The sequence below is a fragment of the Polaribacter sp. IC066 genome, assembly GCF_007997085.1.
Lineage (GTDB): Bacteria > Bacteroidota > Bacteroidia > Flavobacteriales > Flavobacteriaceae > Polaribacter.
The window spans coordinates 1-42,871 of record NZ_VORR01000037.1 but is presented as its reverse complement, the minus strand read 5'-3'; the positions used below and the strand labels follow the sequence as shown (position 1 = coordinate 42,871).

Genomic DNA, 42,871 nt, shown 5'->3' with positions numbered 1-42,871 from the left:
TCATGTAATTGATTTATATGGCTTCTAGGGTCTTCTAACTTACCAAAAATACTTATTATTTTACTATCTGGATTCATACTGTTAATGTATTGATTATCAGTATAATATACGGTTTTAAAACAACTTAAACAACTATAAAATAGCTATTTATAATGCTTTTTTAAGGAAAAAAAGTGTGAGTTTGCCCTGGCAAATAGAACTAAAAAGGCGTGGTTTAAAATAAAAGAAGCCTTTAATCAAATTAATAGATATCAAAGACATTCTTTTTGGTCTAATCGGGGTCTTTTTCAATATGTACAACTCTTTATCATAAGCAATGGCGTAAATACAAAGTACCTTGCTAACAATAAATTACAATCGGTAAAACAGACTTTTTTTTTGGTCTGATATTCACAATAAAAATAGCAGAGAATTAACAGACTTTACAACTGCTTTTTTGAATCCAAATCATTTGAGTAAAATGATTGCCAAGTATATTGTAAGAAACCAAACACATAAAATTTTAATGGTATTAAGACCGTATCAACTTTATGCCGTAGAAAAGCTCGTTGCGCAAGTAGAAAACAATACAGAAAACGCCTATATATAGCACACAACAGGTTCTGGTAAAACATTAACTTCTTTTAAAGCGAGTCAGATTATTATGGATTTGCCTGTTGTAGATAAAGTGCTGTTTGTAGTAGATCGTAAAGATTTGGACTATAAAACCATGAAAGAGTTTAATAGTTTTAAAAAGGATAATGTAGGCGTTACCAAAAACACCAACAGTTTGGTAAAACAGTTGGCAGACGATTCTAAATTAGTGTTAACAACGATTCAGAAATTAAACAATGCCATTTCTAAAAATCAATATGAAAAGAAATTAGCAGTTTTAAAGAATAGGCGAGTGGTCATTATTTTTGATGAATGCCATAGAAGTCAATTTGAATAAACACATAAATTAATTACAGCTTATTTTACAAACTGTCAGCTTTTTGGTTTTACAGGAACTCCAATTTTTGCAGACAATGCTTCTAAAAACGATTTAGGAAAAAGAACCACCAAAGATTTATTTGGCGAATGTTTGCATAAATATGTTATTATAGATGCTAATGTTTTAAAATTCGGAATCGAATATGTTGGACGTTACAAGCAAAAAGGTAAAACAGTATTAGATATTCAAGTGGAGCACATCAATACAAAAGAAGTTTTTACAGACAAAAGACGATTAGAAAAAATTGCAGATTATATTATTGCCTATCATGGTACAAAAACCTTTATTAAAGAATATTCTGCGTTATTTGCAGTAAGCGATATTAAAACACTGATTGCATATTACGATATTTTCAAAGCGAAAAAACTAGCTGGTGATCATAATTTAAGAATAGCAACTATCTTTTTTTATGGTGCAAATGAAGCCAATGAAGATGCACAAGATTATTTGCCAGGCAATGAGTATTCTTTGGTTGCAGAAGATCAAGAAAAATATAAATCGAGCCATACCAGAGAAAAATTAGACGAATATATTGTGGATTATAATGCCATGTATCAAACGAGTTTTTCTACAAAAGATGGTGTTCAGTTTGAGAATTATTTTAAGAATATTAGCAAACGTTTAAAAGACAGAGAAAAGAAAAATTTTAACGATGGCAAAGACCGTTTAGATATTGTAATTGTGTTAAATATGATGCTTACAGGCTTTGATGCGAAAAAAGTAAATACCTTATATGTAGACAAAAACTTGCATCACCACGGTCTTATTCAAGCTTTTTCTAGAACGAATAGAATATTAGGCGATAAGAAATTACAAGGAAATATTTTATGTTTTAGAAATCTAAAGAAAGCTACAGATGAAGCCATTACATTATTTTCTAATAAAAATGCAAACGAAATGATTCTTGTTCCAGACTACGAAAGTGTTGCAGAAAAATTTGATGAAGCTTTACATGCATTGTTGAAAATTACGCCAACACACCAAAGTGTAGATGCTTTAGTAGGAGAGGAGCAACAATTTCAATTTGTACAAGCATTTAGAAGATTGTTAAGAGCTAAAAATGTTTTAGAATCTTATGTAGATTTTAATTGGGAAGATTTAGGGATTGATGAACAAACTTTTGAAAACTATAAAAGTGAATATTTAGATATTTACGATTCCGTTAAGCAACAAAATCAGACTCAAAAAACTTCTATTTTAGAGGATGTAGATTTTGAATTAGAATTAATTCATAGAGATGAAATTAATGTAGTGTATATTTTACAATTACTCTCAAAAATAAAAACTCCTAATAAAACAGAAGCTCAAAAACAAAAGAAAGCAATTCTAGATTTATTAGGCGGTGATGTAAAATTAAGAAGTAAAAAACACTTGATAGAAAAATTTATCGAAGAGAATTTACCACATATTAGTGATGTTGATGTGATACAAGATGAATTCGAAAAATATTGGCAACAACAAAAAATATTGGCTTTGTCTAAAATTTGTGATGAAGAAAATTTAGATCAAAAACAATTCAACTCTCTCATAGAAAGTTATGCTTATAACGGTCAAGAACCCATAAGACAAGACGTTTTTAAATGTTTAGAAAACAGACCAAACATTTTAAAAGCACGTGTCATTGGAGAAAGAATTATTTTGAAAATGAAAGATTTTATCAATATTTTTATTGATGGGATGGTGGGGTAAAGTTCTGGTCATTGCGAGCTTTTGTGAAGCAATCTGTTTGTTACTATTGATGAATTATATCTCAAATGATATTCAGCTGCAGCTGTATTACAAAATTATAAACGGAGTAATTTTATACTAGTGTGATAAACTTTATATAAATTCCAAAATATTAACCTCGAAGTGATACTACTTTAATATTAGCTTGTAATTTGAGTGCATACTTATATTCGAAATTAGTATGGAATTTAACAATAAAATGTCCACGAGTAATTTATTCATTTTTCTTTTCCATTGATGAATACTGAATCGAGTTCAGCACAGGCTTCAACAAAAATTTAGACTGCTTATAATTTTATTGAATTCTACAAGCCATGCCACTATCGTGTCCAGACCGCAAAAGGGCTATAGGACACTTGTTGCTCCATATCTTTTGAATTCTCACTAAAATGATAACGAGGTCGGGTTTAGTTTTGGACTCTTATGCAAATTAGAAATCTTTAGTCTAACTTATATAGCGGGTAATTTACCTTAACAAAGAATGCTATTTAAAAGTATAGTTCTATTGATGCGAGTTTAATATTTTACTTGATATTATTTATAAATATCCTGCGAATCGGAATACACAAAAACAACTCACTATTTGCCCTATAATTTACTGATGGAAGACTGTCTCGCATTTTAATTGCGGGATTACTTTGCTTAGATAAAAAGGTTTACAAATAATAATCTTCTTTGTTTTTTCTTTCTAAAACTTTCTTGAAAAATGTAATGGAATACGTTTTGCTAGAAGCGACGAAAGAAGAGAAGTAGAATGTGTGTGGAATGGAAAAATAAAACTAATTATATGCTTGCTATAGACTTCAATTTTAACTTAGCTTGTATTAAAAAACACATTAAAGTTATATTTCAGAATTCTCTACTAAAAATTTATCTGCTTCATAAAATGTTTTACGAACGATTTAAATTTTGTTTTAAATATGTTTTGCATTAACAAGCGCATATGATTTACTAAAAACACATAATAACAGAATAGTTTACGGTAATAATTATTATATATGGATATATATATAGATTTGTAGCATAAACATGAATTTAAATAATTACAAATGGTAAAAATAGTATATGTAGGATTTGGAATTGTATCACAAGGATTAGCTGAAATTATCTTAAGAAATAACTCGGTCTTACCGCTGGCTAAAAATCTAGAAATACAAACTGTAGGTATTTTAGATAGCATGAAAGGTAGTCACATTAATGCGGATGGAATAGATATGCAGAAAGTGCTCACAAATGCTAATAATGGTGATTATAGTTTGTTATCAGAGAATATACTTGACATTCCTAAAGCGATACAAGAAATTAATGCAGATATCATCATTGAGGCTAGCTTTACAGATATTAAAACAGGACAACCAGCAATATCTCATATAGAAACTGCATTAAATTCAGATAAACATGTTGTTACTACTAATAAAGGTCCTTTTGCTGTAGCCTATGAACACATCTTTAATTTGGCTAAACTAAAGGGAAAAACGCTAGCAATTGAAGGAACTGTAATGAGTGGTACCCCTATTATAAATGTTTTAAACAATGGTCTTTTAGGTTCAGATATTACTGCTGTAAGTGGTATTATGAACGGAACATCTAATTATATTTTATCTAAAATGGAATTAGGAATGTCTTATAATGATGCACTTTCACAGGCACAAAAACTAGGATATGCAGAAGCTGACCCTACAAGTGATGTGGAAGGATTAGACACCTTGGCTAAGGTAATTATTTTGGCAAATGTTGTTTTTGATGTGCAATTAATTCAAAAAGATATTGCCGTAAAGGGAATCTCTAAAATTACACTTTCAGATGTAAAAGAAGCAGCAGCAAATAATAAAAGATGGAAACTAATTGGAAGCGTTTGGAAGGATGATAAAGGTATTGTTCATGGTTCAGTTTGCCCTAAACTAATTTCAATGAATAATTCATTATATGGTATTTCTGATGCTACAAATGCTTTAAAAATAACTTCTAGTATTTTAGGAGATACTACAATCGTTGGATCAGGAGCAGGTAAAATTGAAACTGGTTTTGCTTTGTACAATGATATTATATCGATAGTTAACCGTTAAACCTCAAAACATGATGATAGATAAAAAAAACATTAGTACGGTATCTGTTTATAATAGTTATACTGGAGATAAAATCGGAACAGTTCCTCAGTCAACGAAGCAAGATGTGTTGAATGCACTTGATTTAGCAAAAATAGGAGAGGCAATCGGTAAAAAAATGCCAGCTTCAAAAAGAATGGCAATTCTTAGAAAAGCCGTAACCCTAATGGAACGAGAATTTGATGTATTATCGAATCTCATTGCAACAGAAGGAATAAAGACAATAGTTCAGGCAAGAAAAGAAGTTACTAGAGCTTTAAATACCATGCAACTTTCTGCAGAAGAAGCAGGAAGAATAAGTGGAGCCACTATTCCGTTTAACGCTGTTTCTGGTTCAGAAGACAGAGTTGGGTACGAAGTAAAAGTGCCAATTGGTATTGTTGTTGCCATTACACCTTTTAATGATCCTTTAAATTTAATTTGTCACAAGCTAGGGCCAGCAATTGCTGCAGGAAATCCAGTGATATTAAAACCGAGTGATTATACACCTTTAGTAGCCATTAAGTTTGGAGAAATTCTTTCTGAAGCTGGCTTACCAAAAGAAATGTTAAGTATAATTACAGGTTCTCCAGAATACTTTGGTGATGCGCTCATTGCCGATGATCGAATAAGATTGATAAGTTTTACGGGGGGAGTAGAAGCAGCAAAGGTTATCCAGAGAAAAGCAGGTCTAAAGAAAATAGTGATGGAATTGGGTTCTAATTCTCCTGTAATCGTTTTGTCTGATGCTGATTTAGAAGACGCTGTTCAATCTTGTGTTTCAGGAGCATTTTTTGCAAGCGGCCAAAATTGTGTTGGTGTAAAACGAATTTTTGTAGAAGAGACTATTTACGATTCATTTTTAAATAATTTTTCTCAAGTAACGGCTACTTTAAAAATGGGTTCACCATTATCAGAAGGTGTTGATATTGGACCTATTATCAGTAAAGAATCAATGCATCAGATAGATTTGTTTGTTGCCGAAAGCATAGCGCATGGAGCAAAAATAATTAGCGGAGGAAAAACAATTGGAAATTGTTATGTACCCACTATTTTAGAGGCTGACTGTAATAATGATATCGCCAATTGCAAAGAAGTTTTTGGGCCCGTAGTAACGCTTTCAAAAATAAAAAATTTAGAGGAAGCGATAGCATGTTGTAATAAATCTCCTTTTGGTTTGCATACCGCAATTTTTACGAATGATATTAATAATGCACATAAAGCAATTAACGAACTAGAGTGCGCTGGTGTAATGATTAACGATTCTACAGATTATAGAATAGATGCGATGCCTTTTGGCGGCGTTAAAAGTAGCGGAATAGGCAGAGAAGGCGTAAAATCTGCTATTGAAGCGATGTCTGAAACCAAAGTTGTTTGTTTCAAGTTAAAAATATAAACATCATTTATTTTTTCAATTAGCAAGTATAGAGGAGAAAATCTAATCAATAATTTAAGTAGAATTTCTCCTTTATTCATGATCTAAATAAATAGGAAACAATGGGTTTTGTGAAAAATCGTAAATCAAAGAAGTTTCTAAACTTTTCACATAATCTTTTGTAACATGATCCATTACAAAATCTCTTAAATGATTTTTATCTCTTACTGCAATGTAAAGTAGAAAATCTATCTGACCCGCTAAATGGTAAATATTCACTACTTCAGGTAACAAAGACATTGCATTTTTAAAATGATCAACTTGATCTTTTGTGTTTTTGGTTAATTTTATGGCAACCATGGCTTCTATATTTGTACCAAGTTTAGAAGAATCAACAATAGCGTGAAACCCGAAAAATATTTTTTTTCGCTGTAATTTACGCATCCTTTCAGAACAAGTAGACTCTGCAATACCAACTTCTGCAGCAATTTGTTTATTAGATAATCTCGCATTCTTTTGTAAAAGTCTAATTATTTGTTCGTCAGTTTTATCTAATTCGTTATTGGCGTAGTTTTTCCGAATAGTATCCATTTTTAAAATGTTTTGTTGTTTATCTCAATGTTAAAGTATAATAAGACAAAATTCTATTTAATTATGATTGATAAATTAAAATCAAATTTTTATAATAATAGGTACCATAGAATTAGCATGTATTTATACAGATGCTACTGTTGGCAAAACGACCTAATATAATTTTGGCGAAACAAGTAGGAGAGTGGAACTTAATAATATAGGCTATACGAATGCAATGATCCTGAAGATGATTGTATTTGGATACAAAACCCAACTAATATAGAGCTTCAAATAGTATGTAGCTAAAAACGGCTACCAGATATTCTCTTAACGCTAAATAGCCTAAAATAGAGAGAAACGAAGCGTAATTGTTTCCGAAATTACATGTAAGTTTTAATACTTCGACATGCTCTGCACAAGCTTTTTTGTTTCTTTTGGAATTTATCACGAGCGCAGCCGAAGGGTCAAGTAAAAAAAGAAAATAATAAAAGATGAATAGTAAGTATTTTGATTCTCTATTTAACATAATATTAAAAATACTAAACCAAAAAAGTTCAAACTAATATCCAAATAGAACAAGTGTATAGAAATTTATTTTTCTTAAAATTTATGCTCTTGTAGCAAATTGACGAAAATGTTATTAGAAATAATTACAACAAGAATTTCATTGATATTACAAATTTTGAAGATTTCTAAAAATTAGCTTTTATGTATTTCGACTGCGCTCAATATAAACTCCAGCAAGCGTTGGAAAATTGTGTTTAAAAACATTACTGCGAAGCATACTGATTTTTAAAAAGCAATTGAGCCTGCCTGTCCGGCAGGCAGGCGTTTGTGAGCAGGAATTTCATCCCGCAAAAAATCGGGACAGGTGCCATTTCTAATTATAACTAAAGCTGGGATAATTTATATTTCATCTGTGCTCAATATAAACCCCACATAGAAATATCGATTTCAAATAAAGCTACAATTTAATCAAGCCCTAATTTATTTTAACATAATAGCTGTCGATATAAGTCTAAAGACATTATAGCTGATATTATGTAAATAGTTTAAAATGCGGCTAAACAAAGATTACTATACGCTGCACTATAATGCACTGCATGGCGCCAGTCCCGCATTTTTATTGCGGGATTATTTTGCTTTGGTAAAAAGCTTTTACTTCTCAAATTTTCATTATTTTTTTACTAAAAATTTCTTAAAAAAATGTAATGGAATACGCTTTGCCCGAAACTAGCCTGTCCTGAGTTTATCAAAGGGATAGGAGAGTAGTGGCAATGTCTATCTAATGGTATTCTATATATTAATCAAAACTCTGTACTATAATAAAAAAAGGAAACAATGATAATTATTACAGTTTAACTAAATCATCTTCTGCATTTTTAATATGCTGTTGTCTTTTTTCTTGTGGCATTTTATCAAATATAGAAACCAATATTCTTAACCTAGGGTTTTTCTTGAAGAAAATGCGATGCGTATCCATAAATCGCCAGAAAAGACCATCCCAAACTGCTTGCCATTCACCTTTTTTATAATTACTCATTTTCATTAATTAGTTACTACCGCTTATATATGGCTTTGTAGCCATTAATCCACCATCAGCAAACAGGCTAATTCCATATACATTTGGTACCATAACCCAATCGTAACTATCTATAAAGAGTTCCATAAACCAGCGGTAAACTTCGTCTGAATCAAATTCGCAAAGCATCATAAAGTTGCCTAAAACCATTAAACGTTCTATGTGATTACAGTATCCTGTTTCTAGTGTTTTTTTAATGGTTTCATCTATTGGGTAAATCCCTGTTGTTCCGTCATAAAAAGATTTAGGAATTTTTTTAGTAAATCCCCAAAAATTACGTGTACGTTCATCACTTCCTCGACTTTCATAAATACCATGCATAAATTCTCGCCAGCCTATTATTTGACGAACAAAACCTTCCAATGAATTGATAGGAATATTATTAGTTTTCGCGAAAATAATGCTTTGCTCAACAATATTTTTTGGAGTAATTAAACCTACGTTTAGCATCGGTGTTAAAACACGATGATTTAGTATAGAATTCTCTGCAACAATAGCATCTTCATAAGTACCAAACTCTAAGAAGCGTTGTTCTAAAAATTGTTGAAACCATTGTCTGCTGGTTTCAAAATTTGTTGGGTATAAAGAATTTTCTGAAAGTTTCCCTATATTATTTGAGAAGTTCTTGTTTACATAGTTTAATGCTTCTTTAAAAAATGAATCTACGTCTGGAAACTGAATCGTAGGTGGTATCTTTTTTGCTGGATATTTTTTTCTGTTTTCAGTATCAAAAGTCCATCTACCTCTAGTTGGTTTTCTGTCGGATTCGATAAGAATATTTCTTCTACAACGTTCACTGCAATATTTTACGTCTTTTCAATTCTTTTTCAATTTTTACGCCAGGTAAAAGTTCTTTCATAAACTATACCTATTTTTTATTGTAAAAGAGCTTTCTTCATCGTCTTTTATTTACGTGTGTTGTTAAAATTCTGTATTTTTCAGCGTTAACTGCTGGATGTTTTTTATGTCCCCAAATTTTATCTCTTGCTAATTTAGCACTCGTTTTAAGATCTACTATTGGCAAAGGATAATCGACACCAATGGCTACACCGCAAAAGGCCTGCTCCATAAGGCTCATTGTCCAAGGTTCATGTATATATGCTTCTGGAACATTTTCTAGTTCAGGAACCCATTTTTTAATGAATATACCTTGTGGGTCGTGTTCCTCTGAATTTTTTACAGGATTATAAAGGCGCACGGTGTTAATACCAGTCGTTCCTGCTTGCATTTGAAATTGAGGATAATGAATACCTGGTTCATAATCTAAAAATTGACACGCTAAATGATATACACCATCTCTCCAATCTTGATCTAAATTTAAGGTTAAAAAAGAAACAACCATTGCGCGCATTCTAAAATTAATCCACCCTGTTTGTTCTACAGCACGCATACACGCATCGATAAGCGGATATCCTGTTTGGCCTGTTTTCCAAGCTTTAATAAACAACTCGTTCTTTTTGTGTTCTAATAATTCATAACCCTTGTTTACACAAAGTGTTTCATACGTACATTCTACTTCAAATTTTTGTATAAAATGACAATGCCAATGCAAACGCGTTAGCATTCCAGAAAAGGCACGATTATTTGCTGTTCCATTAGGATGCTTGCCAACAAAATGAAAGACTTGTTTGATACTTATATTTCCCCAAGCGAAATAAGGCGATAATCGACTACAAGCAATTCTACTTTCCGTAGGTTTAGAGATATGTCTATGGTAATTAAATCCTCTTTTTTGAGTGAAAGATGTAAGGTAACGCCAGGCGTTTTCTTCGCTGGCAGGTTGATAGTGTTTTGGATAGTTTTCTAGCTTTGAAACTAATTTTTGAGGTACTATATATGAATGTTCTAATTTATTAAGTTGTGAAACTGAATAGTTGTTTTTTAGAATCGGTATGTGCATTGTAGCATGCCATCTCTTGTTCCAAGTATCTCTATTTTTAAGACCTCTTATAATCCCATCACGTTGGCTTTCTTCCCAATGAATATTGTTTTTAATACAAAATTCGTTGATTTTTTTATCACGTTGCCAAGTTTTTTTTAAACCACTTTCTTGATAACTAAAAAGTTGCTGAATACTGTACTGTTTATTAAGAAAATTAAAAATATCAATCGCTTCTCCATAAAACACATCCACATTACGATTATAGTTTTCTAAACGCTTGTTCAGTGATTTTAGGGAATGGTATACAAACTGTAAATGTCTGGGGCTAGTATCTGGATATTCAATAATACTAGGTTCAAAACAATAAATTATAAGATAGGGAATACCCTTTTGTTCTGCTTTATGCAGAGGTTCGTGATCTTGTAACCTAAGATCTCGTTTTAACCAAACTATATTTATGGGTTTTATATTCAAAAATGCAATTTTTTACAGTTTTTTCAAACAAAAAAAAGGGAGTAGTCTTTTACAGAAAATAGCTCCTTTCACTTCATTATTACTTGAATTTAAGTTGTTATTTTAAAGGTAAATACGTTTTTCTATCATTTTCTATGAACGTTTGCTAATTTTATTGTCGGAAATTGCGCGCTACCTTGTGCATTTAAAACAAGTTATATCTTTACCTCTTTTTTAAAATATTTTGTACTTATACCACGATGCGCAAATTTTGTCCAACGTTTAAAACTAGACTCCTTAAGTTTGCCACGCAGTAGCTGAATAACTTTTTTTTTGGGAATATTAAACTAAATTTTGAGTCTCTGTATGATAAACCACAGTATCGGGTTTCTTATCTTCAGTCATTTTATGTTAGCTTCTCTAATTGTTTCATAATTTCTTCAGCTTGATAAACCTTCTAATCCATTAACTTTCTATTCGTTGAAAAAAGATTTTGTGCCTCTTTGGTTAACTTTTGATATTCGTCGTGTAACTTGTCTTTTGTGATTTTTTTTAGAATAATCTAAACCTAACAGTATCTTTTAAAAAAGATATATATCGATTAATTTTAGGTAAATATACAAAATGTTTAAAATTTACAATCAATCATTAAACAAAAGTATTTTACATGATCTGAATAATTTAGAGAGCGTGAAATAATTGTTTTTCCTAGAACATAATTGATACCATAAAAGGTTGTTTATTTAATTTCATCTAAAGACTTATCTCAATCAAACAAAACTATTTTTATAAATAATAAAGTGAGATAACCGCAAGATTTTTATTGAAACTACAAATCTTGAAGAATTCTAAAAGTTAGCTTTTTAGGTTCTTCGGCTGCGCTCAAGATAAACTATAGGCAAGCGCTGGTAAATTGTGTTTAAAAGAATTATTGCGATAGCATACTAATTTTTAAAAAGCAATTGAGCCTGCCTGTCCGGCAGGCAGGCGTTTGTGAGCGGAAATTTTATCCCGCAAAAAATCGGGATAGGAGTCATTTCGAATTAGAGTTACAAACTTGCAATTCTAGATGTTTTTTATAATAGCGCATTTAAAAATTAGTTTGAATACTTCTAGATATGAGATTGTAAATAAGTTTAATTTACACTTGTTGACGAATCGTAAAACGCCCCTAAACGAACTGGGATATTTAAGAAAATAGAGAATTATAGCTATAATTTGATTTTTCTATATTCCATAAAAAGCTTTTAATTATGAATCATCTACAGGATAATCCCTAATTAAAAAGGTATTATAATGCTCTGCGTGGCGCCTGTCCCGCATTTTTATTGCGGGATTGCTTTGCTTTGGTAAAAAGCTTTTACTTCTCAATTTTTCTTTATTTTTTTCTTTCTCAAATCTTTCTTAAAGAATGTAATGGAATACGCTTTTTACGAAACAACGATAGGAGAGTAGTGAAATGTGTATGGAATGGTTAAAAAGAATATCATGTTTTAATATTTACTGTATTCTTTAAATAATTTCTATTAAAGTTTATTATATTTAACTTTTATCTATTAATACTATTTTATTTAAATAAATTGCTACTACTAACTTTAAACTACTGGGTGTTCATTAACTCAATAATTTTTTAGAAAATGAAAAACAAACACCTATATCTCAATAACAAAAAAAATCAACAAAATAGCTTTAATCGTAAAAGAGGGTTTTCTCAAAAAGAACCTGAACATGAGGTAGAAGAACCGAAAATTAAAGAATTTCAAGTAACTAATCTCAAAAATTATTATATAGCTTTTACCCAAAGTTATGAAAATAGATACAAAAACAGAACTATCGAATTCCCCAGTTATATTGATCTAATTGAGATTAGATTCTTTCCAATTTTCGGTAAAGATTTAAAAAATAAATTCTTTCAAAAATATGGGTTATTTCCAATTTCTTATAAAGACTTTAATCGCACGGTCGTTCTCGAAGTGGTTGACAAAAAATTATTTGATGCTTTTAAGTCTGATATTGAGTTCATAATAAGTCAAGTTGAGGACGTTCCATATTCTAATGAAGATTTTAACATAATTGCTACTATCTATAAGTTTCGTTTTATTGATAAGAGGTCTAAAACTAATGAAAAAGAAGCCATTATCCTTTCTTTTATTCAATCAGCATCAATTGAAATTTCTAACCTTCAAAAAAGAAGATTAAAGCAGTTCTTAAATGAAGTCAATTTATCTTTTTCACCTAACGTCAGTGATGACCTTTTTTATATAGAAAGTGTCAGTAGTGACATTCTACTTAGTCTTGAACATAATTTTGATATTATACAAAGCATAACTAGCACTAGAGCAATAAATGTTAGACCTGGGATGTTAGGAACGCTTAGAATGAATTATGGTTTTGATGTGTTAATTCCAGAGAACCTCACTACCGTTGGGATTATTGATACTGGTATAAATACGATTGAGCCTTTTAATAATTTAATTGTTGATGATGGAATAAATATAACAGGAGAAACTGATGCCGATCATTCCGGTCATGGAACCTTAGTAGCAGGTTTAGCAATATTTGGACAAGATTTTTCTGCTTCGGTAAAAAAAACTTATAAAGCTAAGTGTAAAGTTTTACCTATAAAGGTACTACATCATGGAAATGGAGGTATTAACTTTCCAATGTTAATTAAAGCCATAAGAACTGCTAATAAAAATAAAGGAATTCGTATTTTTAATATGTCTTTAGTTTTTCATCCAAAAAAATACAATGAGACATTCTCAGAGTTTGCTTATGAACTTGATTTTCTATCACATCAACTTGGTATTTTAATTTTTATTTCGGTTGGAAATTTTGATGCAGATTCGTTAGAAGATTTATTGATTTTAGATCCACATAGTGATCATAATTATCCTGATTTCTACTATAAGTTAAATAAGACTTCACTTGTACATAATTGTGAAAACACAAATATTAGTATTCCTTCTGAATCACTAAATAATATATCGATTGGAGCGTTAGCAGGTAATTTAGAAAGTGGTGATAATTCAGATATTACACCTGCTAATATTTATCCTGCATATTATTCTCGTAAGTTTCACTACGATTATGAACAAAAGTTAAACACAACAAATTTTAATAGAAATCAAAAGAATAAGAATTTAAATAAGCCTGATTTAGTGTTTGATGGAGGAGATGTTTTAACAGAGCAATCTGGGATTGAGGTTCTTGCAAGTCCAGTAGATAACTATTTTAGAAGAACTTCAGGAACAAGTCTTTCTACTCCTTTGATTACATCTATGGCAGCAGAAATAGAAGGATTATATCCTAATCTAGAGGTTCAATCAATCAAGGCTTTATTAATAAATAGTGCTAACTATTATAAAGCTAAAGAATTACCACTTTTTAAGAATAAAGAAGAGTTATTGAGAAAGCTTACAGGATATGGTATACCAGATCGAAACAAGGCATTACTCTCTGATAATAAATCAATTACGATGGTGATTGAGGACAAAATTAAAACGCATGAAATTATTTCTATTCCAATTTTCTTGCCAGAATATCTTATAAGTTCAGGAAATAAATTGATATTTCAAATATCAATTGCATATAGTTCATATCCAGATAAAGGAAACCATCTAGGATATTTACCACTACATATGTCTTTTAATTTAATGAAAAATTTACCAATAGATGAAATAGCAACCAATAAAGGAAGTGAAACAGTCGCAAAAAACTCGTTTTCTTGGAGTGAAGATCATTTTGGTAAGGAAAATATTCTTTTTTCAAATGTCCAAAGTAAAGAGTATAAACTCCAACCTAATGATATTGTTTCTTTAAACGGAGAAATAGCTATAGCTATTCGTTGTTTATCAAAAGATAATATTGACGAAAGTTTAAAACAATATTTAGAAAGTAATCAAAATGCATTTTCTTTAGTAATAAATATTAAAGAAGAATTGAAAAATATTACAGAAAATAATTTATACAATGAAATGCTTGAAATCAACAATTTAACTATTATAAGTGAACTTGATACAGGTGTAGATTTAGATTTAGAAGTGTAAGTCTTACTATTTTTTTAATGCTTTTTTCTCAAGTTCAATTAATTCAGACCAAACAGAAATATCTATTTTGGTGATTAGTTTTTTATTGTCTAGTTGTTTAAATAAAGTACGTTTAATAGCATTAATTAAAGTTTTTTGAATACTATAATAGCTTAATTTTTCACATTGCTTTATGATTTTATTTAAAGCAGTTTTAGATTGAATAGTAAAATTTCCTTTTTTTAGTGTTAATTGTATCAATTCTTCAATTTGTAGTTTATTCGGTAATGAAAACTCTAAATTCACATCAAATCGTCTAAGTAAAGCCTCATCAATCATACTCTCTTGATTGGTTGCGGCAATAACCATTGAAGATTGAGGAAGATAATCAAAAAGTTGCAAAATAGTATTCACAACTCGTTTCATCTCTCCATGATCTTGATTGTAATCTCTTATTTTACCTAAAGAATCAAATTCATCAATAAAAATAATACTATCTTCTAAAGCTGCTTTCCTAAATACCTTCGTAAGGTTTTTACTAGTTTCTCCAAGTTTTGAAGACACTATTGCTCCTAAATTAACAACATACATAGGTTTATCTAATTCACCAGCAATAACATATGAGGCTAAAGTTTTTCCGCAACCAGAAGGGCCATGTAATAACAATTTATTAGAAACAGGCAAATCAAACTTCTGTAAAAGTTCAATAGAATTATTCTCTTTAATAAAATAAATCAGTTCATTCTTAACTTCTGGATCTATAACTAAATTTCCTAATCTATAATCGGACTTTAGTTTATCTATAAAAAGATCATTTACTTCTCTTTCGTTCTGTTGATTGAAATAATTATCAGAACCAACTTTTGTTAAGTTTCCCGCATTTCGGTTTGATTCTTTTACAAGAGACTGAAGTTGAAGGGCAAGATTAATTTTCTTACTGTCTTTGTAGAATTCTATGAATTCATTCAAAGACTTTAGCAAGTTTTCACGATTGTTTTCTAAACCATATCGTGCTATTTCCTTTATGTAATCAATTTGTCCCATTATTATTTCAATATACGACAAAATTAAAAGAAAGATATGAATATTAAGGTTAAAATAAAAAAATTAATTTTTAAGTTTATATGACTATAGATATACATATAAAAAAACCTTTTTGTGCACATTAAATAATTTTAATGACCTAAATATAATTTTGGTAAAACAATAGGAGAGAGGAACGTAATATTTTAGGGAACTAGCAATACATATTCTTAAGTTTTCAAATTATAAAACACTTCTAAAAATAATATTAATAAGTTCAAATCTATCCTAAAATATAGAGAAACGAACCGTAATTGTTTCCAAAATTATATGTGAGTCTTGATTTTTTTGTTTCTTTTTTCATCAAGGAAAAAAAGAAAAGAATGAAAGTTTAATAGAAACAATTTTGATAACTTATTTAACATATTATTTTAAAGAATTAATCCAGTGGATAAATTTTTAAAATAGCTTAATTCTAGATTTGATTAACTCTCTGAATTGTTTTGTATTTAACATAATAAAATTAACATCTTAAAAAAAAGTTTAATTCTAATTTCCAAATAGAACAAGTGTATAGAAATTTATTTTTCTTAAATTTTATACTCTTGTGGAAAGTTGACAAAAATGTTATTAGAAAAAAATTACAGCAATATTTTAATTGAATTTTACAAATTTTGAAGAACTCAAAAGGTTAGCTTTTTTTTGGCGGTTGCAAGCGCGGGATAATTGTGTTTAAAAAAATTACTGCAAAGCATACTAATTTTTAAAAAGCAATTGAGCCTGCCTGTCCGGCAGGCAGGCGTTTGCGAGCGGCATTTTCATCCCGCAAAAAATCGGGACATGCGCCATTTCGAATTATAGCTACAATCTTGTAACTCTAAAATTTTCTTGTAATAGCGTATTTAAAAAATTAGTTTGAATAATACCAAATATGAGATTGTAAATAAGTTTAATTTACACTTAATGCCGAATTGTAAAACACCCCCAAACTAATGTTTATTGAGCTTTCAGAGCTTTCTGGGATATTTAACATAATAGAGAATTATAGCTATCTAATTTACGGAGTGAATTTGTACTATAATTTATATTATGTAAAATAGAATATTTCAAAACCTGCACCCTACATATTTTGAGTATAAAAATTATAATCCTTTAAAACCGTATCAATAAATTCTTTATCAGTAGCATTCACAGATTTAATCTCTGTAACTTCCAAAATTTTAGAACGTAATTTAATTAATGTCTTGTAGTCGTTTAATTGAACAGCAGTTTTAAAAGTCTCTTTAATAATTCGTGCATCATTATCAGACAATTTAATTACGTTTGCGTAAGTCGGAATGTAATTATCGTTTATCTCTTCTAAAATTGTTTGAGAAAACATTACTTCATCCTTTAAATTGATTACAATTGTATTGGCAATTATATCTCCAAAACGTTGACTTTTATCCGTAAATAAAATCAAAAAGAAACCGACCAACTTACCAACTATAAAAAGTAACACCAATAAACTATACTGTTCTGCTAAACCCAAAGAAGCTACATACACAAAAAGCAATAGAAATAAATTAAAGTCTACAATTCTTAAAAACCATCGAATTATATAATCTGTTGTTGCCGGTTTAAATCCATCAATATTAATCACTTTTATGTTCAGCAACTTCTTACCTAAAGTTTGTCCGTTCATTAATAGTTCTGAATATAAAGAATAAAAAGTAATTGGTAAAAAGAACAACACTTCCATCGCTTTTATCGTCCAACCATCACCGTTTATCGTGTCATCTAAAATGGTAAATCCGAATAATTTATTAGCAAAATAGAAATATGAGAACTTTACAACATTGTCTACAATAAATGCCAAGAGTCTTTGAAATACGCTGGCAGCTGTAAATTTTATATTTACATTTTGTGCCGTTTTTATTTGGAGTGTTTTCATGCAATGATTAATTTAGCTCTTAATGAGAGAGGTCGCTTTTATTAAGCAAAATAAAGAAAAATGGCTTGAATTTGAACAAGGATTTTTAAATAAAGAAAAAAAAAGTCCTGACACGATAGCAAATCTGCATATAAAAATCATGAATGATTTAGTATATGCTCAAACCTATTATCCAAAAAGTAAGGTTACGCTCTATTTAAATAAACTTGCAAAGACCAGCTTCGACAAGGTTTACGACTCTAAACGAAGAAATGAAAACGTATTTTTATACTTTTTTTTAGACAAAGTACCACTCCTTTCTTATCAGTATAGAAAGTACTTTTATATTTCTTTTATTTTCTTTTTTGCTTGCTTTTTTATCGGTTTGTTATCTACTTTTAATGACGAATCTTTTGCTAGGCAAATTTTAGGGAATAATTACGTAGACCAAACATTAGAAAATATTGAAAGTGGAGACGCTATGGCCATTTATAAAGGCGGTAGCAATTGGGGTACTTTTATTGGTATTTATGATAACAACCAAAGAGTTGGTTTAAATATGTTTTTATCAGGTTTGTTTTTAGGAATCGGAACTGCTTTTTATATTGTTGTCAACGCAATTATGGTGGCAGTTTTTCAGGCGTTTTTCTATCAACAAAACAGTTTATTTGATAGTTTAAAGGGAATTTGGATTCACGGAACCTATGAAATTTTCGGAATTATTATAGAAGCAGCTGCTGGCTATATTATTGGCGCTAGTATTTTATTTCCGGGTACTTTAAAACGGTTTCAATCATTTAAAATAGGCATTAGAGACGCTTTTTATATTTTTATTAGCACTGTTCCGTTTACAATTATGGCCGCTTTTTTAGAGGGCTATGTAACGCGCTACTCAAACCGTATGCCAACCATTTTTTGTTTTGCAATTATTCTGTTTAGTTTGGTATCAATCAGTTACTATTATTTGGTATTGCCATTTGTAGTGGCTAAAAAACACGGACTTCGATAAATGAAAAAAAGCATCGCTTCCCTCCTTTTCTGTTTTACATTTTTTGTGAATGCACAAGAAATTATAATTGATTCATTAGAAATTAAAACAGATACTATTGTTTATAATAAAAATTTAGACATCAGCGAAGTAAGGACTTTTAAAAGCAACCTAAACGAAAAATATAAAGGCAAAGACTTTAAATATACCGAAGAACTGCAAGAAAAAAAAGACAGTTCTACTTTAGATTTAGGTATTTTAAACTTTTTTGTTTTTTTTATGCAAAGTATTTTTCCATTTCTTTTAGGCGGATTTATTATTTTTCTAATTTTAAAAACAGTGTTAGGTTTTGATGCCAAATTCTGGAAAACTTCTAAAAAATCAAAAAAACTTACAGATAAATTAATTTATGAAAATGAAGATATCCATGAGCTTAATTTAGAAGAATTATTAAAACAAGCGTTAGAAAATAAGAACTTTAGATTGGCCATTCGTTATTATTATTTAACTTCCTTAAAAAGCTTGTCTAACAGAGAACTTATTGAATATCATAAAGATAAAACAAATTCAGAATATCTTTTTGAAATAAAAAATGCAGAAATTAGAAATCAGTTTTCATATCTTTCTTATGTATACTCTTATGTTTGGTACGGAGAGTTCCCTGTAGACGAAACCAGCTTTGCAATTGCGCAAAATAAGTATCAATCTTTTTTAAAAAATCTTATTTGAAGCAACTTATAATCACATATAAACATCTATTTACAATACTCTGTTTCGTATTGCTTTCTGGCTGTGGTAAAACCAACTGGACTGAAAATTATAGAGAAAAAGAAAAAAGTCCGTTTGGCACCTATATCATTTATAATGAAGTTGATGAACTTCTTAAGAATGAAGAAGTTATTTATTTAAAAGAAAATTTTTATGATTATTTGTATAAAAATCACGAAACTACCAAGGCAGATTTTGGAACGTATATTTGTATAAAAAATGATGCATACAAATTAACCGGAGACGGTATTGACGCATTACTATCGTTTGTTGCTAGCGGAAATAATGCTTTTTTATCTTTAAATGAGTTCAGTGAAAATTTAAGAGAGAAATTAGAAATCACCACAAATAATTTAGATAAAAATGTATCTACCATCGAAGATTTAAGACCGTTAAAAGGAGAATTTTATTTAAAGAATGAAAACTTAAAAACACAAGCTTTTATTTTTGATAGAAACATCCGAAGGCATTATTTTGTAACCTACAATGAAAATAAAACGATTGTTTTAGGATCCGCAAAAATTGATGGTGAAAAAGTGCCTAATTTCATGAAAATATATCTTGGCAAAGGCGCAATTTATGTACATGCTAATCCTGTGGTTTTTACAAATTATTATCTTTTAAAAGACAAAGAACAGTATACAGAAAATGTGTTTTCTTATTTGCCTTCTTCTACTCTTTTATGGGATCCACAAATTAAGAAAAGTGAATATTCAAATCAGCCAGATAAAGACAACGAATCTGTTTTTAAATTTTTCTTACAGCACGAAACTTTAACTTGGTTTTTGTTTGTTTCTTTGGTGGGCATCTTGCTATTTATGTTGTTTAATGCGAGGAGAAAACAACGTGCAATTCCGATTATTCTTCCTTTAGAAAATACCACGGTTGCTTTTACCCAAACTATTTCTAGCTTGTATTTAAAAGAAGAAGATCATAAGAATTTGGTTGATAAAAAAATAGCCTTTTTTCTAGAGAAAGTAAGAACAAAATACTTGTTAAATACCAACATTTTAAACAAAAATTTCATCCATCATCTCGCGGCGAAATCAGATAATAAAATTCAGAATACAAAATATTTAATCAATACAATTATTACTTTAAATAAACGATTTGAGTGCACACAAGAAGAATTACTTGTATTGCATAAAATGATTGATAATTTCTTTAAAAAAAAAGCAGATGGAAACACCAAATAATGAAATAAGTTCAGACAATTTAGAGTTTGAAAACAGAATAGATTTATCTGAATTACAAGAAAGTGTTTTTAAAATTAAACAGCAATTGCAAAAAGTGATTGTTGGGCAAAAAGATATGATGGATTTGCTTTTAGTTGCGCTACTGGCAGATGGTCATGTTTTAATTGAAGGCGTTCCTGGAGTAGCGAAAACCATCACTGCGAAATTATTGTCAAAAACAATTGATGTTGGTTTTAGTAGAATTCAGTTTACACCAGATTTAATGCCTTCGGATATTTTAGGAACTTCTGTTTTTAATGTAAAAACATCTGATTTTGAGTTTAAAAAAGGACCTATTTTCTCAAACATGATTTTAATTGATGAAATTAACAGAGCGCCCGCAAAAACACAAGCTGCTTTGTTTGAAGTGATGGAAGAAAAACAGGTAACTATGGATGGTGCAACCTATAAAATGGAGGAACCTTTTGTGGTGTTAGCAACTCAAAACCCTATCGAACAAGAAGGAACTTATAGACTACCAGAGGCCCAATTAGATCGGTTTTTGTTTAAGGTGATTATAGAATATCCGAATGCTGAAGAGGAGTTGGAGATTATTATGAGAGAACAGGCTTTAGAAAACACAACGAAAGTAAGCAAGATAGAAACTATTATTAAAGGCGATAAAATTGTTGCGTTTAGAGCTTTGGTCAAACAAATTAAGATTGAAGAAAATTTACTAAAATATATAGCCAGCGTTGTTGTGAATACCCGGTCTAATTCGTTTTTATATTTAGGTGCCTCGCCAAGGGCAAGTATTGCAATTTTATCTGCGTCTAAAGCATTTGCCGCAATTGATGGTCGCGATTTTGTAACACCAGAAGATATTAAAAGAGCAACAATCCCGGTTTTGCAACACCGAGTTATTGTAACACCAGAAAGAGAAATGGAAGGTTTAACAAGCAAACAGATTATAGAGCAGATTATTGAAGCGGTAGAGATTCCTAGGTAAGTTTTGGGCTTTTGGCTTTTCGCTATTGGATTTGGGCTATTCGCTTTTGGCTGTTGGCTGAAATAGGAATCATCAAAGTTCAGGATTTCTTTTCGAATATTTAGGAGCCTTAATTTTGAATTAATAAAAAATACCTTCTCGAGTGTAATCGAGAAGTTTTTAAAATAAAAAAATGCTATTGGCTTTTGCTCGTAGCCAATTGCTAAAAGCTAAAGGTAAAAAACTTTGAAAAAAATTAACAGCACTTTATTCCTACATAACCGGTTTTTCTATTGCTTATCGGCAATAGCAATATTTTTTGTGATTGGTTTTTTTGCTCCTTTCTTTTTTGAGCTTTCTAAAGTGCTGCTTTTTATGTTGATAATTTTGACATGTATAGATGTTGTTCTTTTATATCAACCAAAAAAAGGAATTAGAATTGATCGAAATTTACCAGAAAGACTCTCTAATGGCGATGAAAATAAAATTTCTATCGCTATTAAAAATGATTATGCTTTTGTAGCTCATTTATCACTCATAGAAGAATTGCCCTATCAATTTCAAAAAAGAGACTTTATTTTTAATCAAGAGTTACAGAAAAAAGAACAAAAAACAATTTACTATAACCTAACCCCAAAAGAAAGAGGTGTTTATTTATTTGGACATATAAATGTTTATGCAAATTCGGCTTTGAAATTAGCGACTAGAAAATATGTTTTAGGCGAAGAAAAAGAACTAAAATGTTATCCTTCTTTTTTAAGGTTAAGAGAATTTGATATCAAATCTTTTAACAATGCCTCTAGTTCTTATGGATCTAAAAAAGTAAGAAGAATAGGAAATTCTTTAGAGTTTGAACAAATTAAAGAATATGTTTCTGGTGATGATATTAGAACGGTAAACTGGAAAGCTACAGCCAAGAGAAACCATTTTATGGTGAATCAATATGTAGAAGAAAAATCGCAATCTGTGTATGCGATTATAGACAAAGGACGCGCTATGCAAATGCAATTTAAAGGATTAAGTTTGTTAGATTATGCAGTAAATGCAACGTTGGCCATTAGCAATGTAATTTTACGGAAACAAGACAAAGCTGGTATGTTGTCTTTTTCTACAAAGCTAGAAGATTGGGTGGTTGCAGAGCGAAGAAATTCTCAAATGAGCCTTATTTCTGAAGCATTGCACAATATTAAAACTAATTTTTCAGAACCAGATTTTAGCACGTTGTATTCGGTAGTAAAAAGAAAAATTACACACAGAAGCTTGCTTATTTTATTTACAAATTTTGAAACTATTGATGGTTTAAACAGGCAACTTCCTTATTTAAGAGCGTTGGCAAAAAACCATTTAGTATTGGTTGTTTTCTTTAAAAATACTGAATTAGATGCTATGATAGGCAACAAAGCAGCAACGATTCAAGAAGTATATGACAGTGTTATTGCTGAAAAATTTATGTACGAAAAGAAAAGAATTGTAAACGAATTAAAAAAATACGGAATTCAATCTGTGCTTACAAAGCCAGAAGATTTAACAGGAAATAGTATAAACAGGTATTTAGAATTAAAATCTAGAGGACTTTTTTAGATATTTTAGAAACGACACAACAAATAAATTTACATTATGAATTGGTATTTAAAAGTTTTAAAACAGTATTTAGATTTTTCAGGCAGAGCAAGACGTAAGGAATATTGGTTTTTTATTTTATTTCACATTATCTTTTATGCGGTTTGCATTACTTTAGATGTAATGCTTGGTACCGCCGCCGGAGAGGGCGATAATGAAATTGGCTTCTTATCTTTAATCTATTTTCTGTTAACTGCAATTCCGTCATTTGCGCTATCTATAAGGCGAATGCACGATATTGGCAAAAGTGGTTGGATGGTTTTAGTGAGCATCATTCCGATTGCAGGTTCTATTTGGTTTTTAGTATTGACTTGCATGGATAGTGAAGCAAAAGCAAATAAATGGGGAGAAAATCCGAAGGGAATCGGAAATGACAATTTTATAAATCAGATTGGTACAGAATAAAAAATTGATAAAAAAAGTGTCTTTTTTTATGCACAAATAGTAGTACTTTTATTTTTTTGATGAATTATGAATTTAGAAATTATTTTTGAAGACGAATATATTATTTGTGTTAATAAACCCAATAATATTCTAGTACATCATGCTTTTCTCTCGAGAAATGTAAGCGATGAAGATTCTTTGTTACAATTAATTGATAAAGAGCTGCATATAAAAGTATATCCTATTCATCGATTAGATCGAAAAACTTCTGGCATGATTTTAATGGCAAAAGAGAAGGAATTTGTTTCTAAATTTCAAGAATTATTTACAGCGAAAGAAATTCAAAAAACGTATTATGGTGTTGTTCGCGGATTTTCTCCTGAAACAAAAATCATAGATTCTCCCGTAAAAGGTCGCGATGCCAATGTGCATAAAGAAGCTTTAACACATTTAAAAACCTTAGAAAACATCACCCTTAATATCCCTGTAAAACCCTATGATTCTTCACGTTATAGTTTGGTCGAGTTTTTGCCGCAAACAGGAAGGATGCACCAATTAAGAGTGCATTCTAATAAAATAAGTCACCCTTTAATTGGTGACACAAAATATGGTGATAAAAACCACGACATGATGTTTGAAGAAAACTTTGGTTGGAAAAATCTTTTTTTACACGCTGGTAAATTAGAGTTTACACATCCTTTTTCATTAGAAAAAATGGTATTAAAAGGTTCTTTTCCGGAAGATTGGATTTCGATGTTTGCAGAATTTAAATGGAAAAACCCTCTTTTATAAGTTGTGATACAGTAATAAAAATCCGAATTCAAAAAACAAAATATGAACTATGAAAAATGCCTGAATTGTGATAAATCATTAAATGGATTTTTTAGTGCTGATTTACTTCTGGAGTCAAAAGTAGATTTCATTAATAAACATTTAAAAGAAGATAAAAGAGCATATTGTTCAAGTTGCTCAAAACCTTTATTAAACAAAATTGCTGATACATTTAGAAAACAAAAAGCAGAAATCCAAAGGCGACTTCAACAAATCATACATTATATTCTTGTTATGACAAGCCCTTCACCTATCAATTGGGATTATGAAGTTTTAGGAATGGTTTCTGCCCAAACAACATCTGGAACAGGATTTGCAACTGAATTATCTAGGTCTTTTAATGATTTTTTTGGTGCTGGCTCACAAACTACAAATAGAAAGATTGGAAGAGCTACAAATTTATGTAAATCAGATTTACGAGTTCAATGTGTAAGACAAGGAGGAAATGCAATTATTTCAACTGATATAGATTTTAACGAAATTGGAGCAGGAAGTACGAATATGTTAATGGTTTGTATGGCAGGAACAGCAATTCGTGTTACTAATATGGAAAATTTTAGCACAAAAGATAGAGATACAATTATAGAGATAGTTGAGTTAACTGAAAAACTGGAAGCAATCGCTACAGAAATTAAATAAAAACTAGCGTTAAAAATATTTATAAATAATTAATATATAGCAAGAAATGAAAAAAATATTAATAATTTCAGCAATTACAATTATAGGATTTACATCTTGTAAGAATGAAAAAAAGGAAGGTACAGAAAATAAAGTAATTGAAGTCATAGAAAAAGTGGATAATACCGAAAAAGTAAGTAAACTTTTTACAGAGTTCAATTCATTATATGATGAATTATTGTCATTTAAAGGAAAATCTGATTTCAAAAAATTCGGTTTTAGTAAAGGTGGAAAATATAATAAATGGCTTTCTAATGTAAAAGAATTAAAAAATAACCCAGAAGCAAAATTGCTTTTGCAAAAAGGTGTTTTGGTTGGGTATTTAGAACAATTAGGACTTTCCTATGTTGCTTCAAAAGGAAAAGAAACTGAAGTAACTAAGAGTTTTAATAAAATATTTTCAGAAGCAATTTCTTCTAATCCAATTGCAAAAATAGAAACTGAATTTAAAATAATTTTCGATTCAACAAAAGTCTCAACGTACAAAATTGAAGATTTGGAAATTGATAGTTTTAAACCATTAATAAAAAACCTTTCGGAATATGAAACTCAAGAGCTGAAAGATTTACCGGAATACATACGTCATACTTTATCTATTGTAGTTCCATTTGATATTACTAAAGAAAGTCTTGAAAATACAATGAAATCTATCGTTTATAAAAAATCAAGAAATGACAATGATGTTGACGAAATTATCATTTTTGCCTATGACTACAAAAAAGATATTGGAATGGGATATACCTTTGGAAAATTATTATGGGCTCCAAAAGGTAAAATCGGAAATGCAACACCAGAAATTGCAATTAACAATAATCGAAATAGTTATAAATTTGATATTACAATTAAAAATAAGGTTGGAAATATTAAAAAATCAGATTTACCAACAAAAATAGAATTAGAAATTTACAGCGAAATTGTAAATGAAAATGGTCAATATACAGGAAAAGATGATGATGAAATAAGAAAAATTGTAATGAAAAAATATAAAATTAAAACTGTAAAAGAATATGAAAGAATTTATTTAAAGGTCGGTGTTTATAAAATATTTTAATTCAAAAAAACAGTTGCCAACACCTTACAAAATTAAGTGCTTTGTTTTAGCTTACTTACGAAAGTCCTCGCAGACTTTCTATTCAATAATTATTTATTTTATAGCTTAACCACAGCAACTAATTTTGTACAACAACGTTATGCAGAATTTTATCGTATACTTTTAGTAATAATTTAATAATTAGTACACAGAGATTCACAGTGAAAAAAAAATCGGAGTTTCGCAGCGCATTTTTTAAAAATTAGTCTTTCTTGTAAAAGTTCAAAAATTTTGAAGATATTTTATTATAATATTTTTAAAAAAAAATAAGCTCTTAGCAAACTCGTAAGTTGTAAAGAGTTATAAATTTCTGTAAAAAAACGTTCCATTTTTTAAATGAACAAGATAACATACTCCTCTATTATCAATCCTTTATCAACTGAAAACCCTTAAAGAATCTTTGTAAAAAACCCTGTTGACCTCTGTGTAACAGCTCAAATTCAGCAAATTAAATCATAACAAATTCCAATAAAAACTCTTTCAGATCCTTAACAATAGATACTAAAATTATCAGATTAAAACTCTGTGAATCTCTGTGAAAAAACTCTGTGAATACCTGTGTTACAGTTAAAATCTACTAAATTAAATCACCGCGTATTTCCATAAAATTCTTTCAAATCTACAAACAATAAATACTAAAATTATCAGATTAGAACTCTGTGAATTTTTGTGTAGCAACTCAAATCTAGTAAATTAAAACACTGCGAACTTCCATAAAACTCTTTTGAATCTCTAAACAATAAATATCATCTATATTAAATCTCCATAAAAATAATTTCCTCTATAACGATGCATTGCTATTGCTCAATAGATTGAGAATCAAACCCAATCAGTTCAGTATTCTCAAACCTTGGCGAAACCTCAATAGGATTGCAACAAACTTCACAATCTTCTATATATGTTTGATGTCTAACACTTGTGTCTAATATCATCGAAATATCTTCCCAACAATGTGGGCACTGAAAAAAATGTTCTAATTCCACCTTTTAATTTTCTTTTACTTTTAAAACTAACTTTCCATTTTTATCACCAGAAAATAATCTGTTATACGTTTCATGAAAGTTTTCGATGCCTTCATAAATATCTTCTCTAGATTTTAATTTTCCTTCTTGCATCCAAGTTCCCATTTGTTTTGCCGCTATGCCAAAATCTTTTGTATAATCCATCACCACCATTCCTTGCATGGTAGATCTTGTTACTAATAATGACAAGTAATTACTGGGACCATCAATTTTAGATTTGTTATTATATTGAGAAATTGCGCCACAAATTACAACTCTAGCATGCATTCTTAATTTACTTAACGCTGCATCTAATATTTTTCCGCCAACATTATCAAAATAAATATCAATTCCTTTTGGGCATTTTGCCTTTAAAGCCGAATATATGTTTTCTGATTTATAGTCGATAGCGGCATCAAAACCCAACTCGTTTATTAAGTAATCGCATTTTTCTTTTCCGCCCGCAATACCTATCACGGTACAACCTTTAATTTTCGCAATTTGTCCAACCACACTTCCAACAGCGCCTGCGGCTCCAGAAACCAAAACGATATCACCTTCTTTTACTTTACCAACTTCGGTAATTCCGAAATAAGCAGTCATTCCTGGCATTCCTAAAGTTCCTATATACATGGGCATTGGCGCCAAACGTGTATCAACTTTATACCAACTTTCACCGTTTGTAATTGCATATTGTTGCACACCACCCCAACTTGTTACTACATCGCCGATTTCAAATTTAGGATTTCCATTATTTTTAATCACTTTACCAACAGAACCAGCTCTCATTACATCATCAATCGCAACGGGCGGAATATAAGATTTAGCATCATTCATCCAACCCCGCATTGCCGGATCTAAAGAAATATAATGCTGTTCTACTAAAATTTCTCCTTCTTGTAATTCAGGAACTGGGTTTGTTTCTAATTGCCAAGTATCTTCGGTTGGCACACCAATTGGTCGTTTTTTAAAAATAATTTGCTTGTTATTCATCGATATTTTTATTTTATTCAATAATGACTTTTATAAATTAAACTTGAACAGAAGCTTTGGAAAGCAACTTTATACATCGCTAGTAGCGATGTTTTTTCCTTTTTTATTGATTGATTTATTCATAAATATTTTCATGGTATATCCAAATACAAGTCCTGCAATAGTCCAAAGTACCAATCCTATTAATATATTTTTTAGAGTTATTTCTTGATTTTCAAAATAAGGAAATAAAATTGATATTACTATAAACATAAATCCTCCCCAACTTAACCCAGTTTTTATCCAACTTTTTTTATCATACGGATTTGGTATCATTTTAATATCAATATTTATGTATCTTTTTGGTTGTTTTTTTAGCCAGTTAGCTTTTAAACTTTTTCTGAACCAACCCCAAATTGGAAATGTAATTGTCAGCATTATAAAGCTAAAAGCATTCATTAAACAAGGAATAATTTTTTCGCAATTTGTGCAATAAAGACCAAACCAATTTTTGAATGCAGTGCCATTTTCGGTAGACCAAGTTCTGCCATCGTGTAATTTGTGGCAATGTGGACAAGGAACAAAAGTTCGTTCTAATCTTGATTTTTCAGATATTTTGTATTCTAAATTAATTTTCGGAATTCTTTGTCCTAAAATTAATTCGTTAACAGCTAACCCTGGATTTAAAATCCAATGCAATACCATCCAATTTTTCCAGGTATAAATCTTATATTTTTCTTTATCAAAGTCCATTTTTTTTAAATAATACTATTCAAAAGTAAATATAATTAATAATTCTGTAAATCTTGTATTGCTTTTGTTAAGTTTGTTTTTCCTAAATATTGTTGTTCTAGATCTGATTGAAAAGGAATTGGCGTTTCTAAACTTGCCACTCTTTTTACGGGGGCGTCTAAAAATTCGAAACAATTTTCTGTAATTAATGCAGATACGTCACTCGCAATTCCGCCAAAAAGAGAATCCTCTTGCACAACAAGTACCTTTCCTGTTTTTTTAACAGATTTATAAATCGTTTCTGTATCTAAAGGTTGTAAAGTTCTTAAATCGATAACATCTGCAGAAATTTCTGGTAAACTTTCTAGAGATTCTAAAACCCAATGCACGGCTGCCCCGTAACTAATAATTGTCATTTTAGTACCATCTTTTAACACGGCAGCTTTACCAATTTCTGTAGTAAAATATCCTTCAGAAACCTCTTGATAAATAGATCGATACAACCCTTTGTGTTCAAAAAACAACACAGGGTTTGGATCTTCAATAGCACTTGCCAACAAGCCTTTTGCATCTTGTGGAAATGCAGGGTATACCACCTTTAAACCTGGTGTTTTTGTAAACCAAGCTTCATTGGTCTGACTATGAAAAGGACCAGCACCAACGCCAGCACCACAGGGCATTCGTACTACAATATCTGCGTTTTGAGACCATCTATAATGAGATTTTGCTAATAAATTTACAACCGGATTAAAGCCTGACGATACAAAATCTGCAAACTGCATTTCTACAACTGATTTTGTTCCGTTTATCGACAAACCATAAGCAGCAGCCACTATCGCCGATTCACAAATAGGTGTATTTCTTACGCGTTCTTTACCAAATTTTTCTACAAAACCATCTGTTATTTTAAAAACACCACCATATTCGGCAACATCTTGTCCCATAATAATTAAATCATCATGTTTTTCCATAGACAATTTTAATCCATCAGAAATAGCATCGATTAAACGTATTTTACTTTTGGTTGATGATGGTTCTATTGCTTGATAATTAAATGCTTTATAAACGTCCTTTAATTCTGTTTCTAAATTAGGAATAATTTTTTCTTCATCAAAGGCCATTTGAAGATGCTCATTAATTTCAAGAACTATTTCTTCTTTGTAGGATAATTCAATCTCTTCAGTAAGAATATTTTCGTTTCTTAAATATTCCTGAAAGTTTTCTAAAGGATCTTTTGCTGCCCAAAAATCTAGTTCGTCTTGCGGAACATATTTTGTGCCACTCGCTTCTTCATGACCGCGCATTCTAAACGTTTTAAATTCTAATAAGATAGGTCTAGGATTTTTACGCACACTTTTAGCAATCTCATCTACTTTGGTATATACTTCAAGAATATTATTGCCATCAATAATATGGCTTTCCATACCGTAACCGATCCCTTTATCGGCAATATCTTTACAATTAAATTGCTCTGAAGTTGGGGTAGATAATCCGTACCCATTATTTTCAACACAGAATAAAACGGGCAAACTCCAAACAGAGGCTACGTTTAAAGCTTCATGAAAATCTCCTTCACTCGTGCCACCTTCGCCTGTAAAAACAGCACAAATTTTATTGTTCTTTTTTAATTTATTGGCTAATGCAATTCCGTCTGCAATGCCTAATTGCGGTCCTAAATGAGAAATCATTCCAATAATATTATATTCTTGCGTTCCGAAATGGAAGCTTCGATCTCTACCTTTTGTAAAACCGTTCATTTTTCCTTGCCATTGAGAAAATAAGCGATACAACGGAATATCTCTAGTGGTAAAAACCCCTAAATTTCTATGCATTGGCAAGATGTATTCGTCGTTTTCTAAAGCGCTGGTAACCCCTACAGAAATTGCTTCTTGACCAATGCCCGAGAACCATTTAGAAATTCTTCCTTGGCGTAGCAGAATTAGCATCTTTTCCTCTATTAATCGAGGCTTTAGCATTCTTTTGTATAGATGTAATAAGGTAGAATTATCGATTGATGAATTTACAGTATATTCAATTTTATAGGACATAAATTATATATTTCGTACTGATAACAAACATACAGCTAAAGAATTTTATTCCATAAAAAAATCCTCATCATTTTTAGTGATGAGGATTTTTTATAAATTCGTTGATATTCTGCTATAATTCTGCAAAAATTGCATGCATCATTCTTTTCTTATCGTTGATACTTTCTTCTAAAGCAATCATGGTTTCTGTTCTATTTACACCAGGAACATCATCAATGGTATAAATAATATCTTTTGCATCATTCGTTCCTTTTGCTCTTACTTTACAGAAAATATTGTATTTACCTGCAGTTACATAAGCTACAGTTACATTGGGTATTTTTCTTAAATTTTCTATTACACTCTGTGTCATCGATGTTTTTTCTAGATAAACACCAACATGCGCTATAAATGAATAGCCCATTTTTTCATAGTTTAATGTTAAGGTAGAGCCTTGAATAATACCTTCATCTTCCATTTTTTTTACACGAACATGTATAGTTCCGGCAGATACTAACAGTTGTTTTGCAATGTCTGTAAATGGTGTTCTTGCATTTTCTATTAAGATATCTAAAATCTGATGATCTATTTCGTCTAGGATAAATTTTTTCATTTATTGTGTATTATTCAATTAATATAGCAAATTTATACATTTAATTTAATTTAAAACAATAAAAAGTAAGAAAAGTTTAATGTTTTTCAGTTTCGAAAACGATTTCGTGATGTCCGGTTTTGTTTTTCAAGTCAAATTCATCCACTTTAACTAATTTTGAGACTATTTTTTTGTCAATAATTTCATCGATATATTGATATGCAACATCGTTTTTAGAATTCGTATATCTATGAATGACATCATAAAATATTTTATCGTTGTTCGGAATCTTAAAATACGCTTCATAAGCGTTAAAAGTACTTGAAGTGGCAATATGATATATACCTTGCAGTATAGCGTAGAACGTATATTCTCTTGTAACTTCTCTTTGATAATCATCAGGGTAATGTCCTGATTCTATTAAAATAGTATTATACCTTAATTTTTGAAAATTATCTCCTGTTGCTGTCGGATAAAATTCATCTGTATATCTGCCGACAAAATTCGGAATCATTTGTTGTAATAAAAGATGCATCGCAGCAATAACATCCATCGTTTGTTTTCTGCCTTTGGTAAGCGCTCGTGTTTCTTCTTCTGAAGGTGCTAAAAAAGAAATCGTAGCAGGATTGCTGGTACCTTCTACACCAAAAATAGTTCTTTGATCGTGCAGATTAAAGCAAAATTGAGGATCAAATTCTTCTAAAGCAGTCCTTAATAGTTTACTTTCTTTTGCTACTCTATGCACCGCATCTCTGTTTAAATCGATATTATTTCCGTTTACTCTTGTGTATGCTTGTGCGCCGTCTGGGTTTAACATCGGAATAAAAACCAGTGTACATTCTTTTAATATTGTTTCAAACATTGCATCGCTCGTGTTCAAAAAGCAATTAAATAAATCGAATAAAGCTCTTGTTGCGGTACTTTCATTTCCATGCATTTGAGACCATATCAATAGGCGTTTTTTTCCTGTTCCTATTTTTAAGGTATATATAGGTCGCTGTTTTTCTGACAAACCTAGGGGTTCAATTTTAAAAACAGCTTGGTGTTTTGCAAAGAGGTTTTTAATATCATCAAAAGTAATCCACTTGCCAAAGAGTGCTGTTTCTTTTTGGTCCTTAAATAATTTTTTTAAAAAGGTAGTTGATAAAGTCTGCACTGACGTTTTTATTTAGAAATACAAATCTACACTTTTGAAAACAAGTACCCAACAAGCACGTTACAATTGTAAACTAATAAAATGTTACAAATGTAAATTAATGAAAACGCTTTATTTGTTACTTTTGTAAATTTACAACATCTGCTTTCTTTGTATTTGTTTTCATCAAAAACAATTCTCTGCATAGTCTAAAATAGAGCTTACGTAAATCAATTAAATCAAATTAAATGAGCGCTTTAAACACTTTAATTAAAGTTATTGTTTAATATAAAAACAAGTGTTGATAACTGTTTTAAAGATATTGTTTTGCTGTTTCTTAAATTTAATTTACATTTGTAACTCAATAGCGATTTACAATGATAAACAGTTTAGAGTTTACAACGCGGATAAAAAAAGTGATGGATTTTAATGAATTAACAGCATCTATGTTCGCAGATAAAATAGGTGTTCAGCGTTCTAGCATCTCACACATTTTGTCTGGTAGAAATAAACCAAGTCTCGATTTTGTTTTAAAAATAATTTCAGAATTTAAAGATGTAGATCTTTACTGGCTCTTAAACGGAGTAGGTTCTTTTCCTAAAAAAGCAGAAAATAAATCGAATGCTTCGGCGCCATCTTTATTTACCTCTGAAACAAATGATGAAAAAAAAATTCAAAGAATTGTTGTATTCTATAAAGACGGAACTTTTGAAGAATACCAAAAATAGTTTTGAGTTTGAAGTTTAACATCAGCCATAAAAAATAATTTTTAAAATTTTATGAAAAATACTTGAGAAATACAACTTATTGTATGTTCCTTAAAAGTTCATTTCTTCTTAAAATTTGAATTCTAAATTAAATATCATATTTTAGTAGTCATGAATACAATTGAAATTAGAACCGTAAATGTGGTTCAGTATTTACAACCCCTGCGAGAAGGTGGTTCTTTGCCCGCTATTGTAAAAGCCGATGACGGTTTTTTGTACGTGCTAAAGTTTAGAGGTGCAGGTCAAGGCAAAAAAGCATTAATATCAGAATTTATTGGTGGCGAATTGGCAAGAGCAATGGGTTTAAAAGTTCCGGAATTGGTCTTTATGAATTTAGACGATTCTTTTAGCAAAACAGAACCCGATGAAGAAATTCAAGATTTACTTAAATTTAGTATTGGTTTAAATCTTGGGTTGCATTTTTTGTCGAGTGCTATAACCTATGATCCTTTAGTTTCTAAAGTAGATGCACTAACCGCATCTAAAGTAGTACTTTTAGATAGTTTGATTAGTAATATTGATAGAACTGCGAAAAACACCAATTTATTAAATTGGAATAATGAATTGTGGATTATTGATAATGGTGCAAGTTTGTATTTTCATCATAATTGGGCAACTTGGGAAAATCATTTAACAAGAACTTTTCCGTTGATAAAAGATCATGTTCTTCTATCAAAAGCAACTTGTTTAGAAAAAGCTTCGGATGAAATAAAAAAGAAAATTAATGCAAATACAATTATTGAGATTGTTTCTAAAATTCCAGAAGATTGGTTATTGAGTGAAGGCGATTTTCTAAAGCCTGATGAAATGAGAGCTGCGTATATTTCTTTTTTAAATGCAAAATTAACGATGATTGATAAATTGGTTAAAGAAGCAGAAAATGCAAGATAAAGTTACCTTTGAATACGCCATTATCAGATTGGTACCAAAAGTAGAGCGTGAAGAATTCTTTAATATAGGGGTGATTCTTTTTTCTAAACGTAAAAAATTCTTGAATATTAAATACCATATCAACCCTAATAAGTTAAAATCTTTAGCACCAGATTTAGAATTAGCTACTTTGAATGCTTATTTAAACGCTTGGAAAATTATCTGCGAAGGAAAATCATCCGCAGGAAAAATTGGTGAACTAGAAATTTCTGACAGATTTAGATGGTTAGCCGCTTGCAGAAGTACCATAATTCAAAGTTCTAAAACACATCCTGGATTGTGTGAAAATCCTGAAATGGAATTAGAAAGTATTTTTGAGAAATATGTTTTATAGGAGTTTTAAGCTTATAGCATGACTGAAATTATAAAAAATAGTTTTTAAACTATAGCTAATAATCAACAGCTTTGTGCCATCGACATCGAGGTATCAAAAAAGAATAACCTTTTAATGTTTCGACGTAAAGTGTCTGGGTATTAAACCCAAGATTGCGCTAAATATTGAAACAAGCCTGCCGGACTAGCAGATTCAACTTATAATTTTAAATTCATGGCTTCCGCTAGTTTTAAAAATTGAGTTTTGCTAATAACTAATTTGTCATTTCGACCAAAGGGAGAAATCACATAAAGCATAGATTTGTTGAACTCAAGGTTACGGGATTTCTCCTAAAGTCGAAATGACAAAATTATGGAGTGTTTTATCAATTTAAATTGTTTAAAATTTAATTAAAAAAATCCTGAAGTAATCAACAATCTAAACCTTTAAAAAACCAGCAACCAAATCATTCTCTAAAGTTATTCTAGGAACTTTAAAATTAAAATATTTTTGCAGCGGAATATCGAATCCTTTATAATTTAGATAATTATTCAGCGCCGAGTTTAATCCTTCGCTATATAAATGATGCTCTGCTCCTGTTGGATCTTCGTGATACAAATCGTTTTCTGCAAAACCTTCAAATTTTGGTCCGGTAATATTGATTTCAAATTTCTCTGGATTTTTACCTACAGGACTATGACTTGTACAAGCAAACTGATGCCAAAAAGCAGACTGGATGCAATTATTTTGAAATAATTGACGCACAACTTCTAAAGAATCAATCGTTTCTTGATCTGTTTCCGTAGGGAAACCGAACATTAAATACGCATGCACCATAATGTTTTCATCCGAAAATGCCTTGGTAACTCTTGCTACTTGCGCAATATCAACTCCTTTTTTCATTTTTGCTAGCAATCTATCAGAAGCCACTTCTAAACCACCCGTTACAGCAATACAGCCAGATTTTGATAATAAAGAACATAATTCTGCTGTAAATGTTTTTTCAAACCGAATGTTCGTCCACCAAGTGATGTAGATTTTACGTTCAATTAGTGTATTTGCTAAAGCGCGCAACATTTTTGGTGGTGCGGCTTCATCTACAAAATGAAAACCTGTAATTCCGGTTTCTGAAATTATTTTTTCGATTTTATTCACCAAATCTTCTGCTGTGGTGTTTTGGTAATTGCCAATATAATCTAATGTCACATCACAAAAAGAACATTGTTTCCAGTAACAACCATGAGAAATCGTGAGTTTATTCCACTTTCCATCAGACCACATTCTGTGCATCGGATTCATCACATCTAAAAAAGATAAGTATTTTGCTGTTGGCAAACCAATATAACTTGGCGCAGGCAAATTACGGTGGTGAAAAATGGTATTGGGTATTTTGTTTGCATAGACAACGGCGTTATTTTTGCAGATATAAGTTCTTTCTAGTTGCTCCTCACCTATTTTGCCGTCTAAAAATTCGGTAATTCTTAACAACGGACCTTCACCATCATCCAAAGTAATAAAATCAACAAAATTAAAAATTCTAGGATCTGATAAACGTCTTAATTCCGTGTTGCAATAACCGCCACCCATTCCGATTTTAAGATGTGGATATTCTCTTTTGATAAACTGCGCACACCGTAAAGCAGAGAATAAATTACCAGGGAAAGGAACTGTAAAACAAATTAAATTATAATCATCTTCTTTTATTTTTTCTTCTAATAAATACAACATTTCGTCTTCAATCAACGTTGTTTCATATTGCAGAAACTCATCAATCATATCGAAACTAGACGCTGCTCTTGCTAGTTGTTCTGCATAACGTGTAAACGAGAAAAACTCATCTACATTGGCATTTATAAAATCGCCAAGCTCTTCTACAAACAATGTGGCTATGTGTTTAGCTTTGTCTAAAATGCCTAATTTGCCAAACTCGGTGGTTAAATCTTTGTCTAATTTTATACGTCGATGTCCGTGTGGTAAATAATCTTTATGCACAATTTGATAGGCTGCCGTAACTTCTTGCACACGCAAATAATTCATCACAGAATCTACCTTATTAATATACTCTTCTCGCTGATTATACACCAAAGGCAATTCTTTATTGCCCAACATGTCTGCTTGCTTAAAGATTGCATCGATAAATTCTTTGGTAAAGACAGCGGTAAACAACTCGATACTTAAATCCATTTGCGTTGCTTGTACATCTTTAGATTCTAAAAAACCCTTGATGTAGGCAGTTGCAGGATAGGCAGTATTTAACTGTGTGAATGGTGGGGTTATTAAAAGCGTGTTTATGGACATAGAAATTTGTGAGGTGCAAAGATAGTGTGTGAATTGGGAATAAAACTTAAAAATTGTACTTGGTTTTTATAGAATGTTATGGAAAAATGAATGTTTAATAAAAAGAATGTTTGTGCTATTCATTTTTGATTGAAAAATTATAAGGTCATAAAAATTGTTACATAAAAGGAGAATAAATCACTTTTATAAATCACTTATGAATTCAATTTTCTCCTGTTTATTTTTCGTTCTAAAAATTCAAACTTAATTAAATACTGTCACAATTGATTAAAAAGATCGCATATTAGCTTATGTTCGCTTTAATTTTAATCAAACACTTACTAATGATAAAATTCTTTCGAAAAATTAGACAAAAAATGCTGCTCGAAAATAAAATCAGTAAATACCTACTATATGCTATTGGCGAAATTGTACTCGTTGTTATTGGAATTCTAATTGCTTTGCAGATTAATAATAAAAATGAGAATGAGAAGCTAGTTCAAAAAGAAATTGAAATTCTACAATTATTTCAAGAATCATTAACCACAGATTTAGTGAGATTTAAAACAGTATCTTTATTTTATAAAAACTCTAAAAAGTCAATAGAACGCGTTTTAAAACATCTTGAAAACAATTTACCTTATGAAGATACACTCGCATCCGATTTTTTTAATACTACAATTACTTATGAACAAAGCAGTTTTATAGATGGTCCTTTTGAAACACTTAAATCGTCAGGGCTCGAGTTAATTTCGAATACCACTTTACGTCTAAAAATTGTAGATGTCTATGATAATTGGGATTTATCCATGGAAACTAGTGAAAAGCGTTATGTTGAACTCATCATGAATACGGGTTTAAATATCTACAAAACACGTTTTGATGAGTTTTGGCGAGGCACAGAAAATGATTTTGGTATTTCAGGAGTGATGCATCCTACAGATTATAACAGTTTAAGAAATGATAAAGAATATTTATTTTTTTTAAAGACGCAACTCAACTTAATGGGATGGTTCCTTGAAAAATCAAATCGTGAAGCAACTGTAAATGGAACCTTACTTAAAGATTTAATTGAAAAAGAGTTAAAAGAAATAGATTAATAACAGTTGCTGATTACAACCTGCTGCATTTCTTAAAGCTGATGCATTGTTATGCCAATAAAGTAAAATTTAATAGGTTTGTTCCTTTTAAAGTCTAAAAAAACTGTTGATCGAATCAATTAAAAATAGGTAGAACGATATTTTCATTTAATCGATAGAATTCCCCGACGCTCTGCGTCGGTGGTCAAGAGGAAAGTTTGAAAACCTGGGTTTTCATCAAACTAAAAATAAGGTTTTTTTCAGCTTGATACCTCGATGGCTCTGCCTCGAGGTTGTTCATTTCTTAACTATACATATTCACACAAATAAGCTCCTTCTAATTTGTCCTCAAATAAGGAACTAGCACAAACATTTTAACGATAAGAGCATAAATTAAGACCTATTAAAACATATGTGTACTTGGTATTTCTGCGGAATGACAAACTTTATGGATTGATTTTTAGAGAACAAAAAATTGCAAATTTTGTTATTTCGACGTTAAGATAAATCCCATAATAGCGAACCTAAAAATTATATAGCTTTATGTGATTTTTTTCTTTGGTCGAAAAAACAAAACAGAAGTGTTATCAATTACGCTTGTAATTGTTGTAATTTTCACAAAAACTCTTATATATCATTTAAAAATTTAAAAAAATAAAATCACTTCACAAAACAAGCTTCAAGCATTTTATACAATTCAGGATGCTTTCTTTTCAACAACTTTGGTCTTTCAAAAAAATATTCTCCTGCAACGGCTAAAAATTCAATTTCAGAAGTGCCTCCGTAATTCCGAATATCAGAAGTGTCTCTATTAATTTCCTCCATTTTTTTATGGACTAATTGTAAATACGGAATTGTATATTGTTTGTCTAATAAAGCTTTCGGAATTCCGTCAATAACGCCATCGGCTTTATCTAAAAGATGGATAAATTCATGAATTGCTGTATTTCCTTTATCCGTTTTATTGCTAAAACCATGATGCAAGGCTTTTCTAGATAAAATCATTTGATTTTCGAATCTTCCTGCACCCATCAACCCACCAATATTTCTACCTTTCGTTTTGCTGTTAAACTGTAAATCTTTATCAAAATAATCAGGATAAATTAAAACGGTAGTCAAATTAGAATAGTTCCAAGTTGGAAATCTAAAAACAGTAATTATAGCACTGGCTGCAATTAACAGCCTATCTAATTCTTCTAGCTCAAAATGAATCGCTTCAATATTTTTTGTTTGTAAAAACCGAAACATTTTAAATCGAAATAGTTGCTGTTCCTCGTTCGTTAACTTTTTATAAAAAAGAATATGTTGTACCAATAGTGCATGCCAATGCATTGGAACTTTAACATTTTCTAACGGAATTATTGTTGCTTTTTTCTTTGGTTTTAAACCTACAAACAAAACAGTAAGAAGAATGGCAATAACAATCGTATAAAGCATTGTGTTTTTTAAATTGAAATACTATCAACTACGCAATAGTAGTTTTTAGTATCTTAATAATTACAATTGGTAACCGGCTATTCATAAAAAAGTTGTAGTTAATTTTAATGAAGTACAGCTTACTATTTTATGAATATATATATATATATATATATATATTACTTTTTAGGATTTAAAAAGTGCTTACTCCTTTTTTGTATAAGTTCTATAAACTCTAATTCATTACCATAGTTTAACAAATCGAAATTAAAAGTATCGTCTTCTACATATCTAATAAATTCTTCAACTCGATGCGCTGGAATATTAAAATTATCAACTAAAAAAGTAGAGCCCAAGTAATATTTAATAAATTTTGATGGAACTTCTGGAATCCCTGCTGCCTCCTTGTCTTTTACTTCAGATCTAAAAAGCGGAATTAATAATTGATCAACAATATTAACGATATTTAAACCATCCACTAAAGTTCTAGTTTCTGACGGAATTACTCTATCCGGATTCTCATTTATACGCGTTTCAATATTCTTAAAAACTTCGTTATTTTTAATACTAAAATAAATTGCATCTTCTTTTTGGTTAAATTTTGCTGCGCTTTTAAGATCTGCAGAAAGATTGCCCGTCAATTTTTTATGAGAAACTACTATAATTTCTTCTAACTTATTAATTTCTTCAATTAAAAAAATGTTTATTTTTTTTGATTCTAAAATAGCTTCATTAATTCTAACATCAAAATTTTGATATTCTAGAGCTCTAATTTCTAAAATATCATTTAAAGTTACTGCCATTATAAACTCACCTTTTTCGTTTGTTACAGTACCTATATTGGATGATGTGTTAAAAATAGCGATGTTTTCAATATCTTTTCCTTCAACAATAATTTTCCCTGTAATTTCTTTTCGTATAATATCTTGCGAAAAGGAAATGAAATTTGCAGACAATAAAAGCACTAGTAATAATTTTTTCATGTATTATTTTTAAAGTATAAAAATAATCGATTTCAACTAAAATAGTGTGGTAATACAGGTAAAATTTTTGCGGAATATCAAATTAAAATTTCACGATAATTTCATGATAATTTTTTCAATATCATTTTAATAATTTTTACATTTCTTTCTCTGTTTAGTTTTCTACTTTCTTTTAATGATTCATCATTTCTGGCATTAAATTAATGCCAACTTTATGCTGTAGAACTTAAATTTTGTTGCTTATAGGAATTTGCTGTTATTAAAAAATTAGTAAGTCAATCATAACTGTAAGTCATTTTTTTTGAAAAAAAGAAAGAGATCGATAGGTGTATTTGAGATTCCGAGGGAATGACAAACTGTACGGAGTTCGTTGCTTTTATGCTGATTTCCTGACAAAAATGCTCCATCTAGCTTTTCTTCTTATACGGAATTAGCGAAATTATTTAAATTTAAAAATAAGAACATAAATGTATATGGAATTTCTACGGAATGACAAATTGTGCCAAGTTGATTGCTTTTAACTTAATTTTTTAGAAAAAATACGCACCACCTAGTTTGTCTCCCGACAAAGAACTAGCACAAACCTTTTAAAATAAACATAATGATATAAAACTTAAAAAAAATTAACTATTAGAATACTTACGAAAAAACATTAACAACCAAATACAACGTATATTTTACGAATATAAATCATTCTGCTAATCTAAAGGAGGCAGAACCATCGAGATATCAAAAAATAATATTCTTTTATAAATATGAAGCAAAGCGCCTAACAATGAAACCCAGGATTCCTATAAATGCTCAAACAAGCCTACCTGTGGGACAAGTAGGTTCAACTAACAATTATTGAATGCATTGCTTCGCTATTTAAAAAAATTGAATTTTACTAGTAAAATGATTCTTGCTCTGTAACTTGTGCTTTCTTCTTTATTTGGATTAAGTTAATTGTTATTGATCTACTTCTTAAAAAAGTATTTGCGACCTTTACAAAATTCTAAAAAGCTTGGTAAGTTTTGATTTATTCATTAACTTAAAATCTGTAATTAATATTACTAAACATTTACTACAGCGTTTTAGTGTATTCAAAAACTATATTTAAAAACATGGATGTACGTAAAAAAATTATTGTTATTGGTGGAGGATTTGCTGGATTAGAGCTTATAAAACGCCTAGGGAATTCAAAAAAATATGATATAATTTTAGTAGACAGTAATAATTATAATTTTTTTGCACCTTTAATATATCAGGTCTCTAGCGGCTTTATGGAGCCTTCCGCAATTAGCTATCCTTTTCGTAAAATTCTTCGTAATTATAATAATGTACGTTTTAGACTTGGTTCTTTAGAACAAATAGTTACAGAAGAGAATAAAGTAATCTTAAACAATGGCGAGCTAAAATATGATATTTTAGTGATGGCGACGGGTACAGAAACAAATTACTTTGGTAATAAAAACATTGAAGAAAAATGTTTGCCTATGAAAACAATAAGCGATGCTTTATCATTGCGAAATACCATTTTAACACGATTAGATTTAGCCACAAGAATTGAAGATGCAGAAGAAAGAAAAAAATATTTAACTTTTGTTATTGCAGGGGCAGGACCCACAGGTGTAGAGCTTTCTGGAATTATAGCAGAAATGAGTGCTTCGGTTATTAGAAAAGACTACCCAGAATTAAAAGAAGAAGAATTAGGTGAAATCTTTTTAATCGATGGTCAAAAATCTGTGTTGGCCACAATGTCTGCTAAAGCACAAAAATATGCCTCTAAAAAGCTGTCTAAAGTTGGTGTGAATCTTATTATGGAAACTTTTGTTGAAGATTTTGATGGGGAGAGCGTGCAATTATCCAACGGAAAGAAAATTAATTCTAAAAATTTAATTTGGACTGCGGGGGTTGTTGCGAAAGTTTTTAAAGGTTTTCCTCAAGACAGCTTTGGTAGTGGAAAAAGGTTAAAAACAAATCAATTTAATCAGGTTTATTTGTCAGAAAACATTTACGCTTTAGGAGATTGCGCTATTATGAATAGTGATAAAAAGTATCCGAACGGTCACCCGCAGGTAGCCCAGCCAGCAATACAACAGGCAAAAAACCTGGCTAATAATTTATTAAAAAATCAAGGAGAATGGAAACCTTTTGTCTACGGAGATAAAGGATCTTTAGCCATCATTGGCCGAAATAAAGCCGTGCTAGATTTTCCAAATCCAAAATACGCTATGAGCGGTTTTATTTCTTGGTTAATTTGGATTTTTGTTCATATTATGGGACTTGTTAATTTTAGTAATAAATTAAGAGCTCTATATAATTGGATGGGCTATTATATTTACAGAGACCAATCTTTTAGAATGATTATAAAACCAAATAGTGAAATAAAATAGTAAAACAAAGGTAACTATTCAGCGGATGTTTAGTGGTTGTTAACAATTTGATTTATTTTATCCACAATTTTTTATTTTTAGTCATTCTATTTCAAAAAAAGCAGTTGTTTATGCACATCGGTTGATAAGTGTGTGAT

Annotated in this window: 36 protein-coding genes and 2 pseudogenes; 21 read left to right on the top strand and 17 right to left on the bottom strand. The window is 30.2% G+C overall.

The genetic code is table 11. The annotated features are described in order from the left end of the window. The first annotated feature begins 186 nt into the window (after window positions 1–186). The 6 genes and pseudogenes from ES044_RS18980 (at window position 187) to ES044_RS12725 (ending at window position 6,181) form a co-directional block, all read left to right on the top strand. Window positions 187–387: a type I restriction endonuclease gene (locus ES044_RS18980; RefSeq protein WP_223269236.1), complete on the top strand. Its 201-nt coding sequence runs from the start codon at window positions 187–189 to the stop codon at window positions 385–387. Between the two features lie 73 nt (window positions 388–460). After that, window positions 461–589: a hypothetical protein gene (locus ES044_RS19270; protein ID WP_262712552.1), complete on the top strand. Its 129-nt coding sequence runs from the start codon at window positions 461–463 to the stop codon at window positions 587–589. A 12-nt stretch (window positions 590–601) separates the two neighbouring features. Continuing rightward, window positions 602–1,801 (top strand): annotated as a pseudogene (locus ES044_RS19525) (UvrB domain 3-containing protein); the annotation flags it as partial. A 69-nt stretch (window positions 1,802–1,870) separates the two neighbouring features. After that, the gene (locus ES044_RS18970; RefSeq protein ID WP_223269235.1) at window positions 1,871–2,662 is read left to right on the top strand and encodes a type I restriction endonuclease subunit R, EcoR124 family; all 792 of its coding nucleotides are present in this window, start codon (window positions 1,871–1,873) and stop codon (window positions 2,660–2,662) included. Window positions 2,663–3,750: 1,088 nt separating this feature from the next. Next, a complete protein-coding gene (locus ES044_RS12730) occupies window positions 3,751–4,767 on the top strand; it encodes a homoserine dehydrogenase (protein WP_147120194.1) in 1,017 nt (338 codons plus the stop codon). 10 nt (window positions 4,768–4,777) lie between these two features. Then, window positions 4,778–6,181, top strand: coding sequence for an aldehyde dehydrogenase family protein (locus ES044_RS12725; protein ID WP_147187234.1), 1,404 nt, complete (start codon window positions 4,778–4,780; stop codon window positions 6,179–6,181). A gap of 72 nt (window positions 6,182–6,253) precedes the next feature. On the opposite strand, the gene ES044_RS12720 is transcribed toward ES044_RS12725, so the two are convergent. From ES044_RS12720 to ES044_RS19520, 6 genes and pseudogenes are all read right to left on the bottom strand, one after another. Then, window positions 6,254–6,751, bottom strand: coding sequence for an Lrp/AsnC family transcriptional regulator (locus tag ES044_RS12720; RefSeq protein WP_147187231.1), 498 nt, complete (start codon window positions 6,749–6,751; stop codon window positions 6,254–6,256). 1,333 nt (window positions 6,752–8,084) lie between these two features. Beyond that, on the bottom strand, window positions 8,085–8,276 hold the full coding sequence (locus tag ES044_RS18965) for a hypothetical protein (protein WP_223813558.1): 192 nt from the start codon (window positions 8,274–8,276) through the stop codon (window positions 8,085–8,087). A 9-nt stretch (window positions 8,277–8,285) separates the two neighbouring features. Further along, window positions 8,286–8,765: an FAD-binding domain-containing protein gene (locus tag ES044_RS18960; RefSeq protein ID WP_223813557.1), complete on the bottom strand. Its 480-nt coding sequence runs from the start codon at window positions 8,763–8,765 to the stop codon at window positions 8,286–8,288. A gap of 153 nt (window positions 8,766–8,918) precedes the next feature. Continuing rightward, window positions 8,919–9,107, bottom strand: a pseudogene (locus ES044_RS18955) (cryptochrome/photolyase family protein); the annotation flags it as partial. A gap of 103 nt (window positions 9,108–9,210) precedes the next feature. After that, window positions 9,211–10,671: a cryptochrome/deoxyribodipyrimidine photo-lyase family protein gene (locus ES044_RS12710; RefSeq protein ID WP_147187229.1), complete on the bottom strand. Its 1,461-nt coding sequence runs from the start codon at window positions 10,669–10,671 to the stop codon at window positions 9,211–9,213. A 194-nt stretch (window positions 10,672–10,865) separates the two neighbouring features. Next, complete coding sequence (locus ES044_RS19520; protein ID WP_410524698.1) at window positions 10,866–10,964, bottom strand: hypothetical protein; 99 nt, start codon at window positions 10,962–10,964, stop codon at window positions 10,866–10,868. A gap of 1,323 nt (window positions 10,965–12,287) precedes the next feature. On the opposite strand from ES044_RS19520, the gene ES044_RS12700 reads away from it, so the two are divergent. Next, window positions 12,288–14,699, top strand: a complete 2,412-nt coding sequence (locus ES044_RS12700) for a S8 family peptidase (protein WP_147187227.1) — start codon at window positions 12,288–12,290, stop codon at window positions 14,697–14,699. Window positions 14,700–14,705: 6 nt separating this feature from the next. On the opposite strand, the gene ES044_RS12695 is transcribed toward ES044_RS12700, so the two are convergent. Then, a complete protein-coding gene (locus ES044_RS12695) occupies window positions 14,706–15,722 on the bottom strand; it encodes an AAA family ATPase (RefSeq protein WP_147187225.1) in 1,017 nt (338 codons plus the stop codon). A 1,099-nt stretch (window positions 15,723–16,821) separates the two neighbouring features. Next, on the bottom strand, window positions 16,822–17,634 hold the full coding sequence (locus tag ES044_RS12690; protein ID WP_147120187.1) for an RDD family protein: 813 nt from the start codon (window positions 17,632–17,634) through the stop codon (window positions 16,822–16,824). 22 nt (window positions 17,635–17,656) lie between these two features. Between ES044_RS12690 and ES044_RS12685 the strand changes: the two genes are divergently transcribed. The 9 genes from ES044_RS12685 (at window position 17,657) to ES044_RS12645 (ending at window position 26,096) form a co-directional block, all read left to right on the top strand. Then, the gene (locus ES044_RS12685) at window positions 17,657–18,622 is read left to right on the top strand and encodes a stage II sporulation protein M (RefSeq protein WP_147120186.1); all 966 of its coding nucleotides are present in this window, start codon (window positions 17,657–17,659) and stop codon (window positions 18,620–18,622) included. Continuing rightward, window positions 18,623–19,330, top strand: a complete 708-nt coding sequence (locus ES044_RS12680; RefSeq protein ID WP_147120185.1) for a hypothetical protein — start codon at window positions 18,623–18,625, stop codon at window positions 19,328–19,330. Beyond that, the gene (locus ES044_RS12675; protein ID WP_147187223.1) at window positions 19,327–20,565 is read left to right on the top strand and encodes a DUF4350 domain-containing protein; all 1,239 of its coding nucleotides are present in this window, start codon (window positions 19,327–19,329) and stop codon (window positions 20,563–20,565) included. Before ES044_RS12680 ends, ES044_RS12675 begins: the two co-directional genes overlap by 4 nt. Then, the gene (locus ES044_RS12670) at window positions 20,549–21,553 is read left to right on the top strand and encodes an AAA family ATPase (RefSeq protein WP_147120183.1); all 1,005 of its coding nucleotides are present in this window, start codon (window positions 20,549–20,551) and stop codon (window positions 21,551–21,553) included. The genes ES044_RS12675 and ES044_RS12670 overlap by 17 nt, the downstream gene beginning before the upstream one ends. 354 nt (window positions 21,554–21,907) lie before the next feature. Next, window positions 21,908–23,113, top strand: a complete 1,206-nt coding sequence (locus tag ES044_RS12665; RefSeq protein WP_223813556.1) for a DUF58 domain-containing protein — start codon at window positions 21,908–21,910, stop codon at window positions 23,111–23,113. Between the two features lie 36 nt (window positions 23,114–23,149). Next, the gene (locus ES044_RS12660; RefSeq protein ID WP_147187220.1) at window positions 23,150–23,557 is read left to right on the top strand and encodes a DUF805 domain-containing protein; all 408 of its coding nucleotides are present in this window, start codon (window positions 23,150–23,152) and stop codon (window positions 23,555–23,557) included. A 66-nt stretch (window positions 23,558–23,623) separates the two neighbouring features. After that, entirely contained in the window at window positions 23,624–24,328 is a 705-nt protein-coding gene (locus ES044_RS12655; RefSeq protein WP_147187218.1) for a pseudouridine synthase, read from the top strand. Between the two features lie 42 nt (window positions 24,329–24,370). Beyond that, a complete protein-coding gene (locus ES044_RS12650; RefSeq protein ID WP_147187217.1) occupies window positions 24,371–25,006 on the top strand; it encodes a heavy metal-binding domain-containing protein in 636 nt (211 codons plus the stop codon). A gap of 46 nt (window positions 25,007–25,052) precedes the next feature. After that, window positions 25,053–26,096 carry a hypothetical protein gene (locus tag ES044_RS12645; RefSeq protein WP_147120178.1) on the top strand — a complete coding sequence of 348 codons (1,044 nt, stop codon included), beginning with the start codon at window positions 25,053–25,055 and terminating at the stop codon, window positions 26,094–26,096. 836 nt (window positions 26,097–26,932) lie between these two features. On the opposite strand, the gene ES044_RS12640 is transcribed toward ES044_RS12645, so the two are convergent. The 6 genes from ES044_RS12640 to ES044_RS12615 all read right to left on the bottom strand — a co-directional run bounded on the left by ES044_RS12640 (window position 26,933) and on the right by ES044_RS12615 (window position 32,615). Further along, window positions 26,933–27,118: a CPXCG motif-containing cysteine-rich protein gene (locus ES044_RS12640; RefSeq protein WP_147120177.1), complete on the bottom strand. Its 186-nt coding sequence runs from the start codon at window positions 27,116–27,118 to the stop codon at window positions 26,933–26,935. 3 nt (window positions 27,119–27,121) lie between these two features. Continuing rightward, window positions 27,122–28,129: an NADP-dependent oxidoreductase gene (locus tag ES044_RS12635; protein ID WP_147187215.1), complete on the bottom strand. Its 1,008-nt coding sequence runs from the start codon at window positions 28,127–28,129 to the stop codon at window positions 27,122–27,124. Between the two features lie 69 nt (window positions 28,130–28,198). Next, a complete protein-coding gene (locus tag ES044_RS12630; RefSeq protein ID WP_147187213.1) occupies window positions 28,199–28,861 on the bottom strand; it encodes a hypothetical protein in 663 nt (220 codons plus the stop codon). 35 nt (window positions 28,862–28,896) lie between these two features. Then, the gene (locus ES044_RS12625) at window positions 28,897–30,888 is read right to left on the bottom strand and encodes a thiamine pyrophosphate-dependent enzyme (RefSeq protein ID WP_147187212.1); all 1,992 of its coding nucleotides are present in this window, start codon (window positions 30,886–30,888) and stop codon (window positions 28,897–28,899) included. A 112-nt stretch (window positions 30,889–31,000) separates the two neighbouring features. Next, the gene (locus ES044_RS12620) at window positions 31,001–31,480 is read right to left on the bottom strand and encodes an Lrp/AsnC family transcriptional regulator (RefSeq protein ID WP_018942126.1); all 480 of its coding nucleotides are present in this window, start codon (window positions 31,478–31,480) and stop codon (window positions 31,001–31,003) included. A 76-nt stretch (window positions 31,481–31,556) separates the two neighbouring features. Further along, the gene (locus tag ES044_RS12615; RefSeq protein WP_147187210.1) at window positions 31,557–32,615 is read right to left on the bottom strand and encodes a M14 family zinc carboxypeptidase; all 1,059 of its coding nucleotides are present in this window, start codon (window positions 32,613–32,615) and stop codon (window positions 31,557–31,559) included. 356 nt (window positions 32,616–32,971) lie between these two features. Here ES044_RS12615 and ES044_RS12610 point away from each other — a divergent pair, with 356 nt between their 5' ends. The 3 genes from ES044_RS12610 to ES044_RS12600 all read left to right on the top strand — a co-directional run bounded on the left by ES044_RS12610 (window position 32,972) and on the right by ES044_RS12600 (window position 34,625). Then, a complete protein-coding gene (locus ES044_RS12610; protein ID WP_147120563.1) occupies window positions 32,972–33,322 on the top strand; it encodes a helix-turn-helix domain-containing protein in 351 nt (116 codons plus the stop codon). A 150-nt stretch (window positions 33,323–33,472) separates the two neighbouring features. Then, window positions 33,473–34,252 carry a HipA family kinase gene (locus ES044_RS12605; protein WP_147120562.1) on the top strand — a complete coding sequence of 260 codons (780 nt, stop codon included), beginning with the start codon at window positions 33,473–33,475 and terminating at the stop codon, window positions 34,250–34,252. Further along, window positions 34,242–34,625: a DUF3037 domain-containing protein gene (locus ES044_RS12600; protein WP_147120561.1), complete on the top strand. Its 384-nt coding sequence runs from the start codon at window positions 34,242–34,244 to the stop codon at window positions 34,623–34,625. Before ES044_RS12605 ends, ES044_RS12600 begins: the two co-directional genes overlap by 11 nt. A 417-nt stretch (window positions 34,626–35,042) precedes the next feature. On the opposite strand, the gene ES044_RS12595 is transcribed toward ES044_RS12600, so the two are convergent. Further along, window positions 35,043–36,902: a B12-binding domain-containing radical SAM protein gene (locus tag ES044_RS12595; RefSeq protein ID WP_147187208.1), complete on the bottom strand. Its 1,860-nt coding sequence runs from the start codon at window positions 36,900–36,902 to the stop codon at window positions 35,043–35,045. A gap of 323 nt (window positions 36,903–37,225) precedes the next feature. On the opposite strand from ES044_RS12595, the gene ES044_RS12590 reads away from it, so the two are divergent. Next, the gene (locus tag ES044_RS12590) at window positions 37,226–37,981 is read left to right on the top strand and encodes a DUF6090 family protein (RefSeq protein ID WP_147120559.1); all 756 of its coding nucleotides are present in this window, start codon (window positions 37,226–37,228) and stop codon (window positions 37,979–37,981) included. 639 nt (window positions 37,982–38,620) lie between these two features. Here the strand turns inward: ES044_RS12590 and ES044_RS12585 are convergent. Both ES044_RS12585 and ES044_RS12580 read right to left on the bottom strand, forming a co-directional pair. Further along, window positions 38,621–39,397: a zinc-dependent peptidase gene (locus ES044_RS12585; RefSeq protein ID WP_147187206.1), complete on the bottom strand. Its 777-nt coding sequence runs from the start codon at window positions 39,395–39,397 to the stop codon at window positions 38,621–38,623. Window positions 39,398–39,555: 158 nt separating this feature from the next. Further along, window positions 39,556–40,359: a carboxypeptidase-like regulatory domain-containing protein gene (locus tag ES044_RS12580; RefSeq protein WP_147120727.1), complete on the bottom strand. Its 804-nt coding sequence runs from the start codon at window positions 40,357–40,359 to the stop codon at window positions 39,556–39,558. Window positions 40,360–41,462: 1,103 nt separating this feature from the next. Between ES044_RS12580 and ES044_RS12575 the strand changes: the two genes are divergently transcribed. After that, complete coding sequence (locus tag ES044_RS12575; protein WP_147120726.1) at window positions 41,463–42,734, top strand: NAD(P)/FAD-dependent oxidoreductase; 1,272 nt, start codon at window positions 41,463–41,465, stop codon at window positions 42,732–42,734. Window positions 42,735–42,871 lie beyond the last annotated feature (137 nt).

Coding starts and splice junctions, on each gene's coding strand:
- ES044_RS19270 (WP_262712552.1), top strand. CDS start 461: ATGATTGCCAAGTATATTGTAAGAAACCAAACACATAAAATTTTAATG.
- ES044_RS18970 (WP_223269235.1), top strand. CDS start 1,871: ATGATTCTTGTTCCAGACTACGAAAGTGTTGCAGAAAAATTTGATGAA.
- ES044_RS12730 (WP_147120194.1), top strand. CDS start 3,751: ATGGTAAAAATAGTATATGTAGGATTTGGAATTGTATCACAAGGATTA.
- ES044_RS12725 (WP_147187234.1), top strand. CDS start 4,778: ATGATGATAGATAAAAAAAACATTAGTACGGTATCTGTTTATAATAGT.
- ES044_RS12720 (WP_147187231.1), bottom strand. CDS start 6,751: ATGGATACTATTCGGAAAAACTACGCCAATAACGAATTAGATAAAACT.
- ES044_RS18965 (WP_223813558.1), bottom strand. CDS start 8,276: ATGAGTAATTATAAAAAAGGTGAATGGCAAGCAGTTTGGGATGGTCTT.
- ES044_RS18960 (WP_223813557.1), bottom strand. CDS start 8,765: ATGCTAAACGTAGGTTTAATTACTCCAAAAAATATTGTTGAGCAAAGC.
- ES044_RS12700 (WP_147187227.1), top strand. CDS start 12,288: ATGAAAAACAAACACCTATATCTCAATAACAAAAAAAATCAACAAAAT.
- ES044_RS12695 (WP_147187225.1), bottom strand. CDS start 15,722: ATGGGACAAATTGATTACATAAAGGAAATAGCACGATATGGTTTAGAA.
- ES044_RS12690 (WP_147120187.1), bottom strand. CDS start 17,634: ATGAAAACACTCCAAATAAAAACGGCACAAAATGTAAATATAAAATTT.
- ES044_RS12685 (WP_147120186.1), top strand. CDS start 17,657: ATGAGAGAGGTCGCTTTTATTAAGCAAAATAAAGAAAAATGGCTTGAA.
- ES044_RS12680 (WP_147120185.1), top strand. CDS start 18,623: ATGAAAAAAAGCATCGCTTCCCTCCTTTTCTGTTTTACATTTTTTGTG.
- ES044_RS12670 (WP_147120183.1), top strand. CDS start 20,549: ATGGAAACACCAAATAATGAAATAAGTTCAGACAATTTAGAGTTTGAA.
- ES044_RS12665 (WP_223813556.1), top strand. CDS start 21,908: ATGTTGATAATTTTGACATGTATAGATGTTGTTCTTTTATATCAACCA.
- ES044_RS12660 (WP_147187220.1), top strand. CDS start 23,150: ATGAATTGGTATTTAAAAGTTTTAAAACAGTATTTAGATTTTTCAGGC.
- ES044_RS12655 (WP_147187218.1), top strand. CDS start 23,624: ATGAATTTAGAAATTATTTTTGAAGACGAATATATTATTTGTGTTAAT.
- ES044_RS12650 (WP_147187217.1), top strand. CDS start 24,371: ATGAACTATGAAAAATGCCTGAATTGTGATAAATCATTAAATGGATTT.
- ES044_RS12645 (WP_147120178.1), top strand. CDS start 25,053: ATGAAAAAAATATTAATAATTTCAGCAATTACAATTATAGGATTTACA.
- ES044_RS12635 (WP_147187215.1), bottom strand. CDS start 28,129: ATGAATAACAAGCAAATTATTTTTAAAAAACGACCAATTGGTGTGCCA.
- ES044_RS12630 (WP_147187213.1), bottom strand. CDS start 28,861: ATGGACTTTGATAAAGAAAAATATAAGATTTATACCTGGAAAAATTGG.
- ES044_RS12625 (WP_147187212.1), bottom strand. CDS start 30,888: ATGTCCTATAAAATTGAATATACTGTAAATTCATCAATCGATAATTCT.
- ES044_RS12620 (WP_018942126.1), bottom strand. CDS start 31,480: ATGAAAAAATTTATCCTAGACGAAATAGATCATCAGATTTTAGATATC.
- ES044_RS12610 (WP_147120563.1), top strand. CDS start 32,972: ATGATAAACAGTTTAGAGTTTACAACGCGGATAAAAAAAGTGATGGAT.
- ES044_RS12605 (WP_147120562.1), top strand. CDS start 33,473: ATGAATACAATTGAAATTAGAACCGTAAATGTGGTTCAGTATTTACAA.
- ES044_RS12600 (WP_147120561.1), top strand. CDS start 34,242: ATGCAAGATAAAGTTACCTTTGAATACGCCATTATCAGATTGGTACCA.
- ES044_RS12595 (WP_147187208.1), bottom strand. CDS start 36,902: ATGTCCATAAACACGCTTTTAATAACCCCACCATTCACACAGTTAAAT.
- ES044_RS12590 (WP_147120559.1), top strand. CDS start 37,226: ATGATAAAATTCTTTCGAAAAATTAGACAAAAAATGCTGCTCGAAAAT.
- ES044_RS12585 (WP_147187206.1), bottom strand. CDS start 39,397: ATGCTTTATACGATTGTTATTGCCATTCTTCTTACTGTTTTGTTTGTA.
- ES044_RS12580 (WP_147120727.1), bottom strand. CDS start 40,359: ATGAAAAAATTATTACTAGTGCTTTTATTGTCTGCAAATTTCATTTCC.
- ES044_RS12575 (WP_147120726.1), top strand. CDS start 41,463: ATGGATGTACGTAAAAAAATTATTGTTATTGGTGGAGGATTTGCTGGA.